The organism is Spirosoma lituiforme (assembly GCF_054776635.1).
The window spans coordinates 57,672-115,342 of record NZ_BAAHBO010000002.1 but is presented as its reverse complement, the minus strand read 5'-3'; the positions used below and the strand labels follow the sequence as shown (position 1 = coordinate 115,342).

45 protein-coding genes (2 of these 45 cut by a window edge) are annotated in these 57,671 nt (G+C 51.9%); 27 read left to right on the top strand and 18 right to left on the bottom strand.

Annotated elements, in window-relative coordinates; genetic code table 11:
- Both ACYU87_RS08975 and ACYU87_RS08970 read left to right on the top strand, forming a co-directional pair.
- Positions 1-369, top strand: the end of a protein-coding gene (locus ACYU87_RS08975; protein WP_461133724.1) for an IlvD/Edd family dehydratase. 1,338 nt of this gene lie to the left of the window's left edge; only the last 369 of its 1,707 coding nucleotides appear in the window; the start codon falls outside the window, past its left edge; it ends in the stop codon at positions 367-369.
- Positions 370-371: 2 nt separating this feature from the next.
- A complete protein-coding gene (locus tag ACYU87_RS08970) occupies positions 372-1,136 on the top strand; it encodes an SDR family NAD(P)-dependent oxidoreductase (protein WP_461133723.1) in 765 nt (254 codons plus the stop codon).
- Between the two features lie 90 nt (positions 1,137-1,226).
- Here ACYU87_RS08970 and ACYU87_RS08965 read toward each other — a convergent pair whose 3' ends face one another.
- From ACYU87_RS08965 to ACYU87_RS08955, 3 genes are all read right to left on the bottom strand, one after another.
- Positions 1,227-2,147: an EamA family transporter gene (locus tag ACYU87_RS08965; RefSeq protein ID WP_461133722.1), complete on the bottom strand. Its 921-nt coding sequence runs from the start codon at positions 2,145-2,147 to the stop codon at positions 1,227-1,229.
- A 118-nt stretch (positions 2,148-2,265) separates the two neighbouring features.
- Positions 2,266-3,678 (bottom strand): leucine-rich repeat domain-containing protein, encoded by a 1,413-nt coding sequence (locus ACYU87_RS08960; RefSeq protein ID WP_461133721.1) that lies wholly within the window; start codon positions 3,676-3,678, stop codon positions 2,266-2,268.
- A gap of 175 nt (positions 3,679-3,853) precedes the next feature.
- On the bottom strand, positions 3,854-6,664 hold the full coding sequence (locus ACYU87_RS08955) for a M16 family metallopeptidase (RefSeq protein WP_461133720.1): 2,811 nt from the start codon (positions 6,662-6,664) through the stop codon (positions 3,854-3,856).
- Between the two features lie 246 nt (positions 6,665-6,910).
- On the opposite strand from ACYU87_RS08955, the gene ACYU87_RS08950 reads away from it, so the two are divergent.
- Together ACYU87_RS08950 and ACYU87_RS08945 are read left to right on the top strand one after the other, a co-directional pair.
- On the top strand, positions 6,911-7,774 hold the full coding sequence (locus ACYU87_RS08950) for a sugar phosphate isomerase/epimerase family protein (protein ID WP_461133719.1): 864 nt from the start codon (positions 6,911-6,913) through the stop codon (positions 7,772-7,774).
- Between the two features lie 30 nt (positions 7,775-7,804).
- Entirely contained in the window at positions 7,805-9,148 is a 1,344-nt protein-coding gene (locus tag ACYU87_RS08945) for a Gfo/Idh/MocA family protein (protein WP_461133718.1), read from the top strand.
- Positions 9,149-9,221: 73 nt separating this feature from the next.
- On the opposite strand, the gene ACYU87_RS08940 is transcribed toward ACYU87_RS08945, so the two are convergent.
- Complete coding sequence (locus tag ACYU87_RS08940) at positions 9,222-9,407, bottom strand: CsbD family protein (protein WP_461133717.1); 186 nt, start codon at positions 9,405-9,407, stop codon at positions 9,222-9,224.
- Positions 9,408-9,526: 119 nt separating this feature from the next.
- Positions 9,527-9,976: a DUF2147 domain-containing protein gene (locus tag ACYU87_RS08935; protein ID WP_461133716.1), complete on the bottom strand. Its 450-nt coding sequence runs from the start codon at positions 9,974-9,976 to the stop codon at positions 9,527-9,529.
- A gap of 155 nt (positions 9,977-10,131) precedes the next feature.
- On the opposite strand from ACYU87_RS08935, the gene ACYU87_RS08930 reads away from it, so the two are divergent.
- From ACYU87_RS08930 to ACYU87_RS08915, 4 genes are all read left to right on the top strand, one after another.
- Complete coding sequence (locus tag ACYU87_RS08930) at positions 10,132-10,659, top strand: acyl-CoA thioesterase (protein WP_461133715.1); 528 nt, start codon at positions 10,132-10,134, stop codon at positions 10,657-10,659.
- Between the two features lie 78 nt (positions 10,660-10,737).
- Positions 10,738-12,009 (top strand): dicarboxylate/amino acid:cation symporter, encoded by a 1,272-nt coding sequence (locus tag ACYU87_RS08925; protein WP_461133714.1) that lies wholly within the window; start codon positions 10,738-10,740, stop codon positions 12,007-12,009.
- A gap of 289 nt (positions 12,010-12,298) precedes the next feature.
- Positions 12,299-12,793 carry a hypothetical protein gene (locus ACYU87_RS08920; protein WP_461133713.1) on the top strand — a complete coding sequence of 165 codons (495 nt, stop codon included), beginning with the start codon at positions 12,299-12,301 and terminating at the stop codon, positions 12,791-12,793.
- 259 nt (positions 12,794-13,052) lie between these two features.
- Positions 13,053-15,092 (top strand): M3 family metallopeptidase, encoded by a 2,040-nt coding sequence (locus ACYU87_RS08915; protein ID WP_461134359.1) that lies wholly within the window; start codon positions 13,053-13,055, stop codon positions 15,090-15,092.
- Positions 15,093-15,131: 39 nt separating this feature from the next.
- On the opposite strand, the gene ACYU87_RS08910 is transcribed toward ACYU87_RS08915, so the two are convergent.
- From ACYU87_RS08910 to ACYU87_RS08900, 3 genes are all read right to left on the bottom strand, one after another.
- Positions 15,132-16,052, bottom strand: coding sequence for a helix-turn-helix domain-containing protein (locus ACYU87_RS08910; RefSeq protein WP_461133712.1), 921 nt, complete (start codon positions 16,050-16,052; stop codon positions 15,132-15,134).
- A gap of 45 nt (positions 16,053-16,097) precedes the next feature.
- The gene (locus ACYU87_RS08905) at positions 16,098-17,114 is read right to left on the bottom strand and encodes an aldo/keto reductase (RefSeq protein ID WP_461133711.1); all 1,017 of its coding nucleotides are present in this window, start codon (positions 17,112-17,114) and stop codon (positions 16,098-16,100) included.
- 218 nt (positions 17,115-17,332) lie between these two features.
- Positions 17,333-20,011, bottom strand: a complete 2,679-nt coding sequence (locus tag ACYU87_RS08900; RefSeq protein ID WP_461133710.1) for an MGH1-like glycoside hydrolase domain-containing protein — start codon at positions 20,009-20,011, stop codon at positions 17,333-17,335.
- A 394-nt stretch (positions 20,012-20,405) separates the two neighbouring features.
- Between ACYU87_RS08900 and ACYU87_RS08895 the strand changes: the two genes are divergently transcribed.
- Positions 20,406-20,621, top strand: coding sequence for a VF530 family protein (locus ACYU87_RS08895; protein WP_461133709.1), 216 nt, complete (start codon positions 20,406-20,408; stop codon positions 20,619-20,621).
- Positions 20,622-20,838: 217 nt separating this feature from the next.
- Here ACYU87_RS08895 and ACYU87_RS08890 read toward each other — a convergent pair whose 3' ends face one another.
- Positions 20,839-22,008: a serine hydrolase domain-containing protein gene (locus ACYU87_RS08890; RefSeq protein WP_461133708.1), complete on the bottom strand. Its 1,170-nt coding sequence runs from the start codon at positions 22,006-22,008 to the stop codon at positions 20,839-20,841.
- Between the two features lie 133 nt (positions 22,009-22,141).
- Between ACYU87_RS08890 and ACYU87_RS08885 the strand changes: the two genes are divergently transcribed.
- Entirely contained in the window at positions 22,142-23,530 is a 1,389-nt protein-coding gene (locus ACYU87_RS08885; RefSeq protein ID WP_461133707.1) for a glycoside hydrolase family 140 protein, read from the top strand.
- Between the two features lies 1 nt (position 23,531).
- On the opposite strand, the gene ACYU87_RS08880 is transcribed toward ACYU87_RS08885, so the two are convergent.
- Positions 23,532-23,966 carry a response regulator gene (locus ACYU87_RS08880; RefSeq protein WP_461133706.1) on the bottom strand — a complete coding sequence of 145 codons (435 nt, stop codon included), beginning with the start codon at positions 23,964-23,966 and terminating at the stop codon, positions 23,532-23,534.
- Between the two features lie 448 nt (positions 23,967-24,414).
- On the opposite strand from ACYU87_RS08880, the gene ACYU87_RS08875 reads away from it, so the two are divergent.
- Both ACYU87_RS08875 and ACYU87_RS08870 read left to right on the top strand, forming a co-directional pair.
- Positions 24,415-26,217, top strand: coding sequence for a thiamine pyrophosphate-dependent enzyme (locus ACYU87_RS08875; RefSeq protein WP_461133705.1), 1,803 nt, complete (start codon positions 24,415-24,417; stop codon positions 26,215-26,217).
- Positions 26,218-26,399: 182 nt separating this feature from the next.
- Positions 26,400-27,332 (top strand): sterol desaturase family protein, encoded by a 933-nt coding sequence (locus tag ACYU87_RS08870; RefSeq protein WP_461133704.1) that lies wholly within the window; start codon positions 26,400-26,402, stop codon positions 27,330-27,332.
- 118 nt (positions 27,333-27,450) lie between these two features.
- Here ACYU87_RS08870 and treS read toward each other — a convergent pair whose 3' ends face one another.
- Positions 27,451-30,771, bottom strand: a complete 3,321-nt coding sequence (gene treS / locus ACYU87_RS08865) for a maltose alpha-D-glucosyltransferase (RefSeq protein WP_461133703.1) — start codon at positions 30,769-30,771, stop codon at positions 27,451-27,453.
- Positions 30,772-31,096: 325 nt separating this feature from the next.
- On the opposite strand from treS, the gene ACYU87_RS08860 reads away from it, so the two are divergent.
- The 3 genes from ACYU87_RS08860 to ACYU87_RS08850 are packed head-to-tail and all read left to right on the top strand — an operon-like array spanning position 31,097 to position 35,409.
- The gene (locus tag ACYU87_RS08860; protein WP_461133702.1) at positions 31,097-33,301 is read left to right on the top strand and encodes a bifunctional alpha,alpha-trehalose-phosphate synthase (UDP-forming)/trehalose-phosphatase; all 2,205 of its coding nucleotides are present in this window, start codon (positions 31,097-31,099) and stop codon (positions 33,299-33,301) included.
- A gap of 51 nt (positions 33,302-33,352) precedes the next feature.
- Positions 33,353-34,030, top strand: a complete 678-nt coding sequence (locus ACYU87_RS08855) for a response regulator transcription factor (RefSeq protein WP_461133701.1) — start codon at positions 33,353-33,355, stop codon at positions 34,028-34,030.
- Positions 34,027-35,409, top strand: a complete 1,383-nt coding sequence (locus ACYU87_RS08850; RefSeq protein WP_461133700.1) for a sensor histidine kinase — start codon at positions 34,027-34,029, stop codon at positions 35,407-35,409. The genes ACYU87_RS08855 and ACYU87_RS08850 overlap by 4 nt, the downstream gene beginning before the upstream one ends.
- 338 nt (positions 35,410-35,747) lie before the next feature.
- Here the strand turns inward: ACYU87_RS08850 and ACYU87_RS08845 are convergent, their stop codons facing one another.
- Positions 35,748-36,773, bottom strand: coding sequence for a rod shape-determining protein (locus ACYU87_RS08845; protein ID WP_461133699.1), 1,026 nt, complete (start codon positions 36,771-36,773; stop codon positions 35,748-35,750).
- Positions 36,774-37,086: 313 nt separating this feature from the next.
- Here ACYU87_RS08845 and ACYU87_RS08840 point away from each other — a divergent pair, with 313 nt between their 5' ends.
- On the top strand, positions 37,087-37,449 hold the full coding sequence (locus ACYU87_RS08840; RefSeq protein WP_461133698.1) for a hypothetical protein: 363 nt from the start codon (positions 37,087-37,089) through the stop codon (positions 37,447-37,449).
- A gap of 161 nt (positions 37,450-37,610) precedes the next feature.
- Here ACYU87_RS08840 and ACYU87_RS08835 read toward each other — a convergent pair whose 3' ends face one another.
- From ACYU87_RS08835 to ACYU87_RS08810, 6 genes are all read right to left on the bottom strand, one after another.
- Entirely contained in the window at positions 37,611-39,815 is a 2,205-nt protein-coding gene (locus ACYU87_RS08835) for a radical SAM protein (RefSeq protein WP_461133697.1), read from the bottom strand.
- 105 nt (positions 39,816-39,920) lie between these two features.
- On the bottom strand, positions 39,921-40,523 hold the full coding sequence (locus ACYU87_RS08830; protein ID WP_461133696.1) for a hypothetical protein: 603 nt from the start codon (positions 40,521-40,523) through the stop codon (positions 39,921-39,923).
- Positions 40,524-40,641: 118 nt separating this feature from the next.
- Positions 40,642-41,712, bottom strand: a complete 1,071-nt coding sequence (locus ACYU87_RS08825; RefSeq protein WP_461134358.1) for a peptidoglycan DD-metalloendopeptidase family protein — start codon at positions 41,710-41,712, stop codon at positions 40,642-40,644.
- Positions 41,713-41,812: 100 nt separating this feature from the next.
- Positions 41,813-42,784, bottom strand: a complete 972-nt coding sequence (trxB, locus tag ACYU87_RS08820) for a thioredoxin-disulfide reductase (RefSeq protein WP_461133695.1) — start codon at positions 42,782-42,784, stop codon at positions 41,813-41,815.
- Positions 42,785-42,972: 188 nt separating this feature from the next.
- The gene (locus tag ACYU87_RS08815) at positions 42,973-44,961 is read right to left on the bottom strand and encodes an OmpA family protein (RefSeq protein ID WP_461133694.1); all 1,989 of its coding nucleotides are present in this window, start codon (positions 44,959-44,961) and stop codon (positions 42,973-42,975) included.
- Positions 44,916-45,500, bottom strand: coding sequence for a 7-carboxy-7-deazaguanine synthase QueE (locus tag ACYU87_RS08810; RefSeq protein WP_461134357.1), 585 nt, complete (start codon positions 45,498-45,500; stop codon positions 44,916-44,918). The genes ACYU87_RS08815 and ACYU87_RS08810 overlap by 46 nt, the downstream gene beginning before the upstream one ends.
- A gap of 497 nt (positions 45,501-45,997) precedes the next feature.
- On the opposite strand from ACYU87_RS08810, the gene hisG reads away from it, so the two are divergent.
- The 11 genes from hisG to metF form a co-directional block, all read left to right on the top strand.
- On the top strand, positions 45,998-46,858 hold the full coding sequence (gene hisG / locus ACYU87_RS08805; protein ID WP_461133693.1) for an ATP phosphoribosyltransferase: 861 nt from the start codon (positions 45,998-46,000) through the stop codon (positions 46,856-46,858).
- A 77-nt stretch (positions 46,859-46,935) separates the two neighbouring features.
- Positions 46,936-48,225 (top strand): histidinol dehydrogenase, encoded by a 1,290-nt coding sequence (hisD, locus tag ACYU87_RS08800; protein ID WP_461133692.1) that lies wholly within the window; start codon positions 46,936-46,938, stop codon positions 48,223-48,225.
- Between the two features lie 33 nt (positions 48,226-48,258).
- A complete protein-coding gene (locus tag ACYU87_RS08795) occupies positions 48,259-48,498 on the top strand; it encodes a hypothetical protein (RefSeq protein ID WP_461133691.1) in 240 nt (79 codons plus the stop codon).
- Between the two features lie 29 nt (positions 48,499-48,527).
- Positions 48,528-48,791 (top strand): PIN domain-containing protein, encoded by a 264-nt coding sequence (locus ACYU87_RS08790; RefSeq protein WP_461133690.1) that lies wholly within the window; start codon positions 48,528-48,530, stop codon positions 48,789-48,791.
- 96 nt (positions 48,792-48,887) lie between these two features.
- Positions 48,888-50,072 carry an aminotransferase class V-fold PLP-dependent enzyme gene (locus ACYU87_RS08785; RefSeq protein WP_461133689.1) on the top strand — a complete coding sequence of 395 codons (1,185 nt, stop codon included), beginning with the start codon at positions 48,888-48,890 and terminating at the stop codon, positions 50,070-50,072.
- Complete coding sequence (locus ACYU87_RS08780) at positions 50,069-50,569, top strand: peptide deformylase (protein WP_461133688.1); 501 nt, start codon at positions 50,069-50,071, stop codon at positions 50,567-50,569. Before ACYU87_RS08785 ends, ACYU87_RS08780 begins: the two co-directional genes overlap by 4 nt.
- Positions 50,570-50,665: 96 nt before the next feature.
- On the top strand, positions 50,666-51,796 hold the full coding sequence (gene hisC / locus ACYU87_RS08775) for a histidinol-phosphate transaminase (RefSeq protein ID WP_461133687.1): 1,131 nt from the start codon (positions 50,666-50,668) through the stop codon (positions 51,794-51,796).
- 67 nt (positions 51,797-51,863) lie between these two features.
- On the top strand, positions 51,864-52,394 hold the full coding sequence (locus ACYU87_RS08770) for a hypothetical protein (RefSeq protein WP_461133686.1): 531 nt from the start codon (positions 51,864-51,866) through the stop codon (positions 52,392-52,394).
- 102 nt (positions 52,395-52,496) lie between these two features.
- Positions 52,497-55,844 (top strand): UvrD-helicase domain-containing protein, encoded by a 3,348-nt coding sequence (locus tag ACYU87_RS08765; RefSeq protein ID WP_461133685.1) that lies wholly within the window; start codon positions 52,497-52,499, stop codon positions 55,842-55,844.
- 124 nt (positions 55,845-55,968) lie between these two features.
- The gene (locus ACYU87_RS08760; RefSeq protein WP_461133684.1) at positions 55,969-56,826 is read left to right on the top strand and encodes a phosphatase PAP2 family protein; all 858 of its coding nucleotides are present in this window, start codon (positions 55,969-55,971) and stop codon (positions 56,824-56,826) included.
- Positions 56,827-56,874: 48 nt separating this feature from the next.
- On the top strand, positions 56,875-57,671 hold the 5' portion of the coding sequence (gene metF / locus ACYU87_RS08755) for a methylenetetrahydrofolate reductase [NAD(P)H] (RefSeq protein ID WP_461133683.1). 163 nt of this gene lie beyond the right edge of the window; the window shows 797 of its 960 coding nt (coding positions 1-797); its start codon is at positions 56,875-56,877; its stop codon lies beyond the right edge, outside the window.

The window sequence follows — 57,671 nt, the reverse complement described above, 5'->3', positions numbered from 1 at the left end:
CAGTTGCCGGCCAAAATTCTGGAACAAGGCGTGCACGATATGGTTCGCATTTCGGATGGTCGAATGAGCGGTACCGGTTTCGGGACGGTTGTGCTGCACGTATCCCCCGAATCGGCTGTGGGCGGTAACCTGGCGCTGGTGCAAAATGGCGACCTGATTACGCTGGACGTTGAGCAGCGAAGTCTCCACCTGCACGTGTCGGACCAGGAACTGGCCGGGCGGCTCGTTCATTTTAAACCGCTCGATTTAGGCTACAGCCGGGGGTACGTGAACCTCTACATCCGGCACGTCACCCAGGCGCACGAAGGGGCGGATTTTGATTTTCTGCGGGGCGGGTCCGGCAGTGAAGTAAAGCGGGATTCTCATTAAGTATGGCAGCGACGTTCGAGAATCAAACCGTATTGATTACGGGCGCTGGTCAGGGAATTGGGTTTGCCATAGCCCGCTCACTGGCCCGGCAGGGTGCTGCTGTATTGCTCAACGATTTTGATGAAAACCTGGCCCAGCAGGCAGCCAACCAGATTCAGCAGGAGGGTGGAATGTGCCACGCGTTGCCGGGCGATGCCTCAGACGTGCTGTTCATTCAGGAGATGGTCGACACGGCCGTTCGTCTGTTCGGCTCACTGGACATTGCCATTGCCAACGCAGGAATCACCATTTTTGGCGATATTTTCACGACTACACCCGACTCGTTTGCGAAAATCGTGAATCTGAATTTACGGGGAAGCTTCTTTCTGGCGCAGATGGCTGCTGGTCAGATGCGCCGTCAGGGTAAGGGGGGTAGTGTATTGTTCATGTCGTCGGTGGTGGGGCACCAGGCGCACCCCGGCCTGCCTGTATACAGCATGACCAAAGCGGGCCTGGAGATGCTGGCCAAGCAATTGGTGATTGATTTTTCACCCCTGGGCATCACCGTAAACGCAATTGCGCCGGGTGCTACCCTCACTGAACGGACACTGGATGATCCATCCTACGTTCCAATCTGGTCGCGCATTACGCCAATGGGCCGACCGGCAACCGTTGACGATATTGCCAATGCTGCTTTATTTCTGATTTCGCCCGCATCCCGGCACATCACGGGACAGAGCCTGGTTGTGGATGGTGGCTGGACGAGCATCAGTCCTCCACCGGAATAGACAAAGAGTGAAAAATAAAGAGTGAAAGAATGAATGAGTGAAAGAGTGGGCTGACGCGTCCGCTCTTTCACTCATTCATTCTTTCACTCTTTATTTTCTCCCAATAGTAATCAGCACGACGCCGATGATGGCGATGGCGGCTCCGACAAACGACTGGCTAGAGAAGATCTCGCCCGCGAACGTTGTGCCCAATAGCATAGCCACAACGGGGTTCACGAAAGCATAGGTAGACAGCAGTTGTGGAGAGGCATTACGGGCCAGCCACGAGTAAGATGAGAAGCCAATGATGCTGCCAAAAATGACCAGGTAAATCATAGAGCCGATAGCTTTGCCTGGCGCGTCGAAGATACTGAAAAGGCCAACGGGCTCCAGGGCCAGACTGATCGGCATCAACACCAGCCCCCCGATAATCATCTGAATACCACTCGAAATAGCGCCCGACGGGAGGGATAGGCGAGGAGTAAGCAGCGTGCCAATGGCCCAGGCAAAGTTACCGGCAGCCACCAGCCCGACGCCAATCAATTTAGCATCGATCCCACCCGTACCCTGAAGTTTGTCTGGTTTCACCAGCAAATAAATGCCGAGAAGTCCGATGACTAACCCAGCCAGCGCCATGTTGCTGGGCCGTTTTTTGCCAAACGAAATCCAGTTAAGTGACAGCAGGTAAACCGGTAACAGACCCCCCATCAACGCAGCCATCCCACTAGGAATATACTGAATGCCTACTGACAGACAACCGTTTGCAATCGCCAGCAGTAGTATTCCGATGATACCTGACGATTTCCATTCGGCCAGGGTTGGGTTTGGCGTACCGCTGAAGCGGGCATAACTATACAGAATAGCCCCCGCTATCAGGTACCGAACCGAAACCATGTATAAAGGAGGCATCCGCTCGGTCATAAAATGAATGAACAGATACGTTGACCCCCACAGGATATAAACAGAGATTAAATTTGCCCAGAGCGTAACACGATTGGGCCTGGTCGAAACTGGAGAAGTAACGGCTTGCATATAACAGACGGAAGGATATGGAAGCAACACCGAAATAGTGTATTTTTCTCCGTTTGCAGGTTATTTTCCGTCTTTTCTGAATTTGATTATAAAAATTCTGGACAGGGTTTTAGTTGAGTTAATACAAAACCTGCGTTTGGTTGGCTTCCAGCGCCTTGATTTGAGGGGCGTAGGGGCTTGCCATGGCTTCCCGGCCAAAGAGAGGATTGCTGCTCAGGTAAACTTTTTTCAGGCTTTTTAAACGGGTAAGCATAGTCGGAAATTCACGTAATTCGTTGTTGTTCAAGGCCAGTTCTTCCAGCGTAGAAAACGATTTCAAGACGGGTGGGGCAACGGTTATGGAGTTGTAACCCAGGTCGAGCACGTGAAGCGCCCGCAATCGCTGAAGCTTGTCGGGAAGTTGGCTGATCCGATTGTGATGCGCGAACAAAACCGTCAACCGGCGTAGCTTTCCCAGGGAAGCCGGAAGGTTACTCACCTTGTTATGGGCAATGGCCAACTGCTCCAATCGCTTCATCCGGCCAATCTGGCTGGGTAACGTACTCAGGTTGTTGTAATATAAGTCCAGCACTTTAACATGCTTCATCCGGCCAATGGCTTTGGGTAACTGAGTCAGCCCCACATTGTAAAGATTCAGGTCATTAAGTCGGCGAAGCTTACTGATTGCCTTGATATTGAGTTCTTTCAGGTCGTTGTTGCCCAGCCAAAGGCTTTCCAGCCGACGGTTTTTCTGAACAGAGACCGGTATCTGGCTGAGGTTGTTTTTCTGTAAATTGATTGCCTTAACAACCGTATTGCGCGTAAAAAAGACGCTATCCTCCTGTAGCCGGTTTGACATCAGATCCAGTCTTGTCAATCTGGGTAGCGCAGTCAGTCGAGCGGGCAGCGAAGTCAGGTAATTGGCCCCCAAACTAATTTCCTCCGCATTGACAAAGCGGTAGATGACTTCAGGAACCTGCTCGAGTTCCAGATTGGTAAACACAATCTTTTTGACCGTATCCGGTCGTGTTGTACGGGCCGCGGAGATCAGGTCGCCCATAACGCCGGGTCCTTTTGGGGTTATGCGGGCCGAAGGAAGCGAAATGCTTAACTGACTGCCCAGGCGAAACGTTGTCCAAACGAGTGACGAGGACACAGGCAGGGGGCGCTGCGTAAGGTATGTCGATAGAAGTGCCAGTAAGGTTTGCTCCGTTTTGAGCGAAGGCCTGCCCGCGTATCTCGAATATTGGTAATGCAGGCGATCCGCGTGCCCGTCGGCCCGGAAAAACAGTTCGGTATTCAGCACAAAGGAGCTATCCGTCCGGAAGTTATTCTTTTTGAGAAAACGCCTGAAGTCGAGCCAGTAATCATCCAGTAGTTTCTGAAAAGTTAGATCACGCACCGTGGCCCGTTCGTTCGCGTCAACGGCCATTGGGTAACTCCGATACAGGGCTTTCGTATCTGCTACGGTGTGCATCGGCTCAATAACGACCTGCGCCCAGCCTGGCAGCGACAGCAACCCAAAAAATGAAAACAGAATTACCTTTTTCATGGCGAAACTTATTTTTTAGGTAAATAACGATAAATATAGTTTAACGGTCTAAAAAAGAACCGGGGTTTCGCTGTTTTTTCTGACTAAGATGACTTTAGTGCAAACTTTCCATAAAAGCCTGCCTCATGTTGATCAAAAAAACAGCCAAATCCCGGTTCAGACTTGTACTCGGGTACTAGTTCTTGCTGCCGCCTACCGATGAAGCGGGTTGCTTATCCGTAGCTTTCTTGGCGGCCTTGGCAAAGTCACCCGCTTTGATGATCGAAATTTTCGATGGATCGATGTGTTTTTTCATCGCGGCATTGACCTGCTCGGGCGTGAGGCTTTCCATTTTCTTTTCGAAGTCCGCGTCCCAGTTCATGGTCCGATTCAGGTACAGGTAATTATTGAGCGTACCGACCAACGAAGGGTCCTGCGCTCGTGACACCATCCGGGACTGTAGCAAGCCCGAACGGGCGGCCTTGATTTCGTCGGCGGTGAACCCTTCTTTCACCACTTTTTCCATCTCTTCGCGGAACGCTTTTTCCAGGCGTTCGGCGTTCTCCGGATTGTAAATGGCGTAGGTCATGAACGAACCCGTTTTATCGAGGGGATTGGCCGATAACTGAGAACCAACACCGTAGCTGATGCCCTCTTTCTGACGAATCCGCACGGCCAGCCGCGAGTTGAGGAAGCCACCACCCAGCATGTAGTTGCCAAGAACCAGGGCCGGATAATCAGGATCATCATCGCGTAGCGGAATGTTTACGCCGGCTACCATGAAGGCATTGGCCTTATCAGGAGCTTCCAGCGATTGAGGAGTTGGCTTAATGTCGTTATAAATCGAAACCAGGCGGCTGAATGGCTTCTTCGCTTTCCAGGTACCTAACTCATCCGTCACGACTTTCCGAACGGGCGTCTCGTCGAAGTCGCCGACAACGGCCATCGTTGCGTTTTGGGCGCCATAAAAGTCTTTGTGGAACTGTTTCAGATCGTCTAGTTTCAGGGCTTTCACATCGGCCACATCTTCATCGGGGGTGGAGGTGTAGCGGATGTCTTCCTTCGGATACGGGTTCATTTGCCGCTGGAAAGCGGTGAACGCAATCGACTGTGGTTCCGAGCGTTGCGACTCGATCTGCGCCAGTTGTTCCTGCTTCAGTTTCTCAAACTCATTGGCATCGAAGGCGGGGTGTTTCAGCATGTCGCCCACAATCCGAACAACGGCAGGCAGGTTTTCCTTAGTCGTTTTGATGATTACGTTGACCTGATTGCCACCGCCAAATACGTTGACCTGCGCTTTCAATTTGTCGAGTTCATCCTTGATCTGCTGACGGTTGCGGGTCGTGGTGCCTTTGTCGAGCATCGAGGCCGTAAATACCGAAATGGCACTCTTGTTCATCAAACTTTTCTGATCACCATATCGAATGGTCATACGGGCGTTTACTTCGTTGCCCCGTGTCGATTTGGGCAGGAAAGCCAGTTCGATGGTGTTGGGCTGTTCGGAACGGCGGGTCCGGCCATCAATATTGGCCGGTGATGGGTCGAACGCTTCGCCCTGGGCAACCAATGCCCGGCCCTTGTAATCTTTTACCAACGCAGCGATATCGGGCGGCAGGGGCACATCCACCCGGTCGGGGGCTTGCTCAGGAATGAAAACGCCAACGGTCCGGTTAGATGGCTTGAAGTAGTAACTGGCCACGCGTTTTACGTCGGCGGGTGCTACTTTTTCGAGGGCATCACGATAGAGAAAACCCAGCCGCCAGTCGCCTGTGGCGATGTACTCGCTCATGGCCAGTCCTACACGCTCGGCGTTTTTAAAGCTCAGCTCAACGTCTTTCAGGAGTTTGGCTTTGGCACGGTCGATTTCTTCTTTCGACGGGGTTTTGATCGCTACGGAATCCAGCGTGGCGAGGAGAGCCGTTTTGGCGTCGTCCAGTGATTTGTCTTTCAACAGTTCAGCCGCGAAATACACGTAGCCCGGATCTTTGGTCGTAAACGAATAGCCGTATTGCTGCGAGGCTTTCTTGCTCTCAACCAGGGCTTTGTATAACCGGCCGGATGGCTCGTTGGTCAGCAGTTCGATCACCACGTCCATGGTTGGGTAGTCGGGGTGGGAGCCGGGCATAATGTGGTACAGGGCTGACACGACTTTGGTATCGCCCACGCGCCGGAGCGTTACCATCCGCTCACCGTCCTGGGTAGGCTCCTGACTGTAGGTAGGCTGCAACACCCGAGTCGGGCGTGGAATAGCCCCGAAGTATTGGTTGATCATCGCCAGCGTTTTAGGTTCGTCGATCTTACCGGCCACGACCAGAACGGCGTTATCGGGCTGGTAGAACTTTTTATAAAACGCCTGCAGGTTATCGATGGGTACTTTCTCAATGTCGGTCCGGTTGCCAATGGTCGAGTTGCCGTAATTGTGCCATAGGTAAGCCGATGAAACCACGCGCTCATTCAGGACATTCTGCGGGGAGTTCTCGCCCATTTCGAACTCATTCCGAACCACCGAAAACTCGGTAGCGAGGTCTTCTTTTTTAATGAACGAATTGACCATCCGATCGGATTCGAGATCGAGCGCCCATTTCAGGTTCTCGTCGGTGGCGGCAAACGTCTCGAAGTAGTTGGTGCGGTCGAGCCAGGTCGTACCGTTGGGCCGGGCTCCGTGTGAGGTAAGCTCCTGCGGGATGTTGGGGTGCTTGGTCGATCCTTTGAAAACCATGTGCTCCAGCAAGTGAGCCATGCCTGTCTCGCCCAGTCCCTCGTGACGCGAACCGACCAGGTAGGTAATGTTGACGGTGACGGTGGGTTTGGATGGATCGGGAAAGAGCAGGACTTTCATCCCATTCTTCAGGTTGTATTCCGTAATGCCTTCCACAGAGGCACCTTTTGTGATGCCTTCGGGCAGGGCAGCCGATTTGTTGTCCTGTGCCGAAGAAAGCGTCAGGCTACTGGCGAACCAGGCAGCGGCCAACAAACCCCTTTTGGTAAGGTTACTTTTCATAAACATACAGTTAGTTGGGTTGTCAATAAACTAGCCGTCTAGTTACGAATAAAGGAATTGCAGAACAACGGGTATTGTAGCGCTTTAACAAAAATTAGGATGAACGGTAGCGTAAAAAGAAAGCCACGCGTAAAATTCAGCGGCTGGGTGTATACTCTATCCGGTTGTTACCCGTCTGCTACCCCCTGACAGTAGAAAAAGGGAAACATCGTTTTTTAGGATGAACCACCATCGTGTTTTCCCTCTGGCCGTATGACCACAAGACGATCCTTTTTAAAGAAGACAAGCCTTTGCGTAGCGTTGGCCGGTGCCAGCCCGGCTCTGCCGTTTGCCGCGGTACCAGAAACGCGTAGCGCTGCCAGCGATGATTTATTCAGGCTGGGCATCGCTGGCTTTAGTTTCGTAAATTTCAAGCTTGAGCCGTCGCTCGAGATGATGAAAAAAATGGACGTTCATTACCTGTGTATCAAAGATTTTCATCTTCCTTATGCCAGTACAGCCGATGAAATCGCTGCGTTTCATGAAAAACTAAAGCAATCCGGGGTAACCGGTTATGCGGTGGGACCGATCTACATGAAAACGAAGCAGGAAATCGATAATGGATTCGACTATGCGAAGCGCGTGGGCGTTAACCTGATTATCGGGATTCCCAATCCGGAAGATCTGCCCTACATTGATAAGAAAGTAAAGGAGTTTAACATGCGGTACGCGATTCACAACCACGGACCGGATATCAAATTGTTTCCCAATGCCGAATCGGTGCACACGGCGGTGAAGAATCTGGACCCTCGAATTGGACTTTGTTTCGATATGGGGCACGACAAGCGTTACGGCGATGATCCCATTGCCGATCTGGAGAAGTACGCCAAACGGATTTTTGATATTCACCTGAAAAACGTTACGGCCGCATCCAAAGAGGGGACCACCTGCGAGCTGGGGCGCGGGGTCATTGATATACCGGCTTTTGTAACCATGCTCCGTAAAGTCAAATACGATGGCTGTTGCAGTCTCGAATACGAGAAGGACATGAAAGATCCGCTGGCGGGCATTGCCGAATCGGTCGGGTATTTCAAGGGCGTCTGTGATGCCACTAAACAAGGTAAACGAAGGTCATAATTGACGAACTACAGTGTCAACCCGAATTCAATGGAAAGCTCAAGGAGAGAATTTATTAAAAAAGCCGCTCTGGGTACGGCGGGCCTGACGGTTGGTGGTCTGGCCAATGGCATGTCGGCGAAAAGCTACGCCAAAATCATTGGGGCAAACGAACGGCTGAACGTTGCCATTGCTGGTCTCGGTCGGCGGTTACCGGCTTACTACGAACCCATTTCCAAAAAAGAAAGTAACGTCGAACTGGTGTATCTGTGTGATGTGATGAAAAAACAGCGCGAGGCAGCGGTGCAGAAGTTCTCGAAGCACATCAACTATACGCCAAAGCTGGAAAACGATATTCGGAAGGTGATTGCCGACAAAAACGTGGATGTGCTGATCAATGCCACCCCCGACCACTGGCACGCGCCGGGTACCTGGATGGCCGTGCTGGCGGGCAAGCATGTGTATGTCGAAAAGCCCTGTAGCCACAATCCCCGCGAAGGCGAAATTCTGGTTGAGTTCCAGAAGAAATACGGCAAAATTATCCAGATGGGTAATCAGCAACGGTCAGCCCCCGAATCCATCGACATCATAGGGCAGATTCACAATGGCGTCATCGGCAAGCCTTATAAAGCGGTGGCTTTTTATGCCAATGCCCGTGGCGAAGTGCCGGCTCCTAAAAAAGCACCGGCTCCCGACGGCCTCGATTGGGACTTGTTTCAGGGACCGGCCCCCCGAACGGCATACACACACGATACCTGGGATTATAACTGGCACTGGTACGGCTGGGCATATGGCACTGCCGAAGCGGGCAATAACGCAACGCATGAGCTGGATGTTGCTCGCTGGGCTCTGCAGGTAGAGTTTCCTGAATACGTAACGGTGGAAGCGGCTAAACGGTCATTTCCGGAAGACGGTTGGGCTGTATATGACACGATGGACGCTACGTTCCGGTTTCCGGGTGATAAAATCATCAAGTGGGATGGGAAAAGCCGTAACGGTCACAAAACCTACGGTACTGATCGGGGCACTATCATTTACGGGAGCAACGGCACCGTTTACGTAGACCGGGATGGTTACACACTCTTTAACCGCGAGGGCAAAGCAATAAAAACTAGCAAGGCCAAAGGATCGGAGTCGGGTACGGCGCTGGGGGGTGGTGGCGACATGACAACGCTCCACATCATGAATTTCTTCGACGCGATTCGGGGGAAAGCCAAACAAAATTCAACGATTGAGGAAGGAGCCAGAAGTACCCTGCTCTGCCATTTGGCAAATATTGCCTACCGAACCAATAAATCCTTTGCGGTCGATTCGAAAAATGGCCACATCCGCGACGCTGATGCCATGAAACTATGGACTCGTCAGTATGAAAAAGGCTGGGAGCCAGGAATTTAAACTGGTGTATCGCTCCAACAACAGAAAAGCCGAAACGTCATCGTTTCGGCTTTTCTGTTGTTGACTGGGTTGTCTATAAATCAGCAATTGACTTGTTGATTTCGTCTTTTGTTTTTCCTGTTTTCTGCTGGAGCTTACCCCACATTTCGTCTTCTTTACCTTCTGCGTAGGTGAGGTCGTCGTCGGTCAAATCGCCATAGGCTTGTTTGATTTTACCTTTTAATTCGTTCCAGCCGCCTTTGATGGTTGTCTCGTTCATGATTGTAGTGTTTATAGCGTTGAATGTTTTATAATCACCCTGATTACCCAAATAGAACTATGACGAGACAAAATTGTTTTTAAAAACAGGTCATTTGGTGTACAACATACCCTCAAATTTTACTTGATCCGCGTCCATGTCTGGTTTTTGCCGAATAGGGAAATACCTACGTAACCACGAACCTCGAGGGTGTTCGGGTCTTTCAGCGTCATCTTGCAATTATATTCTTTGCCATCTTCGGGATTATAGATCTTTCCGTCGCCCCAGACGTTCCCCCCTTCATACTTGAAGTTATACATTAAGGGCATGTTCATGAGCGGACGTGACCGTTTCGAGACGTCGGCGTTTTTTTCGTCGGTTCTGGGCTTTCCGGTAGTCGGGTCGGTGGGTTGCCCCAGCCACACAAGTTTACCAAAATAGGTGCCGCCCTGCTTATAGATTTGAACGTGGCCTTTTTTGGTGCCATTCAGCCAGGTGCCAACAACGGCTTCTGAGTCGTCGGCGGGAGCGAAAGCCGTCAGCGCAAAAAACAACGAGAGTACCGGCAGCAGAAAACGAATGTGTTTCATGATGGAGTGAGCTTGTAAGTAAGCAATGATTTTTTTGTACTAACGCAAATATGGGCGAAAATTGTCTGAACCGTTCGGCAGCCCGAACGGATTTACCGGACTGACATAATTTCTGGGATTTTTGTTTAACATTGGGCTATAATCGTCTCTGCCCTATGTTCAAACGTGACCCCAATCGTAGCTACCCAACCGAAACCGAATCGCGGGTAATTATTCGCTTTCAGGACTGCGATCCGTTGCAGCACCTCAATAACGCCAAGTATTTCGATTATTACTTCAACGCCCGGGAAGACCAGGTGGCCAAGTTATACGACTTCAATCCGGGGCAATTGTTTCAGGAGCTTAAGACGAGCTGGGTCGTGTATCAGCATCAAATTGCCTATGTCCGGCCGGCGCGGGTGAGTGAGTGGGTACGAATTTTGTCGAGGCTGATTTACGTGAATGAAGACACAACGGTGACGGAATACATCATGACCGATGATGGCAAAAACCATCTCAAGAATGTGCTCTGGGTTACGTCAAAATACATCAGTGTCGCTACGGGTAAACGCATTCCGCATGATGAGCCGGTGAAGCAATTGCTCGACGCAATCCTTGTTCCGAACATCGATTTTCTGAGTCTGAACTTCAACGATCGCATCCACGAAATAAAGCAGCAGGTGCTGAAACTGCATTCAGTATAAGTAAAAAGAAGCCTGTGTACCGGGAAAGGATGGCTTCCGCCCGCATACATTCGCCATTTTCAGTGTATCTTTCTCCCAATGAAACTTCTCAATAACCTCACGGTACGCGTTCTGATAGCCATAACGCTGGGTATTTTGACGGGCTATTTCTTTCCCGAGACAGCCGCTAAACTCAAACCCCTGGGCGATATCTTCATCAATCTGATCAAGATGGTTATCGCGCCCATCATCTTTCTGACCATTGTATTGGGAATCAGTAACATGGGTGACCTCAAAAAGGTGGGCCGGGTAGGGGGAAAGGCATTGCTTTATTTCGAGATCGTAACAACGGGTGCGCTGGCCATAGGGCTGCTACTCGCGAACCTGATCCGCCCCGGCGATGGGGTAGAAACGGCGACCGTTAAAGCCGGCGATGTGAGTAAGTACGCCGAGCAGGGGGCCGGCATGGACTGGACCGAGTTCTTCATTCATATTGTACCCAGCAATGCTGTCAAGGCGTTTGCCGAAGGAGAAATACTGCAGGTTCTCGTCTTTTCTGTTCTTTTCGGCATCGGCCTCACCCGCATGGGCGAAACGGGCAAGTCGCTCATTCTCACCTTTGAACGATTATCGAAGGTGTTTTTTAATATCCTGAGCGTGGTGATGGTATTGGCTCCCATTGGCGCGTTCGGTGGTATGGCTTTCACCATCGGCAAGTACGGATTAAGTACCCTGTTGCCGCTGGCCAAACTGATGGGAACGGTCTATGCCTCCATGTTCCTGTTCGTATTCGTTGTCCTGAATCTGATTCTTCGGTACTATAAAATCAGCTTGTGGACCGTTCTGAAATTTATTAAAGAAGAACTGCTGATCGTACTGGGTACCTCATCGTCCGAGTCGGCGCTCCCGCAGATCATGGACAAGCTGGAAACGATGGGCTGCTCCCGATCCGTAGTGGGGTTAGTGGTGCCGGCGGGGTACTCGTTCAACCTCGACGGAACAACCATTTACCTGGTCATGGCCACCGTGTTTCTGGCGCAGGTTTTCGGCGTCGACCTCACCATCGGGCAGGAGCTAACCATTATCGGTATTCTGATGGTAACCTCCAAAGGAGCCGCCGGGGTCACGGGGAGCGGATTTATTGTCTTGGCCAGTACCCTGACGGCCATCAAAGTTATTCCCGTAGAAGGGCTGGCGCTGCTGCTGGGCGTCGACCGGTTTATGTCCGAAGCCCGGTCCATCACGAACATAATCGGCAATACCGTTGCCACCATCTTCATTGCCAACAATGAAGGCGAATTCGATCGGGCGAAGTACGAAAAAATCGTTAATCAGGAAGATCAGGCTCCACTGACGGACTACAAATACTAGCTCAGGCCGCCACAAAAGCCACCCGTCGCAGCAGTACCCGAATAACGTAACTCGTTTGACAATGGCGGAGGGCACCAAGCCAATCTTTGGCGTTGTATATAACCACGATGAAAAATGTAAGGAGACAGGTTTTACAGAAATAAGGTACTAATCACTGATTTAAGGTGCTTTGGCAAGGACTGCAATTTTCTCATTACCTCTTTTTTATAGATTTATTCAAAGAATAAATTAAACCATTTGATGGCTTACTGTTCAAACCGACAAATACAACCTGAAACAGTTTGCCACCATGAAAAAAGTATTGCTCACTGCCGCAACCCTCGTTGCCCTGCTCTCGACCGGTGCCATGGCGCAACGGTACGGATACCCTTCGCCCAATACGAATTACCCTGCGCAGCCGGGGTATAGCCAGCAACCCGGCTATGGCCAGCCAACTTACAACTACGATTACGACGACTACCAGTTCGATCGTCATCTCGACTGGTGGGATCATGAATTAAATCTGAGCCGTCGGCAGGAGCGGGAAATTCGCCGGGTTCGGGAACGCTTCACACAACAGACGCAGAACGTGAATGTCCGGGATCCACGTCAGCGCGATTTCTTCCGGCAGGCACGTCAACGGCAATTCATCGACATGATGGCCGTCCTCAATGCGCAGCAGCGCGACCGGGTAATCGAGCACATGCGCCCCTACGAACGAATGGCCGAACGAGGACGGGGTAATAACGGCTTCGGAAATGGCGGCTACGGCCGAAGATCCGATAACAGACCGTATGGCTATTGATTGAAGAAGGGAGAGTTGGAAACGGTCGGCCAGATTGGGCGGCCGTTTTTTGTTTTCCATTCACCCACTGATACAACCGTTTGATCAACATTGCGTTGCGGAATAAGCCCCGGTTTCGTAAGTTGAGCGGAAACTCATTTCGTAGACCAGTATGTTTAACCATCAACGAATCAAGCAAACCGGCGTGTGGTTGGCCATCGTCGCAACATCGGCATTAAGCCCGTCATTCGCGACCCCGGCACCGCCCAAAAAAACCAAGATGACCCAAAATCCATTTCTCTCGCCGTATACGACCCCGCACCAAACGGCGCCGTTCGACAAAATTAAAAATGCCGATTACCTGCCCGCGCTGAAAGATGGCCTGGCGCAGGGACGTAAAGACGTCAATACCATTGTTACCAATACGGCGGCACCAACTTTCGACAATACCATTGTAGCGCTCGAACGCTCGGGTGATCTGCTGGGCAAAGTAACGGCAGTGCTGTTCAACCTGAATGGAGCTGAAACGACGCCTGAGTTGCAGAAAATAGTGAAAGAAGCGTCGCCCTTACTAAGTGAATACGGTAATGATATAACGCTGAATGACAAGTTGTTTTCACGAGTGAAAGCGGTGTACGACAAGCGAGCCAGCCTGAAACTGGACCCCGAAAGCGCGATGCTGCTCGAAAAGTCGTACAAACGGTTTGCCCGCAATGGCGCGAACCTGGACGAGAAAGGGAAAGAGCGGCTGCGGGCTATTGACAAAGAATTGTCACAACTGTCGCTGCAATTCGGTGAGAATGTACTGAACGAAACCAACGAGTACACGATGGTTATAACGGACGAAAAAGACCTCGCCGGTTTACCCGATTTTGCCCGTGACGCAGCCAAAGCGACGGCCAAGCAGAAGGGTAAAGAAGGCTGGGTATTCACCCTGCAGGCGCCAAGTTACGGTCCGTTCATGCAGTACGCCGACAACCGGGAGCTGCGTAAAAAGCTGTTCATGGCCTTCAACGGGCGCGGTTTTCATGGCGACAAAAACGACAATTCAGCCATTATCAGCAAGATTGTCAACCTGCGGTATGAGCGGGCCAACCTGCTGGGCTACAACACCCACGCTGATTTTGTGCTGGAAGAAAGCATGGCCGGTTCCAGAAACAAAGTGCAGAGCTTCCTGGATGAGCTGGTGACCTATGCGCGTCCTGCCGCCGAACGCCAGCTGGCTGAACTGACGACCTACGCAAAAGCCCACGGCTTTACGGATGATAAAATCCAGACCTGGGATAACAGCTATTACGCCGAGAAACTGAAGAAAGAGAAGTACGATCTTGACGACGAAACCCTGAAGCCGTACTTCAAACTTGAAAACGTGCTGAACGGTGTCTTTACGGTTGCTAACAAGCTGTATGGCGTCACGTTCAAGGAGCGTACCGATATTCCGGTATACAACCCGGAAGTGAAAACCTTCGATGTATTCGACAAAGACGGTAAGTTTCTGGCTGTTTTTTATGGTGATTATTTCCCTCGGGCCGGTAAGCGGAGTGGTGCCTGGATGAATGATATTCAGGGCCAGAAAATTGAGAACGGCGAGAACATCCGGCCACACATCATCAACGTCTGCAACTTTACCCGCCCAACCGATACGAAGCCATCGCTGCTGACTTTCTACGAGGTCACGACGCTTTTCCACGAGTTCGGACATGGCTTGCACGGTATGCTGGCCAACGGAAAGTACGAAAGTCTGAGCGGTACGAGCGTTCCCCGCGATTTTGTGGAACTGCCCTCGCAGGTAATGGAAAACTGGTGTTACGATCCGGAAGCGCTGAAACTCTTCGCCAGGCACTACCAAACCGGTGAGGTGATTCCAAATGAACTGATTGAGAAAATCCGCGCCAGCCAGAATTTCATGGCGGGTATGGCGAACTTGCGTCAACTGCGGCTGGGTCTGGTCGATATGTATTACCACGGCCAGAAGCCAACCGGCGAGACTATTTCTCAGGTGGAGAGCCGGGTCGATTCCGTCGCCAATTTGTTTCCGCACGTAGACGGCATCGCCGTTAGCCCGGCCTTCTCGCATATTTTTGCGGGGGGCTATTCGGCGGGGTATTACAGTTACAAATGGAGCGAAGTCCTTGACGCCGATGCCTTTGAGTTCTTCAAAGAGAAAGGTGGTCTGGAAAACAAAGCGGCTGCCGATAGTTTCCGCAAGAACGTACTCGAAAAAGGAGGTAGCGAAAAACCCATGGAACTCTACAAGAAATTCAGGGGTCGCGAGCCATCGCCCAAAGCCATGCTGCGTCGGAGCGGCTTACTGCTGTAGTTGATTGCCGTAACGCGGACCTCTGGTCCGCGTTACGGTTTAGTTAAACGATTGCCGGAATTCGAGGGGCGATACGTTCGTTTTACTCTTGAATAGTTTATTGAAGGATTGCGGATACTCGAAGCCGAGCTGGTAGGCAATTTCACTAACCGACAGTGACGTCGTCGTCAGAATCTGTTTTGCTTTAGCAATCAACTTGTTATGAATGTGCTGCTGCGTGCTTTGCCCTGTCAGCTTCCTCAACAGATCACTCAGGTACGTAGGCGATACGTTCAGTTTCTCCGAAAGATACTGAACGGTCGGAAGGCCCATCTCCTGCACCTTCTCGTGCTCAAAATAATCAGTCAACAGTGTTTCCAGATTAGTCAGCAAATCGTGGCTGGCGATTTTACGGGTAATAAACTGCCGGTTATAAAAACGATTCGCATAATTGAGTAGTAAATCAATCTGCGACACGATCACATCCTGACTGTAGTCGTCAATCGGCGACCGGTATTCCTGCTCGATTTGTTCAATAAGCCTCGTCATCATGGCCTCTTCCTTGTCCGAAAGGTGCAACGCTTCACTGACAGCATACGTGAAATAACCATACTCTTTAATGCCTTTAGCCAGCGGATACGACTGAACAAAGTCGGGATGGATAACCAGCCACCATCCGTTAATGGCCATGTCGTCGGGCGTGACCGTTGAGATGACTTGTCCGGGTGAAAAGAAAGTCATGACACCTTCGTCGAAATCATAATAGTTCTGTCCGTATTTCAACTTCCCGGTAAAGTCCTTTTTGATGCAGACCGAATAGAAATTGTAGATAACGCTCTTAATGGCTTCGTCGAAATGGCATTTTATATCGCCGAGATTGATGACGCTCACCAGTGGATGTTCCGGTTTGGGCAGGGACAGTAAGCGGTGCAATTCGGAAATCGAATTGATAACGTGGGGCTGAGTCGTCTCTTTTCTCATGGAATAACGGTAACGCGGACATTTTGCCCGCGTTACATAACCAGTTTATTGATCGATTGATTGCATACCCGATGCATCGTAGCGTTCACCCGTTGCTGTACCCAAGGGAACAATTGCCTCCAGTTGGTCCAGCTCTTCGGGAGTTAGGCGAATGTTGGCGGCTGCAATGTTCTGTTCAATGTATTTAACCCGTTTGGTGCCGGGAATCGGCAGGAAGCCTTTGGCAATGACCCAGGCGATGGCCAGCTGAGATGTTGTCACGGCTTTTTCATTGGCTAACCGGGTCAATTCATCCACCAGCTCAATATTCTTGTAAAAGAATTCGCCCTGAAAGCGGGGAATCCCCCGGCGGAAATCATCCGCCGGAAAATCGTCCGGGCTTTTGATCATGTTATCGCCCGAAATAAAGCCCCTGCCCAGGGGTGAGTACGCGACAAAGCCGATGCCCAGTTCGTGGAGTGTGTCCAGAATGCCAGCCTCCTCGACCGTCCGCTCAAACAAGGAATATTCGGTTTGGATAGCTGATAACGGGTGAATCTGGTGTGCTTTGCGGATGGTAGCCGAGGAAACTTCGGACAGCCCGATGTAGCCTACTTTTCCCTCTTCAACCAATTTAGCCATTGCCCCAACTGTTTCTTCAATAGGCGTGTTCGGATCCAGCCGGTGCAGGTAATACAAGTCGATGTAATCGGTACCCAGGTTTTTGAGCGAGCGTTCGACGGCTTTCTTTACGTAGTCGGGTTTGCCGTTATACTGCCAGGTAAGTTGTTCGTTATCATCTATTTCGAACCCGAATTTTGTGGCAATAATGTATTTGTCCCGGTTGCCCTTAATGGCTTTCGAGATCAGTCGTTCGTTCGCCAGGGGACCATATAAGTCGGCGGTATCGAGAAAATTACCGCCTAACTCCAGTGAGCGGTGAATGGTGGCGATGGATTCGGCCTCGTCGGCTTTTCCGTATACATCAAAGCCAGCAATCTGGGTCATGCCCATGCAGCCTAACCCAATGGCGGGTACCACCAGCCCCTGAGAGCCTAAATTCGTTTTCTGAAGCGTATCCATACCTTGTTTTTCTGTGTTTGTTTTCTGGAACAAAGGTCAGGGAGTCCGGTAGCTAAACCGTAGCCAAATCCCGTATTGTTGTATCCAGATTTGGGATAGACACCGCTGGATGCAAAAAGACCTCTTTTCCGGCATCGGCGTCGTGAAGACGCGCAACGCCCGGAGAAGAGGTCTTTAATGGGCCGGTCCGTCAACGTCTGGAACGACTCGGGAACCAGTTATTTTTCGTCAGCAACGGCCAGCGCCTGCGGTTGACTCTGGTACTTATAAAGGTACTCAATCAGGTCGGCGACAAGCCCTGTCCAGCCAGTCTGGTGGCTCGCCCCTAGTCCCATGCCGTTATCGCCGTTGAAATATTCGTAGAAGAGGTACAGGCCCTGGAAATTCGGGTCGTCCTGCATTTTCTTGTCAACACCGTAGGCGGCTACCCGGCCTGATTCGTCGCGACGGAAGATGTTCAGGAGCCGCTCAATGACAAGTAATGTCGCTTGTTTCACGCTCATGATATGGCCGGAATTGGTCGGATACTCGATTTCGAAATCGTCGCCGTAGTACTGATAGAACTTGAGCAGGGAGTCGATGAGCAGGAAATTGACCGGGAACCAGATCGGACCGCGCCAGTTCGAATTTCCCCCGAACATGCTCATCTCCGATTCGGCCGCTACGTAACGTACCTGGAAGATCTCGCTGTTCAGTTCAAACTGGTACGGCATCTTTTCGTGGTATTTCGACAAAGCCCGAATCCCGTAGTCGGACAAAAATTCGGTTTCGTCGAACATCCGTTTCAGGATCATCTTCATCCGGTGACCCCGCAGCAGACTCAGCAGGTGCGTTTCGCCCTTACCCGGTTCGTGCCAGCGTGAGACCAGCGAGGCCAGGTCGGGCCGGTTCGTGAGCACCCATTCGACCCGGCGTTTGAAGTCGGGCAATTGCGACAGCAGCGCTTCGTCCAGAATTTCGACGGCGAAGAGGGGAATAAGACCCACCATCGAGCGAATTTTCAGCAGACGTGCGTTGTGGTCGGGCATGTGCAGCACATCGTAGTAGAACTGATCAACTTCGTCCCACAGGCTGATATTTTGCTTTCCCAGGTTGTTCATGGCCGACGCAATGTGCAGGAAGTGCTCGAAAAACTTACTAGCCATATCCTGGTAGGTAGGGCGGGTAAGGGAAATCTCGCACGCAATCCGCAGCATGTTCAGGGTGTACATGGCCATCCAGCCTGTTCCATCGGCCTGTTCAATGCGCCCGCCCATTGGCAGCGGCTGGCTCCGGTCAAACACCCCGATGTTGTCCAGACCCAGGAAGCCCCCGCCGAAAATGTTGTTACCAGACACGTCTTTTCGGTTGACCCACCAGGTGAAGTTCAGCAACAGTTTGTGAAATACCCGCTCCAGGAAATTTACATCACCGACGCCGTTTTGCTCCTTGTCAATTTCGTATACTTTCCAGCAGGCCCACGCATGAACGGGTGGATTCACATCACTGAAATTCCATTCATAAGCGGGAATCTGCCCATTGGGGTGCATGTAGTACTCCCGCAGAATAACCGCCAGTTGCCGCTTGGCAAAGTGCGGATCCAGGCGGGCGAGTGTCAGCGTATGGAAAGCCAGGTCCCAGGCCGCAAACCACGGGTATTCCCACTTGTCGGGCATGGACAGAATGTTGGCCGTGTACATGTGCCGCCAGTTTTCATTCCGTGCGTAAACACGACCCTGAAACGGAACGGGCATCTTCGGATCTCCCTTCAGCCACTCATTTACGTTGTAGTAATAAAACTGCTTGCTCCAGAGCATGCCCGCGTAGGCCTGCCGCTGAATGGCCAGTAATTCCGAATCAGTAACATTTTTCTGTAGATCAGCGTAGAAGGCGTCGGCTTCATCGACCCGTTTGCTCCAGATGTCGTTGAACTCAGCGAAAGGCTGCGTGAGCGTTGTCTGATCGCTGAACCGCAACCGAATACTCACGCTCTCCCCGGCGGGTACATTGCGGGTGTACTGAACCGAGGCCTTGGTACCAATCTGGTTAGGGTTGATAAATGACTTTTTACCCCCTGATATAATGTAGTTGTTAATCCCGTCTTTGGTGTATTTCGTGCTGTTTGGCCGGCCATACAGACGCTCGGAATTGGTATCGTTATCGCAGAAGAGTAGGGCGTCGGCCTCTTCGCAGTAAAGTTTATACTTGCCTAACTGCTTGTGGTTGACCTCGATCTGGTTATTAGCGATGCCATGCAGCATGGGCCGGGCATTGTACTGCTCGTATCCCCATGACCAGGTATTGCGAAACCAGATCGTAGGCAATAGCGTGAGGGGGGCTTCTACGGCTGAGCGGTTGTGCGCCGTAATCTTCACCAGCCAGTCGTTCTGAGCGTCTTTCGCGTATTCAATGAATATATCGAAATACTCATCCTGGTCAAAAATGCCGGTATCTGTCAGTTCAAATTCCGGTTCCTGACGCCCTCGCCGGGTCGATTCGATGACCAGGCGATTGTAGGGGAATTCCTGCTGTGGGTACTTGTATAGCATCTTCATGTAGGAGTGGGTCGGTGTACTGTCCAGATAATAGTACAGCTCCTTCACGTCTTCGCCGTGGTTGCCTTCGGGGCCGGTCAGTCCGAAGAGCCGCTCCTTAAGAATGTTGTCTTTGTGATTCCAGAAAGCCAGCGCAAAGCAGATGTGGCCTTTGTTATCCGAAATGCCGCCAATTCCTTCTTCGCCCCAGCGATAGGCGCGGGAGCGGGCCATATCATGGCTGACGAAGTTCCAGGCATCCCCGTACGGACTATAATCTTCACGGACGGTGCCCCAGGCACGGTCGGAAAGATACGGCCCCCATTTTTTCCAGCCTCTGTTATCGGCTCGTTCGTAGATACGTTCGCGTTCGGCGGTAGGCATATAGGTCAATAAAAATTAGCTCGTACGGTGAATGGTGCAATTAATCAGACGCTCAAAGCTACCAAAGATAGTATGCACGCTGAGCGTTTTGGGCAAAATCTTTTGTGTTTGGTCCTCTTTATAAGATAATTCTTTTGTCAAATTGTACTTGAACAACTAAAAAAAACAGTCAATGTTATGGTAATGGTAAACAAGTCAGCAAGCTGTGAGGTCATTTAGACGACCGGTTTTCGGTCAATGTCACACAGCCGATAATGGAGAGTACACCTGACGCTGTGCATACAAACTGTAAGGCAATGGACAGCTTTACGGTTTATGGTCAGTCAAGTTGTCTTACCAGCCATCTTACCGACTAAAGAATACAGTTGATTGGTTAATTGCCGTTTTTTGCCGGATGAACGCACAGCCCAATAACCCATTACACGGTAAAACTCTTGAACGGATTCTGACGGAATTAGTCGCCCATTACGGCTGGGCGACGTTAGGACAGAAGATCAGGATTAACTGTTTTGTGAGTAACCCCAGCATCAAATCGAGCCTGACGTTTCTGCGGAAAACAGACTGGGCTCGTAAACAGGTCGAAGAACTGTACTTACAATTGAACGCGTAGTGCGCTTTAACGGCCAAAGACACACGCTTATTCGGCAATCAGTTTAAGGATGTCTTCCAGAGTGGCATCGATGATCTGCTCCTTTTTGTTGATCAGTATGTAGCGCGGTATACTCTGAATCCCAAAATACTGCACGATGCGCGATGACCAGCCAGAGCATCAGGGTAAGTCGGCCCGCATGCCTAACTATAGGGGCAAACATCGTTCCAAGTTTTCGTTACTTTTTTACAGCTGCCAACACCCGCCTGATCAACTCGTTCGGGCTGCCATTGTGCCACCGCCATACAATCACGATGTCATGCTCCGGATCGACCCAAATCGTGTTGGAACCCGCGCCGAGAGCGGCATAACTGGTTGCGGGCGCATCGGGCCAGGCTTTCTTGCCCGTAGAACTGGTACCGGTGTTTAGCCACCACAGGTAGCCGTAATCGGGGCCAACAGGGCTGGGAGTGGTGGCCCGCTTTACCCAATCTGCGGAGACGATTTGCCGGTTTTCCCAGCGTCCCTGCCGCAGAAAAAGGTATCCGAAACGGGCTTCATCGCGGGCGCTGATGCGCAGACCACCGCCCCAGCGGGTACCACCGCTCACCGATGGCATTGACTGACCATCGATATCGGCTACTGCGTTAGGATACGGAATGTACTGCCAGCTAGCCGACGCGCCGATGGGATTCATGATTTCGTCGCGTACGACATCAGGCAGCGGTTTTTTCCATAACCGGAGCAGCGATAGTGCCATCCGGTTGATTCGTACGTCGTTGTACTCGTAGTACGCGCCGGGCTTTTGCAACTGACGGGGTTTTCGCTCTCCTTTACCAAACGCTTCTTTTCCGATAAAATCACTGTTTTTACCCCAGAGGGCTCCTTCCCATTCACTGGTTTGCTGAAGATGATTCTCCCAGGTGATGCCTCTATTCTGCGCTGACTCGTAGCCGCCATCGTGAATCAGGTTTGCCACCGGGTCGTGGACAGTAGGAATCATGCCCCGCTCGATGGTCATGCCTGTCACGGTCGACAACACACTCTTTGCAACGCTATACGTAGGATCAGGACGCTGGGTGTCACCCCATTCCGCCACGATATAGCCATGCCGCAGCACGATGCCGTTGGTAGCCGCCCGGCTGGTGGGCATAGGGCCCAGGAGTGTACCGAATATCTCTTCTTGGGTCGAGAAGTCGGGGGCCATCTGGGTCGTTTCCTGCGTTTTGGCGAAAGCGACGGCCTCATCAAGCAAGGTTCTGTCCATACCTACCTTGTCGGGCGCTCGGTGAGCCCAATTGTCGCCTTTGGGCGGGTAGTAAACGGTTGAGGTGGCTGGTTGTCGGTGGCAGGCCGTCAGGGTGAGTACCACCAGCAGTATAGTGGTTGATAAGGCTCTTTTTTTCATCGTGTTCAGGTTGATCGGGTTGATTTTCCGAAAGCGGGGCATGGGTAAGTGTAGCCCGGTTTTTGGTTTGTAAGGTACGACGGAAAGAAGCGATACCGATAAACCGTTACTACGACGATTAAAACAATTTCTGATGAAAAAACTTTTCATGCTTGCCGTATGGCTGCTTGCACAAAGCTTCGTCTGGGCGCAGCAACCGTTTGCCAACGGACGGCTAACCATTTCAGCTAACAAGCGATACCTGGTTCATCAGGACAATACCCCCTTTTTCTGGCTGGGTGATACCGCCTGGGAATTGTTTCACCGGCTCAACCGGGAGGAGGCCGAGCAGTACCTTAAACGCCGGGCTGAACAGGGCTTTACGGTGGTACAGGCTGTTGCGCTGGCCGAATTCGACGGCCTTAAAGAACCCAACCCGTACGGCGATACCCCACTGGTCAACAACGATCCCGCTACACCCAATGAAGCGTACTTCAAACACGTCGATTATGTTATCGATAAAGCCGCTCAGTACGGCATTGTGATTGGGTTCCTGCCCACCTGGGGCGATAAAGTCTTCAAAAATACGTGGGGGCAGGGCCCTGAAATTTTCACGGCAGCCAATGCGAAGGTCTACGGTCGCTACGTGGGCAATCGGTACAAAAACCGCGAGAATATAATCTGGATTCTGGGTGGCGATCGGAACCCGCGCGACGGGTCGCCGGATTTAGCTGTCTGGCGGGCGATGGCTGCTGGCATTGAGGAGGGCGTTGGGGGGGCGGATAAAGCACTGATGACGTATCATCCGCAGCCCAACGGGCTGGAGGGCGGGGCATCGAAATGGTTTCAGGCCGACGACTGGTTCGACTTTAATATGCACCAGAACGGACATTGTCGCTCCACGCCTGTATACGATAACATCAGTGTGTCATACCAGCGCCAGCCAACCCGCCCAACGATCGATGCGGAGCCGATCTACGAAGACCATCCGGTTTGTTTCAATACCAAAGATTTGGGCACCTCCAATGCCTACGATGTTCGCCTGTATGCATACCTCGACTTGTTTGCGGGAGCACATGGGCACACCTACGGCTGCCATGACATCTGGCAGATGTACAGCGCGAAACGGCCTTCCGTCAATGGGCCTCATTTCTTCTGGCAGGAAGCCATGGAACTTCCCGGTGCCAACCAGATGACGCACGTGCGTCGGTTAATGACGTCCCGGCCACTGCTCGATCGGGTTCCCGACCAGTCGCTGATCGTTGAAAACAATCTGTCGGCCGCCGAACGTATTCAGGCCACGCGGGGAGCCGATTACGCCTTCGTGTACTCCGCAGCGGGAAAACCGTTTACGGTGAATCCGGGTAAACTTTCGGGTACCAGTATTATCGCCACCTGGTTCGATCCGCGCACGGGAAAAACTCAGTCGGCGGGTCGGTTTGACAACCATAAGTCAAACCGGTTCAGTCCGCCAACGCAGGGATACGGGCAGGATTGGGTATTGATTCTGGACGATGACCGCCGGCACTATCCTCGTTTATAAGTTAGTCCTCGTTGGTGAAGCGGTTAGGGTGCAGGCATTTCGACCAGTAATCAATGATCGCCTTCAACTGATCGCGTATCTCGGCCAGACTATCTCTTTTCTCGAAGAATCCCTGAATCGTTAAGTCGTACGCTTCTTCAACCATGTGCTTGTACACGGGATGGGTGAAAAAAATGAAGGGAATAGCGCGCTTCCTGAGTACATCATCTTTTTCGATCTGACGACGTAATTCCAACCCATTCATTTGCGCCAGATTGACTTCGGAAATGATCAGGAATGGACGTTGTTCCGTTGTTTTCAGGTAATCGACCGCTTGCTCACCACGAGTAAAAAATAAGATGGGGCTTAAAGGGGCAAGCTCTTCCAGGATTGGCTTAAGAATCAGTTGATCATCTTCATCATCGTCGATAAAGACAATAGGGCCATTTACTTCCATTGCGTTGTGTTGGTGGTTGTATAATCGTCGTATAGGAAGACAACTAAAATTGACACTAAAAAAGCTGTCTTCGTCTTAAGTTTATCGAACGGCAGGTACTGGTATGTCACCTGAACCAGTGTCCCGTTGGCGTGTTGCCAGCTTTTTAAGGCGAGATTGTATAAACTATTTCCAGGTCAGAAGGTTGGCTTACGGACTACACTACTTGTGGTAGCGCTGGTTTATGAGCGGCCTGCCAGCAACTGGTTTAACAACCGAATTCTTGTCGAGTCTATGAACCCTTGCGAGCCTACCGACGCTGTAAGCGGAACGAATGAGTTCATGCCCTGGGGCGCACACGAACATTTTCGATAAAACCGGCCTGGTGGGCAACAATATACTTCGGCAACAGCTTATAAACGGCAGCAGGTCGTTGAACAGGTAACCAGACAAAACGCCTGTTCAACTTATGGCAAAAACAGGAGGAGATCTCTTAATCGAACGGTTAATTGAGTGGGGGGTAGATACCATTTTTGGTTTGCCCGGCGATGGTATCAATGGCTTATTTGAATCGTTGCGCACGCACCAGGATCAGATTCGCTTTATTCAGGTTCGCCACGAAGAAGCGGCTGCCTTTATGGCCGCCGGATACGCAAAGTTTACGGGAAAACTGGGGGTCTGTATGGCCACATCCGGCTGTGGTGGACTCCATTTGCTCAACGGGCTATATGACGCGAAGTACGATGGTCAGCCGGTGCTGGCTATTACGGGTCATACCTACCACGACATCAGCGGGTCTATGTACCAGCAGGATGCCGACCTGACCAAAGTTTTTCTTGATCTGGCTCCCTACAACGAGCGGATCATGGGGCCCGACCACGTCGTTAATGCGGTCGATCAGGCCATTCGTACGGCACTTGGCCAGCGTACGGTTTCGCATTTGTCCTTTCCGAAAGATTTTCAGGACTGGACTGCTGGCGACGATACGCGAACGATGCCCAACGTAAAGGGCCATTCCGATGTTTTACGGGTAAGCACCGCTATAGCACCCGCCATCGACCAGTTAAAACAAGCGGCCGATCTGATCAATGCCGGTAGTAAAGTGGTTGTTTTTGCGGGACGTGGTGCCCTTCATGCGCGTGACGAAGTCATTCAACTGGCCGAGGTGGTGGGTGGTCCCATTGTAAAAGCCCTGTTGGGAAAAGGTGTTGTTCCCGACGATAGTCCGTATACTACCGGTGGACTGGGCCTTCTGGGTACTGCTCCGTCGCAGGATGCCATGGAAGAGTGCGATACGCTCGTGATGATCGGTACGCATTTTCCGTATCTGGACTATTACCCGAAACCCGGTCAGGCAAAAACCATCCAGATTGACCTTGACCCCACCCACATTGGGCTGCGTACACCCGTCGACATTGGGCTGATCGGTGATACAAAAACGGTGCTTCAGGCGTTGTTGCCCCTCATTAACCGGCAGGCAGATCGCAGTTTCCTGGAGAAAGCGCAGGAGCGGATGACCTTCTGGCGTGAGCTGATGACGGAGCGCGGCACGCAAACGGACATTCCGATGAAACCACAGGTGGTGCCCCACATCATCAGTCCGCTGTTGAACGACGATGCCATTGTTACCTGCGATTGCGGCAATAACACGACCTGGGCTGCCCGCCACATTCAGATGCGGGGCACCATGCAATTTTCGACGTCGGGTTTGCTGGCTACCATGGGGTCGGGTTTGCCGTATGCCATTGCTGCTTCGGTGGCATATCCCGGTCGGCAGGTGGTGGCGCTGGTAGGCGATGGGGGCTTTACCATGCTGATGGGCGAAATGGCGACGGCCGTTAAATACAAGCTCCCCATCAAAGTATTTATCTTCCACAACAACTCGTACGGGCAAATAAAATGGGAGCAAATCGTGCTGGAGGGTAACCCTGAGTTCGGGGTCGAGATCCAGTCGATTGATTTTGCGGCCTACGCGCAGGCTTGCGGAGCTACGGGCTTCACCATCGATGATCCAAAGAATGCCGATGAGGTTATTCGGCGGGCATTGGCGCACGATGGGCCTGTCATTGTGGATGCGATCGTGGACCAAAACGAGCCACCCATGCCCGGAAAAATCACGACCGACCAGGCCATTGCCTTAACCAAAGCACTCATCCGGGGTGAACGTGACAGTGGCGATATTATCAAAACAATTATCGGTAATCAGGTTCGTGAGGCCGTTGCTACCAAAGGCCGTAGTCTGCTGTCAGTATTGCCGGGTGTTGGCAAATAAGCTGGTTTCCCGAATAACGAAGAAACGCAGGGCTCGTCAAACTGGCTTTTTCAACGCTAGTTTGACGAGCCCTGCGCTATTCTTTACTATTTTTAAGGAGTTTCTAAGTACTGGTTAAGTTCTTTCTAAGCAGAAAGACGGTCTTTTGGCTTGCTCAGCAGCCAATCCAAACGCTCATTATCATGCCTGACTCTTTATTCGGGGCTCCTGAAATCCCGATGGAACAACTCTGGACCGTTGAACAGGGGGCTCCTAATCTCATTTTATGGGCGGTACCCGCTATGATTCTTCTGACGGCAATCGAGATGATTGTGACGTATATTCAGGAGAAACCCTATTATGGCAAATGGGAAACCGTCGGCTCCGTGCTGGTCGGATTAGGGTCGCTGGTGGTTGGGGCGGGCGTCAAGCTGGGCTTGCTCTATGGTGTGGTATGGGTCTACAATCAGTTGCCTTGGCGTATGGAGCTTCAGTGGTGGACCCTGATTCCGTGTTACCTGATCTTCGATTTTTTTAGTTACTGGGCGCATCGGGTGTCGCACGGACAGCGTTTCTGGTGGGCAACCCACGTCGTTCATCACTCGGGCGAGCATTATAACCTCAGCGTTTCGTTTCGTTTGAGCTGGATTCAGAATCTGAAGATCATCTTTTTTGTCCCCGTTGCTTTAATGGGTTTTCATCCTATCGTGTTCTTTACGGTCAGCCAGCTGGCGGTACTTTTTCAGTTCTGGGTGCATACCGAGTACATCAAAAAGCTTCCTGACTGGATTGAATACATTTTTGCAACCCCATCCAACCACCGTGTCCACCATGGTTCGCAGGAGAAATACATCGATAAAAACTTCGGCGCGACGTTCATCTTCTGGGATCGGATTTTCGATACGTATCAGCCCGAAGAAGAACGTCCTGTCTACGGGATCACGACCAATATTGACCAGAAGGCTAACCCGTTCCACATTAATTTTCACGAGCTGTCCGACATCATTCGTGATGTAAGAAACGCTAAAGGAGTACGGAATAAATGGTTTTATGCTTTTGGAAGCCCGATAAAAGTAGCCCAGCAGAAGCAGCGGATGGCCGAATCGCCCATTGAAGAAGCGAACCTCGCTTCCTGATCCGCATCTAAGCATATAGCTTCGTCATTGTATTTTAGGGACAAACGAGAAGGGGTTGGCGTACTACGGACAACAAGCCCGTATTCACGCCAACCCCTTCTCGTTTACCAATTCTGTTCTATTCCTTGATGATCGACTTGATTACCTCCAGAGGAACACGTACCTCGTCGGGTCGGTGGGTCAGTTCGTACGACAGGCTGGGAATGGCCTTTTCGAGCAGGTACGTTTCGATCATCATCTGCTGTTCATCGGGTTGAGCCGGCACAAACGAACTTCCCTGAACGGTCTCTAAATAGGCTTTCAGGAAGAAGCCCCGCATGTAACGCACCCAGATAGCCGCAAAGGGAAGCAGGCGCAGTGTCGTTTCGCCTTCCGGTACCTGGTTGTTGTTCAGGAATCCTTCGTAGGTTACGTCATAGAACGAATAGATCATGGTGGCGACGTCCCGCAATGGCGACCGCTTCAGCCGACGTTCACTATAGCTGCGCAACGGGTCGCCACCGAAGTCCTGAATGGCAATGTCTTTGCCCGTAACCATGATTTTCTCCAGTTTCAGATCACCATGAATACGGATTTTGGTTGTGTCCAGCTTCTTGCTGTATATCCGCCGTAGGGTAGTTAATACCTCCTCTTTCTGGCCCAGTACCTGCTCTACGTCCGCCCTGATCTCATCGGGAAGCGATTTCAGCGTAGCCTTCGAAACCTGAAAACTCTCCCGAACCAGGGATTGCAGACCCGAGAAAAGCGAGCGCTGGTAGTGCAGCGAAAAGTCTTCCGGGGTAAACTCCTTAACCGATTTGCTGGAGGCCAGTGCCTGGTGCATTTGCCCGATCCGGATGCCCAGCAGCCGTGCCTGCTCCGCAGCTCGCTGTCCGATCAGTTCGCGGGTCTCGAAGGGAAGGTCATCGAAAGCGATGGGCTGCGTCAGGGTACCGCGTGGTGCATCGAGCGCACTATCCAGTTGCGCTTTGTCCCGCGCCAGGATTCGTTCAATGTAGTTGTTGACCCGTTCCAGCACGTAGCCTTTGCCATCGCCGTGATTATCGACCATAACCTGCATGGTACCAAGCATAATTGGCTGGTCGGCAGTAGCCATTTCGATGGCGCCCGAGAAGGCCGGAACAAACTTGAACTCCGCTGTTTCTGACAGGAAGCGTGTTATCTCAGTATCCGGATTAACCGAAACATCCAGCTTGCGGTAAAGCTTCAGCACAAACGTGTAGTCGTAACTGATTGACGCATAGCCGGGACCGTTGGGAACCAGCTTCGATTTGATCTCCGGGTGCTCCTCCACATACGCGTCCAGAGCGGGTAAACTTTGAAACTGGAGGCCGTCTGCCTGACCCGAAGTGTTCTGAGTCATGTTTTTCAGGAAAGCCTGTTGCACCTCGGTCACGTACAAGCCATCGCACAATAGTCCCGATTCATCACCGATGTCCAGTTTTGCCATGACGGATTCCGGGCAGCTTTCGCTTAGTTTGCTGGCGGCTGAATCCTTGGCAAAGGCAACGACTAATTGAAACAATTCGGGCAAACCACGCTCGTACGTCACTTCGATCAGCAAGACATAAGCCGTTCCCTCAGCCAGGGCAAGCGGGGCGTGATTTGTGATAGAAATCTCGTGAAGTGTCTGGTTTTTCCCATTGAACCAGCCTGTTTTGGGCAGGTAATCCGGCAACACGACCGTTTCCAGCTTCTGCCGGGTGCGGCTGTTCAGTAATTCGTCCCAGCTTTTAACCCGAACCGAGGGTAACGTCGCTGCGTCGATGGCTTCGGTTCGCTGTTTCTCCAGCGCAAACCACTGATAATCATGCGGGGCCAGAGTAAAGAAATACGATTCGTTTTCAGATACGGGCGGGAACGCATTTTTGCTGAACACTTCAACCGGCACATACCCTTTGAAGCCCTTCAGTTCGACTTCGGCCGGTTGCGCGTACTTCGATAGGTTAATGACGATCAGCAGCGTTTCATCCTCATACGACCGCGTAAAGGCCAGCACTTTTGGATTCTCAACGGTCAGAAAAACCAGATCCCCCCGCCCGAACGACTTGAACGTTTTCCGCAGATTGATCATCCGTTTCATAAACCAGAACAACGACGATGTGTTGCGTCGCTGGGTTTCTACGTTCACGGATTCATAATGATATTCCGGATCAAGAACGGTTGGCAGATACAGCTTCTGGGGGTTGGTACTCGAAAAGCCCGCGTTACGATCCGGCGACCACTGCATGGGTGTCCGAACCCCGTCCCGGTCGCCCAGGTAAACATTGTCGCCCATCCCGATTTCATCTCCGTAGTAGATAACGGGCGTGCCGGGCAACGAAAATAGCAGACTGTTCAGCAGCTCTATTTTCTTGCGGTTGTTGCCCATGAGGGGAGCCAGCCGGTGCCGAATACCGAGGTTGATCTTGGCTTTTGGGTCTTTGGCGTAGGTTTTGTACATGTAATCCCGTTCTTCGTCGGTCACCATTTCGAGGGTCAGCTCGTCGTGGTTCCGCAGGAAAATAGCCCACTGGCAATTGTCCGGAATGGCTGGGGTCTGGTCAAAAATATCGGTCAACGGGTACCGGTCTTCCATCTGGAGGGACATGAACATCCGGGGCATCACCGGAAAATGGTAGTTCATGTGGCACTCGTCGCCGTCGCCGAAATACGAGGCCGAATCTTCGGGCCACATATTGGCTTCGGCCAGGAAAACGACTCCCGGAAAATGATCGTCAATGTGTTTGCGCAGTTTTTTGAGAAAGGCATGCGTTTCGGGCAGATTCTCGCCATTGGTACCCTCGCGCTCGAACAGATACGGAACGGCATCCAGCCGAAACCCATCCACGCCCAGTTCGCACCAGTAGTCGATCATTTTAAATACTTCGCCCTGCACCAGCGGACTGTCGTAGTTCAGGTCGGGCTGGTGATGAAAAAAGCGGTGCCAGTAGTACTGCTGAGCCTCGGGATCCCAGGTCCAGTTGGAGGTTTCAAAGTCCTGAAAAATAATCCGGACATCTTTGAACTGGGTCGGGTCGTCGGTCCAGACGTAATAGTCTCGTTCAGGCGATCCTTTGGGGGCTCGTCGGGCGCGCTGGAACCAGGGGTGCTGATCGGACGAGTGGTTAATAACCAACTCGGTAATGACTTTCAGGTTGCGCTGGTGAGCTTCTGCCAGAAAAAGCTTGAACTGCTCAATGGTTCCGTACGATGGGTTGATGGTGTAATAATCCGCAATGTCATACCCATCGTCGCGCAGGGGCGATGGGTAGAAGGGTAACAGCCAAATGGCCGTAACGCCTAGTTCCTGTAGGTAATCCAGCTTTCCGAGCAGGCCCTGAAAATCACCGATTCCATCACCATTGCCATCACTGAACGCTTTGATGTGCAGTTCATAAATAATGGCGTCTTTGTACCAGTGGAGATTTTCATCTAATGCTGCGTTATTTTTTTCCATACGTATTGAGAATTAGGTAATCGCTTGGCTGAACCGACTGCAGCGGGCTAAACGCAGCCTTTTTAAATGAAACATTGCGGGATACGGAAGGTTTAGATAAAGATGTAGCGTAACGCTGGCGATAGGCAAGAGTTGGTAACAGACAAACGACAGCGAACCGCCACCCTAAAAAGTACCTGATTCAGGACAATCACTCCAGGCATCAGACTTGTTCTCACTGCGTGGCCCGTCTTCTAAGCAGTTTCTAATATCTGCTTAAGCCAGCTCTAATTCCATTTTGCTTAATTTGTTATCGTACACTGGGCGCTCAGCAGGCGTAAACCGCATGAACACATTTAACCGATTACTGATTGTTTCGTACCGATTACCCTTTACGTTTCAACAAACGAACAACGGCGTTGAGCTAGTCCAGAATTCGGGTGGACTGGTATCGGCCGTTCTGTCGATGGCCGAGCGAATGGGTCAGAGACAAGACGGTGCCGCCACAAAAATTCACTGGGTAGGCCATGCTGATTCGTCCCTACAGACCATCGAATCGTCGGCGTTCGAGAATGAAACCTTTGTAGCGCACCCGGTTTTTATGGATGAGGCCATTCACAAAGGTTTTTATGAAGGATTTAGCAACGACCTGATCTGGCCGCTGTTTCATTATTTTACGTCGTATGCCTCCTTCCGGGAAGCGGATTTTGACAGTTACCAACAGGCAAATACCCGATTTCTGGAAGAACTGACCGCCCTGATCGAACCCGGTGATCTGGTCTGGATTCATGATTTTCAGTTGATGCTTTTGCCCGACATGGTGCGCAAAGCCATTCCATCGGCCACCATCGGCTATTTCTTCCATATCCCGTTTCCCACCTACGAAATCATTAAGCTATTGCCCCGCACCTGGCGCCAGGCCCTGCTGAACGGCGTACTGGGAGCGGATGTTATTGGTTTTCATACGGCCGATTACGTTCAGCATTTCATGCAAAGTGTATCCGATGTTCTGTCGTTACCCATCATCGGACCGCGTATTGTTTTGCCCGACCATTCGGTGGTGGTGAAAGACTTCCCCATCAGTGTCGATTTTACCAAGTTCAACAGCAGCGGGCAGGAGGCTGCGGTGCTGGCCGTTAAAGCTCAGTACCAGACACTGCTTCAGCAGGACAAGATTATTTTCTCCGTTGATAGGCTCGATTACACAAAAGGAATTACTTACCGACTACAAGGTTATGAACGATTTTTGAGCCAGAACCCCGAGTGGCACGACAAGGTCACGTTTGTGATGACCGTTGTACCGTCGAGGGATCAGATCGGCCATTACCAGGAGATCAAGCGGGAAATTGAAGAAACCGTCGGGCGCATTAACGGGCTTTTTGGCACCATCGGCTGGCGACCCATTGTGTATTCCTACGCATCGCTCACGTTTACAGAACTGCTGGCTTTGTACACGGCTTGCGATGTCGCGCTGATTACCCCCATTCGGGATGGGATGAACCTGGTTTGCAAAGAGTTCGTGGCCAGCCGACAGGATCAGCGGGGCGTACTGATTTTAAGTGAACTGGCGGGTGCCGCACAGGAATTGCCCGATGCCCTGATCATTAACCCAACGGATACGCAGGAAGTCGCCGACGCGATCAAGCAGGGGCTGGAAATGTCGCCTGAGGAGCAGGAAAAGCGCATGCGAATCATGCGGATGCACTTGCAGAACCACAACGTGTTTCGGTGGAGCAATGATTTTCTGCGGGCGTTTGATAACGTGCTGGGTAATCAAACCGACCTGGAAACCGACTTACCCATTCAGCCGTTCATTTCTGCGTTTGCCAACGCGCACCAGCGACTGCTGTTGTTTGATTTCGATGGAACGCTGGCGCCACTCGTTAACGACCCGGCGGATGCCCGACCATCGGATGTGTTGAGAGACGCCCTGCTGACCATTGCAGAAAGCAGCGACCTGGTCGTCATCAGCGGACGCAACCGGTCTTTTCTAGAGAAAACTTTTGCCGGTATTTCGTTGTATCTGGTGGCTGAACATGGGGCGTTTTTAAAGAAGCCTAATCAGCCCTGGGAACGACTCGATTTATCCGAAAGCGATTGGGTTGATTCGGTTCGAGCCATTATGAATGAGGTTGTTGAGCGGTTCCCCGGTTCATTTGTCGAGGAAAAAGAAACGGCCATCGCCTGGCATTACCGGACGGCGGAGGCCGACGATGTAGAAGGACAGGCCGTTGAACTGGCCACCCACCTTCGGGGAGCTGAATTCTCGATTCCGCTGACCGTCATTCAGGGTAGCAAAGTCGTGGAGGTAAAGCCCGCGCAGCATAGCAAAGGAACCGTGGCGCTCAAAATTGTTGAGCAAGCTGCCTATGATTTCATTATAAGCGTTGGCGATGATACCACCGATGAGGATATGTTTCGGCAGCTCCCCAACTGGGCCTATACCGTTAAAGTAGGGTCGGGCATGTCATTTGCCCGCTATCGGCTGGCCCGCCAGCAGGATGTCGAAACGCTCCTGCAACGCATGAACGACGTACTGGTGAATGCCTGAGGGTCGGTTCTGCCTGTTCAGGTTCTTTAGGTTTACTAAATTGGATGCGTTATGAAACTACTAGTCGTTGAAGACGAGCCGAAAACGCTACAGGCCATTCAGCAGGGGCTGGAAGAAAGCCAGTTCGAAGTCGATATTGCCTACGATGGGTTGCTGGCCAAACGGCTAGCCTTGAAAAACAACTACGCCGGCATTATCACCGACCTTATTCTGCCTGGCCTTAACGGTTACGAACTGTGCCGACAGCTGCGGGCAGAAGGTATCTCGACTCCAATTTTGATGCTGACGGCGCTGGGCGAAACGGAAGACAAAATTTCGGGTTTCGACGCTGGCGCTGATCAATACCTGACCAAGCCTTTTCACTTCGCCGAACTGCTGGCGCGGGTGCGGGCGCTGACCAAGCGGGGTACGCAGGTGACCATGACGGCTCAGTATTTACGCTACGGGGGTATCGAGATGAACCTGGATGCGAAAATGGTTACCCGTGATCATCAGCTGATTGATTTAACCGCCAGGGAGTTTGCCCTGCTGGAGTTTCTGATGCGCAACCAGGGGCGCGTGTTGTCAAAACCCGCCATTGCCGAGCAGGTGTGGGACCTGAACTTCGATACGGGCACCAATGTCGTTGAGGTTTACATCAACTATCTTCGCAAAAAGATCGATAAGAATTTTCCTAAAAAACTGATCCATACCCACTTCGGGATGGGTTACATGCTACAGGAGGAATGACCATTCGCAACCGGCTGGCTTTACGGTTTACGGGCCTCGTGTCCAGTATCTTACTGCTGGCGTTTGTGAGTATCTACGCGTTCTGCTGGTATTTTATTTCGTCCGATTTCTACCGGCGGCTCAACAGGAAAGCCCACACAACGGGCGAAATGCTGATTCACCACCGACTAGATGCGCAACTGATCAAACAGCTTATTCGAATCCGTAAAGACCAGCTGCCGAATCAGAAAATCATGGTCTTCGATAGTCAGGATTCGGTTGTTTTCGCGACGAACGAACGGGGCGCGTTGCCCATCTCCAGGTCGGTGCTGACGGCGATTCGAAAAAACCAGCGTAAAGACTTTCCACAGGCGGGATATTACGTATCGGGTTCGCAGTTTCGGACGACCAGCGGCCAGTTCATTGTTGTGGCCAGTGCCGAAAACGTCTATGGCGATGAGTTTTTGAAACGACTGATCTGGGCGTTTACGGCACTTTTTGTCCTGATTGTTGGCATCACGGCTTTTTCGGGCTGGTTTTTCGCCGGGGATGCCCTGCGGCCTATGCAGCAGATTGATCAGATCGTTAGCGATATTTTTCCCGACAATCGGGATGAACGACTGGTAGTGAAAAAAGACGACGATGAAATCAGTCGGTTATCGGCAACAATCAATCGGTTGCTGGATCGGGTGGCTGATTCGTTCAGGTCCCAGCGCATGTTTGTTGCCAATGTGTCACACGAACTGAAAAATCCGCTCACCCAGATAAGCTCACAGCTGGAAGTCAGTCTGTTAAATCAGCGGGAGCCCGAAGCCTATCGGCAAACGATTCGATCGGTGCTCGATGATGTTCGCGAACTGGCAACCTTAACGCATGAGCTATTGCAACTCTCGCGGGTGAACCAGGAAGATGCGGGCGAATTATTGACGGAAGTTGTGCGGGTGGATGAAATCGTCTGGGACATCCGTGATGAAGTGATTGCCATGAACCCAGGTTACCAGGTAACGATTGCGTTTGGCGATTTACCCGAAGATCCCGAACAACTGACTGTTCGGGGGAACAAAACCCTGCTGACGGCGGCCCTCAAAAATCTGACCGAAAATGCCTGTAAATTTTCCGATAATGGGCACGCGCTGGTACAGGTCAGTTACCAGGAAAGCTTCCTGACCATTCATATTCAGAACACCGGCCCGGCTATTCCAGCCAATGAACTGCCCTACATTTTTGAACCCTTTTTTCGTAGCCGACAAACCGCCGATCTGCGGGGATACGGCGTTGGACTATCGCTGGTGGAACGCATTATTCGTCTGCATGCCGGGCAGATAACGGTATCGTCGGGGGAAGGCCAACCGACACGATTCAGCCTGTTACTCCCGCTGCAATTGCAGCCTTCTAAGTAGATTCTAAGGAGTTTATCAGGGATTACTAAGGCGCCTGTTGCACTTTTGTGTTTGTACTATTCGGCTCTTTTTTAGCACCTAAGCTGTAGCATGGTTAACCAGAAAATACCTTCCCGCCAACCGGATTGGCTACTGATTTTTATGAGTATGATTTTTCTGCTCACCCTCCTTATCGCCTGGCTGGTAAACATACCTAACCTACTGTGGTAACAAGCAATGCCGACTGACCTATATCGTATCGGCTGGACCACGTCAGACAATAGGCTTACCTCAACCCGGGCATTAGCCGGATTGAACACGAATAACCGGGTTGAGGTGCAGTAAGTAAACCAGGCAGACTAACTAATCAGTACGGATTGATACATATCCATATTCTTAATGACTTCACCGGTTCCCTTCACAACGGCCTTCAGCGGATCTTCGGCAACGTGAACCGGTAGCTTTGTTTTTGACGACAGCCGCTTGTCTAGTCCATGCAACAAGGCCCCCCCTCCAGTCAGGTGGATACCGTTGGTATAAATATCGGCCGACAACTCGGGAGGGGCCATTTCCAGCGCCTTCATCGTAGCCTCTTCAATTTTTGATACGGATTTTTCGAGGGCATAGGCGATTTCGCTGTAGGTTACCTTAATTTCTTTGGGAATGCCCGTCATCAGATCGCGCCCGCGTACTTCGTAGTCTGCGGGTGGATTTTCCAACTCGGAAAGAGCCGAACCAACCTCCATTTTGATCTGTTCGGCCGAGCGTTCGCCAATGAACAGGTTGTGTTCGCGCCGGATGTAATCGACAATATCGCGGGTAAACACATCCCCGGCGGTTCGGATGGATTGCTCGCAAACAATGCCAGACAGGGCAATAACAGCGATTTCGGTCGTTCCTCCCCCGATGTCTACGATCATGGTACCATTGGGTTGGGTAATGTCGATTCCGATGCCAATGGCCGCTGCAATGGGTTCAAAAACCATGTAGACCTGTTTGGCGCCCGCGTGCTCGCAGGAGTCCTTAACGGCCCGTTTCTCCACTTCAGTTATACCCGATGGAATCGACACGACCATTCGGTGAGAGGGCGAAAAAAGTTTTCCACTGCTTTCGAGCAGTTTGATTAATCCGCGTATCATTAACTCGGCGGCTGTAAAATCGGCAATAACGCCATCTTTCAGCGGCCGGATCGTTTTAATGTTTTCGTTGGTTTTTTCGTGCATTTGCATGGCCTTATGGCCAATCGCCAGCACCTTGCCACTAAGTCTGTCCATGGCAATGATAGAGGGCTCATCAACTACAATTCGGTCCTTGTGGATAATCAAGGTATTGGCGGTGCCTAAATCAATGGCAATGTCACTTGTCAGGAAATTGAAGAAAGTCATAGTGTGGTAACGACGAGATGTTGTTGCCAGTACAGTTTATCGGTTCTTTTAGAGTGAATGGGAAAAAATAGACGCGTAGTTAGGAAAATGGAGTAAACGTATACAAACAAACGCCCACGGTCGTATGAGCCTTCCCAGCGAGAGAAAATGCGTAAAAAGGATAGGGTATAATATAGTTATACTATAGTGAACGAATGGAAAAACATTCTTTAAATACCGGTATGTCAGTTGTGAATCACTATTTATTGGATTGGACGAAAACAAACTGGGCTTCGTTCAGTTTATAATATAAATAAAACATAATCTCGGCGCTATGAAAATTGCAGTAGAAAAAGGACAGGACAAAGCATTACTGGCCGACGGACAGCAAACCGTTTCAATCACGAACATTGACGAAGGGTCGAGTGAGTACAAAGGCATTCCGTTTTTTGCGGTTCGCTTCGAAAACGAAGACGGCTATGTATCGCACCGATTCTATCAGTCGCCAGCGGGCATGCCCGCTATTGTAAACCTGTTCGAGATGGCTGGTATTGCGGTAGAAGAAGGCAAAGACCTTGACACAAAACAGCTTATTGGCAAAGAGATGACAATCGAAGTTGGCGAACGCTCCTATACCGATCCGGAGAGCCATAACGAGCGGACACTTAAGCAGGCTATTAATTTTCTGGCTAGCTAAACAAACTGGCATTTTGCCATCTCGACTAAAGGAGGGAGCTTCGGGCGCAAATAGAGAAATTTTCTTTACTGAAGATCCTTCCTTTAATCGGGATAATAGAAGAAGCGTACGATACCGGCAGTACCTGTATTGAAAAGTCAGACAGTCATGAGCTACGGCACCTACACAATCAACAGGCCGTGTTCCCGAAGTTTTGTCCAGGTAGCAGAGCGGATAAATGTATCAAAACTACCCAGTGCGCCACGGTCGAAACTAGTTTTCAGTTCCGCCAGCGAACACGGTTCATGGGAACTTACAAGCAGCCTGGGCAGGGTGTCCATTAACCACTGACCTATGGAAACCGGAGCTTCGAGTAGCCATTGACCCTGTTTGCTGTAAAATTCCAGTTCCGCTATTTCCACTACCTTGCGGCCCTGCTGTACGTCAAAAATCTCCAGGCTGGGCAGGTGCCCCGGCCAGATGACAAAAGCATTTGGGCGCGGGTCTTTCTCCGGATGCTGACGAATCGCTTTCTCGATGTAACGGGGTGGGATGGAGGTAACGGGTGCTTTGAACGAAAACCACTCCTGAAGCGGTAAGTCGAAGCCCACGTCGTGCATGTAGTTGAACAGGGATTTTCGCAGCCCTCCCGCAAATAAATCATGGTCGGCCCCCGTTGGGTCGCTGTGCTCCAGATCGTTATCCGCAAAAACGACGGCCCCTACGGCGGGGCTAAGCCGCATGACATCGAACCCCGCCGGATCGACGCCGACCGGGCTGTGGGCCGTCATGGCAAAGCGGTGCCAGAAACCCGATTGAACAATGCCGTTCATGAATAACTGCCGGACCATCTCCAGCGAATCGATGGTTTCCTGCATTGTTTGCGTCGGAAATCCATACATCAGGTAAGCGTGCACCATAATGCCCGCCTGGGTGAATGCGTCGGCTACACGAGCCACCTGCGCTACCGTTACGCCTTTTTTCATGCGCTCCAGCAATCGGTCGGAGGCCACCTCCAGCCCGCCCGATACCGCGATGCAGCCCGAGGCTTTCAACAGGGTACACAGGTCTGGCGTGAAGCTGGATTCGAACCGGATATTCGTCCACCAGGTTACGGTTAGTTTTCGGCGGATGATCTCCAGTGCCACATCGCGCATCAACGCTGGCGGGGCCGCTTCATCGACAAAGTGAAACCCATTTTGCCCGGTCTGTTCAATAATTTCCTCAATCCGGTCGCACAGGAGTGAGGCCGTAACGGGTTCGTAACGCTTAATGTAATCCAGGGTTATGTCGCAGAACGAGCATTTGCCCCAGTAGCAGCCGTGCGCCAGCGTCAATTTGTTCCAGCGACCGTCACTCCAGAGCCGGTGCATTGGATTGACGACTTCAATAACGGACAGGTAGGCATGCAGGGGTAGATCGCGGTAGTTGGGCGTGCCCGTTTCGCGTTGAGGAACATCTTTTTCCAGGGCACCATTATAATAGACAACAACGCCATTGGTCCGAGCGTAGACGCGCTTCAACTGAGCCAATTCCCGCTGGCCCGACAGGTGCTCCAGTAGAGATAGTAGGGGGGCTTCGCCATCGTCCAGACAAATAAAATCGACATAGTCAAAAACCCGGGGTTCCGTCAGCGAGCGAAGTTCTGTATTGGCATAGCCTCCGCCCATAACAACCTGAATGGTTGGATGGTGCTGCTTCAGGTATTTGCCGCATGTGAGAGCGCCATACAGATTACCCGGAAAGGGGACCGTCAGGCAGACGATATCCGGCTGCCACTGCTGAATTTTCTGCTCCAATAAGTTGACCAGACTGGCCGATACGCGCGTGCAGGGCAACTGTAGGGCCTGATGCAGTTCGTCGAAATGCGTGGCCGAGCGTCCCAGTCGTTCAGCATACCGGCTAAAACCAAAATGCGGGTCAACGGCTTCCTGAATGAGATCGCTCAGATCTTCCAGGTAGAGGGTAGCCAGATGGCGGGCCTTGTCGTGAATTCCCATTGTTCCGAACGCCCAGTCCAGTTCTTCCAGTTGAGCAAACCGCGATGCTTCGGGTAAGTAAGTGCGATCGCAAATGCTGTGTGCCAGTGTCGGATTCTTGTTTTGCAGAAACCGGATCACCGGGTCGATGGTGCTGATGTAATCGTTTTGCAATCGACAAATCCGGTAACTGTTATCGGTCAGTTCAGCATCCGCAGCTTCCAGCTCGGCAAACATCGATGCCAACCCTTTCGCCGAAAACAAGTCCAGAATGACTTCGATCCCTAAATCTGCCTGGTGTGCCCTGATCCCTTTTGTTTGCAGAAACCCTTTCAGATAAGCGGTCGCCGGATAGGGCGTGTTCAGTTGTGTAAACGGGGGGGTAAGGAGTAAGATCGTCTGGTCCACAGCGGTACAAGTCTCAGATACAGTCAGGGTGTATTCCGAAAAAGGATAACCTTATGCTTTCGCCAATGGTTCGCCTGGATTGGTAAAGAGCTATTGGTCAATGGATTAATGATTCCAACTCAGGCCGCTTGTCAAAAATTCAATGTGGCGGGTTCCCTGTCCGTGAAACTCAACATCCACGATCATCTTTTGAGCGCCTTTCAACTGGTTAATCAGTTTTTGCGGGGAGTCGAAAAAGACGATGTTCGCCCGACCGTTCTCGGCGGCAGACAGTGAATACCGAACGGGCGGTTTATCGTCGAACCGAATGCTGGCGTTGCCCCCCTGAAAGCTTCGGTTAAATTGCCCTTTGGAAACTTCCAGATACACGTAGCTGACGTCATTCTTTTGGCGAATCGTTAAGGTCGCCGTTGATCCGCCTTCATACGGGAAATCAAAATTCAGCACCGTCGGCGAGTTGATGGCCGCTTTGTAAACCGTGTTTCCTTCCTTATCGACCTTCTTTTCGTATGCCCACTTTATCGCCACGCCACCAGTACTATTTTTTAGCTTACTATTCGCCGATGAAGACTCAGTTGCACTCAGGCTCGTTGGGGGGCTGAGTGCCTGGGCTGAGTCGGAACCGGACAGTTCCTGCCGGGTTGACCTCTCTTCGTTTGTGCAACTCAGAGCTGATAACAGGCTAACGGCGCAGATAAGTCGTTTCATGTCGATTAAACGGGGACGTAAAGGGTATGTGGCAAAAGAATGACGGCCCACTGACCGATGTTATCGGCGGCCTACTTCGGACATAGGCTACAGGTAACACCGTTCAATGGGCCGTCGCTTAATGGACCCGTATCTTCTGCCCTGGCCGAAGTCGCGAGCCTGAAATGTGGTTTTTACGTTTCAGCGTCGATACCGACATGCCGTACCGGTCGGCGATGGAGCTTAAGGTTTCTCCCGACCGAACCCGGTGCAGAACCGTCCGTTTGAAGCGGGGTTTCGAGCTGCTCTCCGACGAGGACGATGATCGTCCGCCACGCAGGTAATCCCAAACGGAACTTGTCAGCAGAAAATGGTCCGCATTGATTGTGTTTTCCGGAAACGAATAAATGTTCAGCGGGCTAAACGGATTGCCCTCATACCGTGTCTCGAAGTGAAGGTGTGGCCCCGAGCTACGCCCAGTACTACCGCCCAAACCGAGCTGGTCGCCCGCTTTGATGAGCTGGCCCGGCTCAACCGTTTGTTTGGACATGTGCCCGTACAACGTTTCCAGTCCGTTATAATGCCGAACCAGCACATAGCGGCCGTAGCCATTGCCATCCCAGCCTACCACCCGAACAATACCATCAAAGGCGGCATAAACAGGATCGCCGGTGTCCAGATCGAGATCGGTTCCGGTGTGCCAGCGGCCCCAGCGATACCCGAAGTTGGAGGTCATCTTGCCTTCGTTCAGGGGTGCCGACCAGAACCGGTTGGCGGGCGGGTCATACAACTTGATGTCAACGGCCTCGTCGAACTCAAGCGGGTTGATATTGTACGGATCGATCGTGCGGGAATCCCAGACGGCGTAATAGTCGGCAATTTTTACCCATTCCGTGCCAACCAGCACCGAGTCAATGACTTCAACAACACTGGTTTCGCCCTGATCAATCTGGCTGGTATCTTCGCTGACAACCGGGTTTAGTTCTTTTTTAGGTTCGAACTGGTTGTTAAAGCGCAGTTGAGTTTTTTCCTGTTCAAATTGGTCGTCCGCTTTTTGCGGCTGCTCAACGACCGGAGAATTGGGATTCGCCCCCGTTTTGGGAGTAATACGCAGGTTCTTTTTAAATCGCCCGCGTTCCTGGGCCTGTGCCGTTACGGTCAAACACAAGCACCCAATGGCCAATAGCCATCGTGCAACGGTTTCTCTCATCATGTATAGATGAGTTTGTGGTTTGTGGTTCGTAGTTGCTCAACGGAAAAGACGCATCAGGCAACCACGAACCACAAACCACAAACTCCTTCTCTGTTTATTATTGAACAATTTCTTCGCCCTGCATTTCCAGGGTAACCAGATAACGTTCTGCGTCGAGGGCGGCCATACAACCGGTTCCGGCAGCAGTAATCGCCTGACGGTAAATATTATCTTGGGCATCTCCACAGGCAAATACGCCGGGTATGCTGGTGCGCGTGCTGCCCTTTTCGGTCAGGATATACCCGCTGTCGTCAAGGTCGAGGTAGTCTTTGAAAATGTCAGTATTCGGCTTGTGGCCAATAGCCACGAAGAAACCGGTTACGTCTAGAATACGCTCCTCGCCCGTTTCGCTGTTTTTGACCCGAACGCCCGAAACCTCTTCGTCGCCGAGGACTTCTTCGGTGCTCGTATTGTACAGAATTTCGATGTTATGGGCGGTTTGAACGCGCTTCTGCATGAAGTGCGAAGCCCGCATTTCGTCCCGCCGAACCAGCATGTATACTTTGCGGCAAAGGTTTGCCAGATAGCTGGCTTCTTCGGCGGCTGTGTCACCAGCGCCCACAATGGCTACGTCCTGTCCCCGGAAAAAGAATCCATCACAAACAGCACAGGCTGATACACCCCGGCCATTCAACCGCATTTCGGAAGGCAGACCAAGCCATTTTGCCGAGGCTCCCGTCGAAATGATGATCGCGTCGGCCGTGATTTCATGTTTATCGTCAATGGTAGCGCGGTGGGGCGTGCCCAGACCCGGCTGTTCCGAAAAAACGACGCTGGTCACCAGGCCGTACCGAATGTCGGTGCCGAATCGGCGAGACTGATTTTCAAGATCCTGCATCATTTGAGGACCCTGGACACCATCTGGATAGCCCGGAAAATTATCGACTTCGTTGGTGATGGTTAGCTGACCACCTGGCTGGCCGCCCTGGTAAAGGACAGGTTGCATGTTGGCCCGTGATGCATAAATGGCGGCAGTATAACCGGCAGGGCCGGAACCTATAATCAAGCACTTAACGTGTTCGGATGTCATTACAGTAGGAGCGAAGTCGTCTGGAAATAAAAAAATAACCCGTTAGGTAAGGAGGGTATAGCGACAACATACACAAAATTGAAAAAAATCCCGCGGAAAGCAAAGAGAACAACAGATGTATGATATAGGGTATATGATGTAGGAACATCCGACAGCAACATACATCATACATTACATAGCCTACATTGTTAAAGCACTCGCCACTCGATCCGGCGGTTCAGGCGCCTGTTCTCTTCGGATGTATTCGGCATCAGGGGTTTGGTTTTACCGTATCCGATGGCTTTGATGCGGCTCGGCTGGATACCCGCCTTCGTCAGGTAGGCAACGACGGCCTGCGCCCGTTTTTGCGAAAGCGTCAAGTTGGCCGCGGCATCGCCTTTATCGTCGGTGTGCCCCGAAATTTCTACATTAACCGTTGGGTTAGCTTGCAGAAATGCCGCCAGCCTGTTCAGTTCAGTCAACGATTTGTCGGCCAGATCATAACGACCATAGTCGAAGAAAAGGTTACTCAACGTCTCATGCGCTGACGATCCGCCCACTACCGGCTCCAGGGGTACGCTTAATGATAATCCTTCGCCTTTGGTTTTCTGGGTAAAATCGAACGACAGACTCTTGAACAGATAACCGGGTACACTGACGTAAAGAGCGTACTCGCCCCCGCTCGGTAGCACCGAGGTATACTGCCCGGTTTGTGCGTCAGCTTCCACGCGCGAGACAACCAGATTGGTTTTCAGGTCAATTAGTTCAACCGTGGCAGCCAGGGGTTTTTGCGTCTTGGCATCGGCTACCGTTCCTTTCAGGAAGCTTACCGGCCGTATCCGATCCCGCAGAGATTCGGGTAGGTCAAACGTGTAGAGCCGCGATTTTTGCGAGACGCCGTCTTTCTGCTCTTCAAACGAGTAGTAGGCCCGCGTGCCATTGGCCGCCACAAACAAGGATGCCTGATCTTCGGCAGTATTGATCGGATAGCCTAAATTCGTGGGGGCCGACCAGCCCGATGCGCTATGATCGGCCACAAACAAGTCGTAGCCGCCCAGGCCGACGTGTCCCTCCGACGCAAAAAATAAGCTTTGCCCGTTGGCGTGCAGAAAAGGGGATGCCTCATTAAAGGCTGTATTGATGGGTTCGCCCAGGTTTACCGGTTCGGCCCAGTTGCCATCTGGGCCCAGGTCACTCCGCCAAATGTCCCGATGCCCCTTGCCCCCCGGCCGGTCCGAGACAAAGAAAATCTGACGTCCATCGGCCGACAAGGCGGGCTGGGATTCGTAATAGTGCGTATTGACGGCCGCCCCCAGATTTTCGGGACTCGACCAGTCGCTGCCGGTTTTATGGCTCACGTAAAGATCACAGCTACCGTAGCCTTTCCGTCCCTGACAGGCTGTAAAGACCAGCGTACGTCCATCGGCCGACAGGCTGGCTGTTCCTTCATTTTCGGGGGTATTGATGCTCGACGCCAGCGAAACGGGCGGGGTCCAGGTTTCACCGTTAAAGGTGGCGGTCATCAGGTCTTCGTCACCCTCTGGCTTCAGGGCCGTGAACACCAGCGTTTGTTCGTCGGCCGTCAGCACCGGGAAGTACTGGGAAGGTGTTGTTTGCAGCACAGCCGACAGCGGCTTGGGATCAACCGCCTGGGGGTGCTGGGTAGCTTCCAGACCAAAACGGGCCGTTTCAAGCTGCCGGGCAACGCGTTTTCCCTGAGTCGACTGAGGAGTAAATTGCGCCTGGTATTTTTCGAGATAAGGAATAGCGTCACCGTAGCGCCCCAACCGAAGCAGGGTATTGCTCAGGGCATGGTAGGCCGCGCCGGATGCCGGGCTGTCTGGCTGAATCCGGACGGCTGCCCGATAGGCGTTCAGGGCGGGGTCAAACTGCTTGGTGAACTCGTATAACTGACCAAGTTTGACGTACGCGTCGGAGTAAGTAGGGTCCTGTTTGACCGCCTGTTCCATGAACGGAATGGCTTCATTCGCTTTTCGTTCCCCAAAGAGTTTAATGGACTGGGCATACAGCTCTTTCGCCTTCTGGTTTTGAGAAAAGGACGGGAAGGACGAAAAAAGCAATAGGGAAAGGGCAACCAGACGAGGGAGCCCACGTAGATCGTTTATTCCGGTCGTTAAGCCTCTTTTTTCCCTTACGGAATATCCAGGTACTTGTGTGTTTGCAACGAGATTTGCCATTGCGGGTGATCTTTTACGTAATCAACGATGCGAGGCAGCATTTCATTGGAACGACTCCATTCAGATTGCAAAAAGAGTTTGCAATCGGGGCGAAGATGGGGTACGAACGACTCGGCAAACGTAAAGTCCGACGGGTTGTAAATGATCACTTTCAGTTCGTCGGCTTTTGCATAAATAGCTGGATTTGGCTTTTTAAATTTCTTGGGCGAAAAGCAAATCCAGTCCCAGGAACCCGTAACTGCCTCGCACACGCCCGATGTTTCAATGTTGGTCTTGAATCCGGCCGTTTGCAGAGCCGCTGTTAAGTCGGTCAGGTCATGCATCAGCGGTTCCCCGCCCGTAATCACCGCCATCCGGCCGGCGTATTGCGAAGCACTCCCTACCAGACTGTCGATAGACAATTTCGGATGCGCATCGGCATCCCAGGATTCTTTTACGTCGCACCAGTGGCAACCAACATCGCAGCCACCGAGCCGGATAAAATAAGCGGCTCGCCCCGTATGCGCTCCTTCGCCCTGAATCGTGTAAAACGCTTCCATGACTGGCAGAGCCGTGGATTCGGCCACCGTGGATTCGGCCGCCGTGGATTCGGCCGCCGTGGATTCGGCCGCCGTGGATTCGGGATTTATCGGTTTAGTTTGTTGTATCTGTTCCAAAAGCATACTACAAAGATACAGAGTTCTGGTCTAATCGATGAGGTTTCAGCCGTCTTATCAGGTCATACTCTTTCTTCGTTTGGTTTGAAATAGCCCCATTTTTTTTACCTTTGCGCCATGATTTCCCAACGGGCTACTCATTCTCCCTTCCGACATCGTCGCCATGAACGCGGCTGCTAAGCTCGTGCGCCGATTATTGACGGCTCGACACACGAACCTGTCGCTCCCAATCCATTGACTGTCCTGTTTTTCATGTACTTTTGCCCCCCATCGACCAAGGTATGGGTCGGCCAGGCAGGACGGCTGTTGGTTTTACGCTGAAATTAATCCATTACGGACTGTATGAACCGCATCATACAGCCACTCTTATCCCTTTTTTAATGTCATCTGTATTACGCATTGCGCTGCAAAAATCCGGTCGGTTGAGCGAAGATTCGTATCAACTATTCAAAGAATGTGGCATCCGTTTCGACTATGGTACGGGCAAGCTCAAATCGGTTTCGTCTAACTTCCCGGCTGAGTTCTTATTTCTCCGCGACGATGACATTCCCGGCTACGTTGAAGATGGTGTGGCTGATCTCGGTATCGTTGGGGAGAATGTCGCGGTTGAAACCGGGCGTCCCGTCACGACGGTTCATAAGCTGGGTTTCTCGAAATGTCGCCTGTCTATTGCCATTCCGCGCGGTACTGACTGGACGGGAATTCAAGACTTGCATGGTAAAAACATCGCTACATCGTACCCCAATTTGCTGGGTAATTATTTAGCCGGGCAGGGAGTTAAAGCCGAGATTCATGAAATCAGCGGATCGGTTGAAATTGCGCCAAGCATCGGCCTGGCCGAAGCCGTTTGTGATATTGTGAGTTCGGGCAGTACCCTGCTAAGCAACGGATTGCAGGAGGTTGAAACAATCTTTCGATCCGAAGCAATTCTCATTGCCCGACCGGCACTCGACGCCGACAAACAAGCTCTGGTTGACAAACTCCTGTTCCGCATCAAGTCGGTGCAGGCGGCCAAAAACAATAAATACATTGTCCTGAATGCGCCCAACCAGGCGCTGGACCAGATAACCGCGCTGTTGCCCGGCATGAAAAGCCCGACCGTAACGCCCCTGGCAACTGAGGGCTGGAGTTCCGTCCATTCCGTACTGAATGAAAATGAATTCTGGGAGAACATCGAAGCCATCCGGGCCGCTGGGGCCGAAGGCATTCTGGTTATCCCGATCGAAAAAATGATTTATTGAAAAATGAGGAGTGATGGATGATGAATGATTTGGCCACGGGCTATTGTTCATCACGTATCGTTTCTGGTTCATCATTTATGACTATTATTCCCTTTCCCGACCGTGCCGAATGGCCCGCGTTACTGGCCCGGCCAGTACAGTCGACGCAGCAGATTGAAGCGGCCGTAGCGCCTATTCTGGCACAGGTTCGCGCCGGGGGCGACACCGCTTTGATTGAGCTGGCGCAGAAATTTGATAAAATCGACTTGTCGGAAGGGGGCCTTGAGGTACCCCAGGCTGACCTCGACGCGGCCGAAAGCCAACTTGGTGACGAGTTGAAAGCTGCCATCGGACAGGCGTACCAGAACATCCGGCTTTTTCACGAGCGGCAAAAGCAGCCCATCGAGAAAATTGACACCATGCCGGGGGTTACGTGCTGGCGCAAAAGCGTAGGCATCGACAAGGTGGGTTTATACATTCCCGGTGGTACGGCCCCGCTTTTCAGTACCGTGCTGATGCTGGGCGTTCCGGCCCAACTGGCCGGTTGTCGGGAAGTGGTTCTTTGCACGCCCAGCAATCACCCGGCCATTTATTTCGCGGCTAAACTCGTTGGCATCACCAGGGTATTCCGCATTGGTGGAGCGCAGGCTATTGCCGCCATGGCGTACGGAACGGCATCTGTACCCCAGGTTTACAAGATTTTCGGGCCCGGAAATCAGTACGTCACTGCGGCTAAAATGCTGGTAGCTAAAGAAGGGGTGGCGATCGACATGCCTGCCGGACCCAGTGAAGTAGCCGTTTACGCCGATGATTCAGCTGTACCGGCGTTTGTGGCCTCGGATCTGCTTTCGCAGGCCGAACACGGTGCCGACAGTCAGGTGTTACTGGTGTCGACCAGCAAAAAGCTTGTGTCAATGGTTAATCTCGCCTTGCCTACCCAGTTGAGTAAACTGCCCCGCCGGGAACTGGCCGAACAGGCACTGGAAAACAGTAAGGCTATTTTGGTGGAGACGGAAGCCGACGCCATTGACCTATTGAATGCCTACGCGGCTGAGCACTTGATCCTGAGTGTTGAAAACGCCGAAGCCGTGGCAGAAAAGATCATCAATGCCGGGTCTATATTTCTCGGTAACTATACTCCCGAATCGGCGGGCGATTACGCATCGGGAACCAACCACACGTTACCAACTAACGGCTTTGCCCGGGCCTATAGTGGGGTTTCGCTGGACAGCTTCGTTAAGAAAATTACCATCCAGCACATTAGCCCGGAAGGACTGCAATTGTTGGGACCGGTGGTTGAAGCAATGGCCGAGGCTGAGTCACTTGATGCCCACAAACGAGCTGTCAGTCTGCGTCTGGCAAGTCTGGCGGAAGAAAATCCGGTTTGAGTTCGTTATCTTGCTGAATAAACCAGGGGAATCATGAGCCAATTACTGATTGAAATAGACTCGGAAGAGAACGAAGCAATATTACTTTCACTGTTACCTAAACTGGAAGGGCGTTTAATTGAGAAAAAAACGACGCCCAAAAAGCCAACACTCTCGGAAGTGATCGAGAAAATTGTTCAATCGGGAGGAATTGGTGAGTCGTTCGGAGATGCTTCCGAGTGGCAGCGTGAAATTCGTGGCTGGGACCGGGTATTGGATGGCCGTGAGGAATGATTCTGGACAGTAATATTATTATATACTCAGTGCAGCCGAAGTATATAGCTTTAGCCAGATATCTGCAGGCAAACCAGGAAACGGTTCAGGTTTCACTGATTTCAGCCCTCGAAGTTCTTGGCTTTCATAACTTAGCACCGACTGATAAGGGTATGTTTGAAGCATACCTAAACAGCGTTACAATATTTCCTATCAGTGAATCTGTCATTACTGAAGCTATTCGCCTGCGTCAGCAACGAAAACGTTCGCTTGGCGATTCGATTATTGCGGCTACGGCGCTTCTGTACGATTAGCCCATTCTGACCAATAATACGGCTGATTTCGAGGACATCGATGGGCTACAGGTCATTCCGCTGATGTCAATTCTCTAGTTCCTATTTCCGTTACCTATGCTCGATCTCACGGCACTTCGCTCCGATACGCCCGGTACACAGCACGTCCTGCATGTCAACAACGCCGGGGCATCGTTAATGCCTCAGTCGGTCGTTGAGGCCATCACGGCTCATATTACCCTCGAAGCCGAAATTGGGGGGTACGAAGCCGCCGAAGTACAGAAAACAGCCATTCAGGATTTCTACGCGGCTACAGCTGACCTGCTGAATACCACCGCCGACCATATTGCGGCTGCCGGTAACGCCACCGATGCGTACGCGCGGGCCCTGTCGTCCATTCCGTTTCGGCGGGATGATGTCATTCTGACGACCGATAACGACTATGTTTCCAATCAGATCGCTTTCCTTTCCTTGCAGCAGCGGTATGGCGTACAGGTCGTCCGGGCGGCAAATGACCCGGCTACGGGGGTTTCGGTAGAAGACATGGCCAACAAAATCAAGGCACTGCGCCCCAGGTTAGTAGCCGTTACCCACGTGCCAACCAACTCGGGACTCATTCAGCCAGTCGAAGCCATTGGGCAGCTCTGTCGCGAATATGATGTGCTGTATCTGGTGGATGCCTGCCAGTCGGTGGGGCAGTTGCCGGTGGATATAGATAAAATCCAATGTGACTTTTTGACCGCTACCTGCCGTAAATTTCTGCGCGGCCCGCGTGGCATGGGATTTCTGTACGTTTCGGATAAGGTTCTGGCGGCTAACCTGGCTCCTCTTTTTGTTGACCTCAACGGCGCTTTGTGGGAATCGGCGGATACCTACCGGCTGGAGCCCACCGCCCGTCGATTCGAGAGTTGGGAGATTCCGCGTGCCCTGGCGCTGGGGGCTGCCGAAGCGCATCGATACGCGCTGAACGTAGGAATTGAGGTGATTGCTGATCGGAATGCGGCTCTTTGCGCCAAACTTCGTACCGCGCTAACCCAGTTGCCAAGCATTCGTTTGCTGGACGAAGGCGACCAATTGGCGAGCATCATTACCCTGTCCAGCGATCGTAAATTAGCCGCCGATCTGAAAACGGCTTTATCGAAGGAGCGAATCAATACATCGCTGAGCACGCACGGAGCCGCTATTCTGGATTTTGATCGGAAAGGTGTAAAAACCGCAGCCCTCCGTATTTCGCCCCATTATTTCAACACAAGCGAAGAGATTACTACCCTGGTAGACGCTCTTAACCAGGCGCTTAAATGAAACACCTCACCGATCTTCTGCTCCTGGGTGACCCTCGCCTGTACGAAACCTGCGCGCCCGTTCTGGAAACGGAATTACCGCTGGTATCAGACTGGGTGGCCGATCTGCACAACGTCATGGAGGAAATTCGGGCGACGTATCAGTTTGGTCGCGGAATAGCGGCTCCCCAACTCGGTATCATGAAGCGGCTGATCTACCTGAATGTCGATCGCCCTGTGGTTATCATCAATCCCGAGCTGGTATCGGTTAGTGATGAAACCGATGCGCTTTGGGATGACTGCATGAGCTTCCCAAATTTACTGGTGCGTGTTCGGCGGCATCGGCGACTGACCCTGAACTATCGGGATGAACACTGGCAACCAAAAACATGGGATGTTACAGATTGGGCGCTGTCGGAACTGATCCAGCACGAATACGATCATTTGAATGGTGTACTCTGTACCATGCGCGCCGTTGACGAACGGTCTTTTCAGTGGCGGCCAACGCCCGTTGCCTAGTAAAGAATGCGGCTGGAATAGCCAGGATTGTTCAGGTAAACTGGTTAGGTCTGATGGAAGACGGTATATTTGTGGTTTAACGTACCGTTGTTTGCCATGTTTAGTCTTACCAACCTTCTCCGGCCGCATATCCTAAGCCTGACGCCCTATTCTTCCGCCCGCGATGAGTACACGGGGAAAGAAGGTATATTTCTGGATGCCAACGAAAATCCACTGGGCTCAACCACGACCCAGGGGGAGTATAACCGCTACCCCGACCCACACCAGGGAGCCATTAAGCATCGGCTGGCACCCATCAAAGGCGTTCGTCCGACGCAGATTTTTCTGGGTAATGGCTCCGACGAACCCATCGATCTGCTGGTACGGGCAACCTGTACGCCGGGTGGTCAGGACTCTATTCTGATCATGCCCCCCACTTACGGCATGTACGAAGTGTCGGCTGCGGTGAATGACGTGACGATCATTAAAGTCCCGCTAACCCCCGACTTTCAGGTTGATACCAATGCGGTGATAGCCGCTATTACCGATACCACCAAACTCATCTGGCTTTGCTCGCCCAACAACCCATCGGGAAATTTACTGCAAGCCGATGCCATTCGCGCGATCCTGCAAGCGGCCGATCATGCACTGGTTATCGTCGATGAAGCGTACATTGATTTTGCCAGTACGCCTTCCTGGACAACAGAACTGGATAAGTACCCCAATCTGGTTGTGCTACAGACCTTCTCAAAAGCGTGGGGGCTGGCGGCTCTCCGGCTGGGCATGTGCTTTGCTTCGGAAGAACTGATTAGTGTCCTGAATAAAATTAAGCCGCCTTATAACATCTCGGCTCCTGCGCAGGCCCTGGCGCTGGACGCGCTGATGCACGAGGACGAGAAAAATACGATGGTCGCCCGGATTATGGCTGAACGGCAGCACCTGACGGAGGAACTTAAATCGCTACCAATTGTGGCCGTTATTCATCCGTCGGAGGCTAACTTTCTGCTGGTGCAATTTGCCGACGCCAAGGCTACGTTTGCCTACCTGATTGACCAGCAAGTAATTGTTCGCGATCGCTCGAAGGTTACCTTATGTGAAGGTTGCCTGCGTATTTCGGTGGGTACGCCAGCAGAAAACGAAGGGTTGATGGCGGTGCTTCGGCAGATGCCCAATGCGCCATTGCCGACGGATTTGCCACTCGGAACCGGCGATGAAGCTACCCGACCGGAATTTGTTTCGAATGCCTGACCTTAGCTACATCGGGTTGGTTACTTGGGTTAGCCAGCTGTGTCAAAGGTTATTTTCTCCATTATTTATGAAAAGATCCGTATTGATTACATCACTGGCTCTGTTGGGCTGGTTAATGACATCGACTGTTGCCCAGGCGCAGTACAACAACTGGTCGGTGGGGTTTCGGCTGGGCGAACCATCGGGCGTAAACGTGCGTAAATACTTTGGTAACAACCACGCCTTCGATCTCAACGTGGGTACTTATGGCGGTCTTTACGGCACCAAACGCAGCTACGGCCCCGGCGACTACAGAACCGTTGGACTGACCGTTCAGGGGCATTACCTCTGGCATACGGCTGTGACCAAAAGTGAAAGTATTCGCGCGTACTACGGCTTTGGCGGTCAGATCAATAACCGCCGGACTTACCCGCTCCGGCTCAATGGCGACTATCAGAAAACACTGTCGCTGGGTGGTTCGGGCGTTGGGGGGCTGGAGTTTTTCCCGGTCAACAAACCTTTTTCCGTGTTTCTGGAAACGGGCGCTTACGTAGAACTGCTACAGTCGCCGTTTTTTCTGAGTCTCAATACGGGCCTTGGATTACGGTATAATTTTTAGAGGAGTGAGGAGTAGGCGTGAGGAGGGCTGACGCGTTAGCAAAAAGTACGCGTCAGCCCTCCTCACGCCTACTCCTCACTCCTCACTCCCGGAAAAACATCCATGTTCAAAATATATAGCTCTTCGGCTGGGTCGGGGAAGACATACACGCTCACCAAAGAGTATCTCAAACTGGCGCTGCGGCCGGACGTGAAGGAGGATGGCTATTTTCGGCGCATTCTAGCGGTCACGTTTACCAATGCGGCTGCCAACGAGATGAAAAACCGGATTCTGGAAAACCTGTCCGGAATTGCCGGAACGAAGGAGTCTCCTTTGTTGAATGAACTGGTGACCGAGCTGTACGACACGGCCGCAGGACCCGATTCGTTCAATGACGCCAAAGCTGATTTACGGAAAAAAGCGTCCGGCGTTTTTCGGACCATTCTGCACCGCTACGCCGATTTCAGCGTAACTACCATCGACTCGTTCACGCAGCGTATTGTCATGGCGTTTACCGACGAGCTGGGGTTGCCTTATTCCTTCGACGTAGAGCTGGAAACCGACGAAGTGCTCGAACTGGCCATCGACAACCTGATTGAAAAGGCGGGTACCGATGAGATGGAGGAGATTACGACCATTCTGAGCGAGTACTACACGAATACGGCTGCTGAGGGTAAAAGCTGGAATCAGCTTCCCGAATTGCTCAAAGAATTCGGCCGCAACCTGACCTCCGATCAATTCTACGAAGCTGTCAACGCGGCTCAGGAATTATCGCCAAGTGTGTTGCGCGTGATTCGTACGCAGTTACTTGCTCATAACCAACAGGTTGAAGACGAGGTCGTTGGCTACGGGAAACGAGCCTGGAAATGCATAACCGACGCGGGTTTAGACGAGAAAGATTTTAGCTATGGTGCCAGCGGAGTGGGTGGTTTCTTTAAAGCTATTGCGGAAGGTAATGCCCAGCGAGACGCCGGGACCCGCGTTTACAACGCGCTGAACAAAGGCGACTGGTACACGAAAAAAACGCCGTTGCCCGTTCAGGCGCTGATTGATGGCATGGCCAGCGAGTTAGGCGACTGTATCACGCAAATTCTCCGCGTTCGCGATGAACGGGGCCTACAAGTCACGCTGTTCGATTGCCTGCTGCCTCATTTGCAGAAACTGGCCTTGCTGAAACAGATGCGGATTGAATTCGATGAGTTGCTGCGGAAAGACGGTCGGGTACACATCTCGGAATTCAATAAAAAAATTCTGAGCATCGTCGCGTCCGAACCCGTTCCATTTCTGTACGAGCGGCTGGGTACTAAATACAACCACATTCTGATCGACGAATTTCAGGATACGTCGCGGCTTCAGTTTGCCAACCTGCTGCCCCTCATCGAAAACGCCCTCGGCGGGGATCACTTCAATCTGGCCGTTGGCGATGGCAAACAGGCCATTTACCGCTTCCGGGGGGGAGATATGGACCAGATCGTGGCTCTGCACCGCAAAGATCTCGAGACCCTGAAACAGGCGCACAACCCCGGCTCCTGGACGGCCGATCGCATTGACATGCTGGACGGGCATTTGCAGGAAGCGTTGCTCGACACCAACTGGCGAAGTGCGGAGCCGATCGTTCGGTTCAATAACGATTTCTTTGAGTTTACCGCCCGTAAATTTGAGAGCCAGCACCCCAAACTCGCGGAGGTGTTTGACCCCGAAAAACAGTTTCACCAGAAGGCCCAGCCCAACGCGCACATTGCTGGTCACGTTCAGATTGACTTTGTCGCCAAAGATGCTGAGGCTGATAAAGATATTACGGCACAAATGCTCGAAAAAACGATGGAGCATTTGGAAAACGCGTTGGCAGATGGTTACAAATACGGCGACATCGCTATTTTGTGCCGCAAGAAATCGCACGCTAAAGCCCTGGCCAACGAGCTGAACGCCAGACGCATTCCACTGGTATCAGCCGATTCCCTGTCGCTGGAGTTCTCCGACCCCGTCAAATGGCTGGTGACACTGATGCAGCTCCTTCAGCGGCCCGACCAGAAGCTTCTTCGGTACGAACTGTTGTACCTGTTTCACCGCGTGGTACAAGGTATTTTTCCTGATGATGCGTTGACGGGGAAGTTGAGCGCTGTTGCCGAAAGCGACATCGATGCTACCTATGCGTACCTCGCCGATGAGGGCTACCCGCTGGACCCCTACGTGATGGGTCAACTTAATCCGTACGAACTGGCTGAACGATTGACCGCCCAGTTTGGCCTGTTCAACCAGGCTGAGCACAACCCGTTTCTGTTCCGTTTTCTGGATGAGGTACTGGCGTTCAATCATAAACGAAGCGGGCATCTAAGTGATTTTCTGCTGTATTGGGAAGGCGTCAGGCAAAAAATTTCGGTGGAGGGAAACGCTGGCAATGCGGTTAGTATTCAGACCGTTCACCGATCAAAAGGGCTGGAGTTTCCGGTGGTCATCATTCCATTCGCCAACTGGAAAGTGGAACCGATCAACGATAGTACCATCTGGCTCGACCTGTCGGCCATTCGGACCGATGCCCTCTCTCATGAAAACGGGGCGGGGCAGTTAACCCGCCTGTTGTCGGCCCCGGCCCATACGACCAGCAAATTACGGGGTACGCCCAAAGTAATCGCCGATCAGTACGAAAATGAATTTACCCGTACGTTTCTGGAGAACATGAACCTGCTCTATGTGGCGTTTACCCGCCCAACGGATCGGCTTTATGTAATCAGTGAGGCAAAAGATTTTACCAAAGGGGCACAAAACACCATCAGTCACTGGCTTCACGCGTTTCTCCGCGATAGCGAGGTGGCCCGGAATTGTGGTTGTGGCTGGCAGGAAGGCCAGTTCAGCTATCAGATCAGCCTGTGTGCCGACGCGTTTTCGCACCAGAAAGAGGAAGGTCCACTCGATGAGATTGTGCTGGAAGAAATCGTAAGCGGGCACCGGGGGCAGGATATGCAGTTACGCCGTCAGGCCGATCGGATGTTTGATGTCGCAACGTTTGAACGCACGCGGGAGCGCGACCGAAAGCTCTGTGCCGCCCTGAGCCTGATAAAAGGTCCAGAAAGTATCGACAACGTGTTGCGGCAACTGGTGAGCGAGGGCCTCGTTCGTCAGGCAGAACGGGCGGAGCTGACACAAAGCCTGACGGCCATTGTGTCGCATCCCGTTCTGTCATCCCTGTTCGACCCGTCACTCCGCATCGATACGGACCGGAGTATCTTGAGCAGTCGGCGCGTACATGGTGCTCCCCACCGTGTTGTCTATTACCCGGATGGGCACATCGTTCTGGTGCAGTACGAGTCGATGCCGATCGAGTCCGATTCACGTGATTCCCTGGTCTCGGTGAACAATCCAACGGATTCGCTGAAGTACTTCACCAATTTATACCGGGAGATGGGTTTTCACGAGGTGGAAGGGCGGCTGGTCTATTTGTCGGCTGAACCGGAAGTCGTAAAGGTTTTTTAAAGACAAGCTGTTTACCCTTTTATGTAATTTTTTTGTCGTTCTTCCTGCGGCAGAATGGCGAAAAGCGGCCCATGTGGCTCGATTACAGCCAGTTCAAATAAGTTCGATGATTAATTATTACCGCATGATGCATACTCTAAAATTAGTTGCCGAACGTAAACGTATCGCCGTTTTTCTTAGTCTCAGTTTTAGTCTTTTGGGCCATTCTTTTGCGCAGACAGTCTCGCCTTACGCCTTAAAAACGGGCCGCGAACTTACCTTGCTGGGGGCGGGGGTAGCCCTGCAGGGGGCTGTGCTGGCCCTCCACTCGTCGGTCGATCCGCTTACCCTTGCCGAAGTGTCTGCCCTTGACCGCAATGAAATCAACCCCTTCGACCGGAAAGCGACTACCCACTGGTCTCCGTCGGCGGGTACGCTGAGTGATGTTACACTGGCCGGTAATGCGGCTATTTTTGGTTTACTGACGCTGGGTACCAAACCGATGCGGCAGGATATTAAAACGGTGGGCGTCATGTTCGTGGAAACGATGGTTATTGCCAACGGCTTCGAGCGCTTGGTTAAGGCGGTTACCCAGCGGCCACGTCCGTTTGTCTATAATCCGGGTGTCCCACTGGAGGAAAAACTGACGCGCGATGCCCGCCAGTCGTTTTTTTCGGGCCATGCCACCCACGCTTTCGCTACCGCCGTGTTTACGGGTGAAGTTTTCCGGCACTATTTTCCGCATTCACGGCTGAAGCCCGTTGTCTGGGTCGGGTCGCTTGGGTTAGCCACAGCTACCTGTCTGCTTCGGTACAAGGCCGGGGTGCATTACCCAACCGATTTAATTGCCGGGGCCGCTTTCGGCTCGCTGGTGGGCTGGGGTATTCCCAAGCTTCACCAGGTTAAAAACCAGAGCGCGCTGGGTCGCCGGGTGGATGTGCAGCCGTGGAGTACGGGCTCGGCAAATGGAATTTACATGCGGCTGGCGGTGTTCTCCCGTTAACTTTACCCCTGTTCGCTGGCTAACTAATCGGCCAGTATTTTCTGAATAATGACTAAAATTACTGACCACATAAAGGCTGCCAATGGCAAACCTATTTTCTCCATTGAAGTCATTCCGCCCATCAAAGGCGACAATCTGAAAAGCCTGCTCGACAACATTGAGCCCTTGATGGAGTTCAAGCCGCCTTTTATTGATGTCACCTATCACCGAGAGGAGTATATCGAGAGGCCGCTACCCGATGGCACCATTCAGAAGATCGTAACGCGTAAACGGCCCGGTACTGTGGGCATTTGCTCGGCCATCATGCACCGCTTTGGTGTTGACGCGGTGCCGCATGTGCTTTGTGGTGGTTTTTCCCGCGAAGAAACCGAAGATTTCCTGATCGATCTTCACTATCTGGGCATCGACAATGCGCTGGTGCTTCGGGGCGATCCGGCCAAGCCATTTACCACCTTCAAGGCAAAAGAAAATGGTTACCTGTACGCCAGCGAACTGGTGGAGCAAGTGGCCAACATGAACAAAGGAGTTTACCTGCACGAGGAAGATACTGCCCTGGCTCCCAGTAATTTCTGCATTGGGGTAGCCGCTTATCCCGAAAAACATTTTGAGGCTGCCGATCACGATACTGACTTTCAATACCTGAAGCAGAAGATCGACAAAGGAGCGGATTACATTGTTACACAGATGTTTTTTGATACCAAGAAGTTCATCGACTTTGTGGATCGGTGTCGGCAGGAGGGGATCAACGTACCCATTATTCCGGGACTCAAGCCGCTCAGTACCCGTCGGCAACTCCAGATTTTACCCAAACTGTTCCACCTTCATATACCGTCCGACCTTGTTCA

Coding starts and splice junctions, on each gene's coding strand:
- ACYU87_RS08910 (WP_461133712.1), bottom strand. CDS start 16,052: ATGAGAAAAGAGACGACTCAGCCCCACGTTATCAATTCGATTTCCGAA.
- ACYU87_RS08840 (WP_461133698.1), top strand. CDS start 37,087: ATGAAAATTGCAGTAGAAAAAGGACAGGACAAAGCATTACTGGCCGAC.
- ACYU87_RS08955 (WP_461133720.1), bottom strand. CDS start 6,664: ATGTTTATGAAAAGTAACCTTACCAAAAGGGGTTTGTTGGCCGCTGCC.
- hisG (WP_461133693.1), top strand. CDS start 45,998: ATGTCATCTGTATTACGCATTGCGCTGCAAAAATCCGGTCGGTTGAGC.
- hisD (WP_461133692.1), top strand. CDS start 46,936: ATGACTATTATTCCCTTTCCCGACCGTGCCGAATGGCCCGCGTTACTG.
- ACYU87_RS08795 (WP_461133691.1), top strand. CDS start 48,259: ATGAGCCAATTACTGATTGAAATAGACTCGGAAGAGAACGAAGCAATA.
- ACYU87_RS08940 (WP_461133717.1), bottom strand. CDS start 9,407: ATGAACGAGACAACCATCAAAGGCGGCTGGAACGAATTAAAAGGTAAA.
- ACYU87_RS08905 (WP_461133711.1), bottom strand. CDS start 17,114: ATGGATACGCTTCAGAAAACGAATTTAGGCTCTCAGGGGCTGGTGGTA.
- ACYU87_RS08965 (WP_461133722.1), bottom strand. CDS start 2,147: ATGCAAGCCGTTACTTCTCCAGTTTCGACCAGGCCCAATCGTGTTACG.
- ACYU87_RS08815 (WP_461133694.1), bottom strand. CDS start 44,961: ATGGCAAATCTCGTTGCAAACACACAAGTACCTGGATATTCCGTAAGG.
- trxB (WP_461133695.1), bottom strand. CDS start 42,784: ATGACATCCGAACACGTTAAGTGCTTGATTATAGGTTCCGGCCCTGCC.
- ACYU87_RS08875 (WP_461133705.1), top strand. CDS start 24,415: ATGGCAAAAACAGGAGGAGATCTCTTAATCGAACGGTTAATTGAGTGG.
- ACYU87_RS08850 (WP_461133700.1), top strand. CDS start 34,027: ATGACCATTCGCAACCGGCTGGCTTTACGGTTTACGGGCCTCGTGTCC.
- ACYU87_RS08825 (WP_461134358.1), bottom strand. CDS start 41,712: ATGAGAGAAACCGTTGCACGATGGCTATTGGCCATTGGGTGCTTGTGT.
- ACYU87_RS08860 (WP_461133702.1), top strand. CDS start 31,097: ATGAACACATTTAACCGATTACTGATTGTTTCGTACCGATTACCCTTT.
- ACYU87_RS08810 (WP_461134357.1), bottom strand. CDS start 45,500: ATGGAAGCGTTTTACACGATTCAGGGCGAAGGAGCGCATACGGGGCGA.
- ACYU87_RS08885 (WP_461133707.1), top strand. CDS start 22,142: ATGAAAAAACTTTTCATGCTTGCCGTATGGCTGCTTGCACAAAGCTTC.
- ACYU87_RS08925 (WP_461133714.1), top strand. CDS start 10,738: ATGAAACTTCTCAATAACCTCACGGTACGCGTTCTGATAGCCATAACG.
- hisC (WP_461133687.1), top strand. CDS start 50,666: ATGTTTAGTCTTACCAACCTTCTCCGGCCGCATATCCTAAGCCTGACG.
- ACYU87_RS08870 (WP_461133704.1), top strand. CDS start 26,400: ATGCCTGACTCTTTATTCGGGGCTCCTGAAATCCCGATGGAACAACTC.
- ACYU87_RS08760 (WP_461133684.1), top strand. CDS start 55,969: ATGATGCATACTCTAAAATTAGTTGCCGAACGTAAACGTATCGCCGTT.
- ACYU87_RS08915 (WP_461134359.1), top strand. CDS start 13,053: ATGACCCAAAATCCATTTCTCTCGCCGTATACGACCCCGCACCAAACG.
- ACYU87_RS08855 (WP_461133701.1), top strand. CDS start 33,353: ATGAAACTACTAGTCGTTGAAGACGAGCCGAAAACGCTACAGGCCATT.
- ACYU87_RS08880 (WP_461133706.1), bottom strand. CDS start 23,966: ATGGAAGTAAATGGCCCTATTGTCTTTATCGACGATGATGAAGATGAT.
- ACYU87_RS08830 (WP_461133696.1), bottom strand. CDS start 40,523: ATGAAACGACTTATCTGCGCCGTTAGCCTGTTATCAGCTCTGAGTTGC.
- ACYU87_RS08845 (WP_461133699.1), bottom strand. CDS start 36,773: ATGACTTTCTTCAATTTCCTGACAAGTGACATTGCCATTGATTTAGGC.
- ACYU87_RS08765 (WP_461133685.1), top strand. CDS start 52,497: ATGTTCAAAATATATAGCTCTTCGGCTGGGTCGGGGAAGACATACACG.
- ACYU87_RS08970 (WP_461133723.1), top strand. CDS start 372: ATGGCAGCGACGTTCGAGAATCAAACCGTATTGATTACGGGCGCTGGT.
- ACYU87_RS08890 (WP_461133708.1), bottom strand. CDS start 22,008: ATGAAAAAAAGAGCCTTATCAACCACTATACTGCTGGTGGTACTCACC.
- ACYU87_RS08780 (WP_461133688.1), top strand. CDS start 50,069: ATGAAACACCTCACCGATCTTCTGCTCCTGGGTGACCCTCGCCTGTAC.
- ACYU87_RS08895 (WP_461133709.1), top strand. CDS start 20,406: ATGAACGCACAGCCCAATAACCCATTACACGGTAAAACTCTTGAACGG.
- ACYU87_RS08920 (WP_461133713.1), top strand. CDS start 12,299: ATGAAAAAAGTATTGCTCACTGCCGCAACCCTCGTTGCCCTGCTCTCG.
- ACYU87_RS08945 (WP_461133718.1), top strand. CDS start 7,805: ATGGAAAGCTCAAGGAGAGAATTTATTAAAAAAGCCGCTCTGGGTACG.
- ACYU87_RS08960 (WP_461133721.1), bottom strand. CDS start 3,678: ATGAAAAAGGTAATTCTGTTTTCATTTTTTGGGTTGCTGTCGCTGCCA.
- ACYU87_RS08785 (WP_461133689.1), top strand. CDS start 48,888: ATGCTCGATCTCACGGCACTTCGCTCCGATACGCCCGGTACACAGCAC.
- ACYU87_RS08900 (WP_461133710.1), bottom strand. CDS start 20,011: ATGCCTACCGCCGAACGCGAACGTATCTACGAACGAGCCGATAACAGA.
- ACYU87_RS08935 (WP_461133716.1), bottom strand. CDS start 9,976: ATGAAACACATTCGTTTTCTGCTGCCGGTACTCTCGTTGTTTTTTGCG.
- ACYU87_RS08950 (WP_461133719.1), top strand. CDS start 6,911: ATGACCACAAGACGATCCTTTTTAAAGAAGACAAGCCTTTGCGTAGCG.
- treS (WP_461133703.1), bottom strand. CDS start 30,771: ATGGAAAAAAATAACGCAGCATTAGATGAAAATCTCCACTGGTACAAA.
- ACYU87_RS08770 (WP_461133686.1), top strand. CDS start 51,864: ATGAAAAGATCCGTATTGATTACATCACTGGCTCTGTTGGGCTGGTTA.
- ACYU87_RS08930 (WP_461133715.1), top strand. CDS start 10,132: ATGTTCAAACGTGACCCCAATCGTAGCTACCCAACCGAAACCGAATCG.